General features: G+C 44.1%; 45 protein-coding genes. 27 read left to right on the forward strand and 18 right to left on the reverse strand.

Going from position 1 to position 47909, the window contains the following annotated elements; all coding sequences use genetic code 11:
• Positions 1-94: 94 nt before the first annotated feature.
• Together MNV_RS12030 and pspAA are read left to right on the forward strand one after the other, a co-directional pair.
• Complete coding sequence (locus tag MNV_RS12030) at positions 95-796, forward strand: PspA/IM30 family protein (RefSeq protein ID WP_096206207.1); 702 nt, start codon at positions 95-97, stop codon at positions 794-796.
• Positions 793-1071 carry a PspA-associated protein PspAA gene (gene pspAA, locus MNV_RS12035; protein ID WP_096206208.1) on the forward strand — a complete coding sequence of 93 codons (279 nt, stop codon included), beginning with the start codon at positions 793-795 and terminating at the stop codon, positions 1069-1071. The genes MNV_RS12030 and pspAA overlap by 4 nt, the downstream gene beginning before the upstream one ends.
• Positions 1072-1147: 76 nt before the next feature.
• Here pspAA and MNV_RS12040 read toward each other — a convergent pair whose 3' ends face one another.
• Positions 1148-1567, reverse strand: a complete 420-nt coding sequence (locus MNV_RS12040; protein ID WP_096206209.1) for a nucleotidyltransferase domain-containing protein — start codon at positions 1565-1567, stop codon at positions 1148-1150.
• 62 nt (positions 1568-1629) lie between these two features.
• A complete protein-coding gene (gene carA, locus MNV_RS12045; protein ID WP_096206210.1) occupies positions 1630-2727 on the reverse strand; it encodes a glutamine-hydrolyzing carbamoyl-phosphate synthase small subunit in 1098 nt (365 codons plus the stop codon).
• Positions 2728-2843: 116 nt separating this feature from the next.
• Between carA and MNV_RS12050 the strand changes: the two genes are divergently transcribed.
• From MNV_RS12050 to MNV_RS12060, 3 genes are all read left to right on the forward strand, one after another.
• Positions 2844-3197: a histidine triad nucleotide-binding protein gene (locus MNV_RS12050; protein WP_096206211.1), complete on the forward strand. Its 354-nt coding sequence runs from the start codon at positions 2844-2846 to the stop codon at positions 3195-3197.
• Between the two features lie 110 nt (positions 3198-3307).
• A complete protein-coding gene (locus tag MNV_RS12055; RefSeq protein ID WP_096206212.1) occupies positions 3308-3916 on the forward strand; it encodes an OsmC family protein in 609 nt (202 codons plus the stop codon).
• A gap of 125 nt (positions 3917-4041) precedes the next feature.
• On the forward strand, positions 4042-5823 hold the full coding sequence (locus MNV_RS12060; RefSeq protein WP_096206213.1) for an ABC transporter substrate-binding protein: 1782 nt from the start codon (positions 4042-4044) through the stop codon (positions 5821-5823).
• A 44-nt stretch (positions 5824-5867) separates the two neighbouring features.
• On the opposite strand, the gene MNV_RS12065 is transcribed toward MNV_RS12060, so the two are convergent.
• The gene (locus MNV_RS12065) at positions 5868-6794 is read right to left on the reverse strand and encodes a hypothetical protein (RefSeq protein WP_096206214.1); all 927 of its coding nucleotides are present in this window, start codon (positions 6792-6794) and stop codon (positions 5868-5870) included.
• Between the two features lie 20 nt (positions 6795-6814).
• Positions 6815-6982 carry a hypothetical protein gene (locus MNV_RS19735; RefSeq protein ID WP_179293969.1) on the reverse strand — a complete coding sequence of 56 codons (168 nt, stop codon included), beginning with the start codon at positions 6980-6982 and terminating at the stop codon, positions 6815-6817.
• A 322-nt stretch (positions 6983-7304) separates the two neighbouring features.
• On the opposite strand from MNV_RS19735, the gene MNV_RS12070 reads away from it, so the two are divergent.
• The 11 genes from MNV_RS12070 (at position 7305) to MNV_RS12120 (ending at position 17523) form a co-directional block, all read left to right on the forward strand.
• Complete coding sequence (locus MNV_RS12070) at positions 7305-8267, forward strand: ABC transporter permease (protein WP_096206215.1); 963 nt, start codon at positions 7305-7307, stop codon at positions 8265-8267.
• A gap of 136 nt (positions 8268-8403) precedes the next feature.
• Complete coding sequence (locus tag MNV_RS12075; RefSeq protein WP_218838013.1) at positions 8404-9306, forward strand: ABC transporter permease; 903 nt, start codon at positions 8404-8406, stop codon at positions 9304-9306.
• Entirely contained in the window at positions 9287-10270 is a 984-nt protein-coding gene (locus tag MNV_RS12080) for an ABC transporter ATP-binding protein (protein ID WP_257000051.1), read from the forward strand. Before MNV_RS12075 ends, MNV_RS12080 begins: the two co-directional genes overlap by 20 nt.
• Before the next feature lie 28 nt (positions 10271-10298).
• Positions 10299-11195 carry an ABC transporter ATP-binding protein gene (locus MNV_RS12085; protein WP_257000052.1) on the forward strand — a complete coding sequence of 299 codons (897 nt, stop codon included), beginning with the start codon at positions 10299-10301 and terminating at the stop codon, positions 11193-11195.
• 81 nt (positions 11196-11276) lie between these two features.
• On the forward strand, positions 11277-12077 hold the full coding sequence (locus tag MNV_RS12090) for an HAD family hydrolase (protein ID WP_143311759.1): 801 nt from the start codon (positions 11277-11279) through the stop codon (positions 12075-12077).
• A 102-nt stretch (positions 12078-12179) separates the two neighbouring features.
• Positions 12180-12488: a DUF2098 family protein gene (locus MNV_RS12095; protein ID WP_179293970.1), complete on the forward strand. Its 309-nt coding sequence runs from the start codon at positions 12180-12182 to the stop codon at positions 12486-12488.
• A gap of 308 nt (positions 12489-12796) precedes the next feature.
• On the forward strand, positions 12797-14101 hold the full coding sequence (mcrB, locus tag MNV_RS12100) for a coenzyme-B sulfoethylthiotransferase subunit beta (RefSeq protein WP_096206220.1): 1305 nt from the start codon (positions 12797-12799) through the stop codon (positions 14099-14101).
• A gap of 14 nt (positions 14102-14115) precedes the next feature.
• The gene (gene mcrD, locus MNV_RS12105; RefSeq protein ID WP_096206221.1) at positions 14116-14640 is read left to right on the forward strand and encodes a methyl-coenzyme M reductase operon protein D; all 525 of its coding nucleotides are present in this window, start codon (positions 14116-14118) and stop codon (positions 14638-14640) included.
• A gap of 56 nt (positions 14641-14696) precedes the next feature.
• Positions 14697-15446 carry a coenzyme-B sulfoethylthiotransferase subunit gamma gene (gene mcrG, locus MNV_RS12110; protein WP_096206222.1) on the forward strand — a complete coding sequence of 250 codons (750 nt, stop codon included), beginning with the start codon at positions 14697-14699 and terminating at the stop codon, positions 15444-15446.
• Positions 15447-15458: 12 nt separating this feature from the next.
• Entirely contained in the window at positions 15459-17162 is a 1704-nt protein-coding gene (mcrA, locus tag MNV_RS12115) for a coenzyme-B sulfoethylthiotransferase subunit alpha (protein WP_096206223.1), read from the forward strand.
• A 103-nt stretch (positions 17163-17265) separates the two neighbouring features.
• Positions 17266-17523, forward strand: a complete 258-nt coding sequence (locus MNV_RS12120) for a hypothetical protein (RefSeq protein ID WP_096206224.1) — start codon at positions 17266-17268, stop codon at positions 17521-17523.
• Between the two features lie 99 nt (positions 17524-17622).
• Here MNV_RS12120 and MNV_RS12125 read toward each other — a convergent pair whose 3' ends face one another.
• Positions 17623-17934, reverse strand: coding sequence for a hypothetical protein (locus tag MNV_RS12125; RefSeq protein WP_096206225.1), 312 nt, complete (start codon positions 17932-17934; stop codon positions 17623-17625).
• Positions 17935-17992: 58 nt separating this feature from the next.
• On the opposite strand from MNV_RS12125, the gene MNV_RS12130 reads away from it, so the two are divergent.
• Positions 17993-20158 carry a B12-binding domain-containing radical SAM protein gene (locus MNV_RS12130; protein ID WP_096206226.1) on the forward strand — a complete coding sequence of 722 codons (2166 nt, stop codon included), beginning with the start codon at positions 17993-17995 and terminating at the stop codon, positions 20156-20158.
• 32 nt (positions 20159-20190) lie between these two features.
• Here the strand turns inward: MNV_RS12130 and MNV_RS19070 are convergent, their stop codons facing one another.
• The 4 genes from MNV_RS19070 to MNV_RS19745 all read right to left on the reverse strand — a co-directional run bounded on the left by MNV_RS19070 (position 20191) and on the right by MNV_RS19745 (position 21320).
• Positions 20191-20361 carry a hydrogenase maturation nickel metallochaperone HypA gene (locus MNV_RS19070; protein WP_143311761.1) on the reverse strand — a complete coding sequence of 57 codons (171 nt, stop codon included), beginning with the start codon at positions 20359-20361 and terminating at the stop codon, positions 20191-20193.
• Between the two features lie 225 nt (positions 20362-20586).
• Positions 20587-20733, reverse strand: coding sequence for a hypothetical protein (locus MNV_RS19740; RefSeq protein WP_179293971.1), 147 nt, complete (start codon positions 20731-20733; stop codon positions 20587-20589).
• 70 nt (positions 20734-20803) lie between these two features.
• Positions 20804-21115, reverse strand: coding sequence for a hypothetical protein (locus tag MNV_RS20805; protein ID WP_096206227.1), 312 nt, complete (start codon positions 21113-21115; stop codon positions 20804-20806).
• A gap of 28 nt (positions 21116-21143) precedes the next feature.
• The gene (locus MNV_RS19745; RefSeq protein ID WP_179293972.1) at positions 21144-21320 is read right to left on the reverse strand and encodes a hypothetical protein; all 177 of its coding nucleotides are present in this window, start codon (positions 21318-21320) and stop codon (positions 21144-21146) included.
• A gap of 254 nt (positions 21321-21574) precedes the next feature.
• On the opposite strand from MNV_RS19745, the gene MNV_RS12140 reads away from it, so the two are divergent.
• The 3 genes from MNV_RS12140 to MNV_RS12150 are packed head-to-tail and all read left to right on the forward strand — an operon-like array spanning position 21575 to position 26036.
• On the forward strand, positions 21575-24799 hold the full coding sequence (locus MNV_RS12140) for a fibronectin type III domain-containing protein (RefSeq protein WP_096206228.1): 3225 nt from the start codon (positions 21575-21577) through the stop codon (positions 24797-24799).
• Between the two features lie 4 nt (positions 24800-24803).
• Positions 24804-25244, forward strand: coding sequence for a hypothetical protein (locus MNV_RS12145; RefSeq protein WP_096206229.1), 441 nt, complete (start codon positions 24804-24806; stop codon positions 25242-25244).
• A gap of 9 nt (positions 25245-25253) precedes the next feature.
• Positions 25254-26036: a hypothetical protein gene (locus tag MNV_RS12150; protein WP_096206230.1), complete on the forward strand. Its 783-nt coding sequence runs from the start codon at positions 25254-25256 to the stop codon at positions 26034-26036.
• Here the strand turns inward: MNV_RS12150 and MNV_RS12155 are convergent.
• Positions 26033-27040, reverse strand: a complete 1008-nt coding sequence (locus tag MNV_RS12155; RefSeq protein ID WP_096206231.1) for a hypothetical protein — start codon at positions 27038-27040, stop codon at positions 26033-26035. The genes MNV_RS12150 and MNV_RS12155 overlap by 4 nt on opposite strands.
• Before the next feature lie 195 nt (positions 27041-27235).
• On the opposite strand from MNV_RS12155, the gene MNV_RS12160 reads away from it, so the two are divergent.
• The 7 genes from MNV_RS12160 to MNV_RS12190 all read left to right on the forward strand — a co-directional run bounded on the left by MNV_RS12160 (position 27236) and on the right by MNV_RS12190 (position 34394).
• Entirely contained in the window at positions 27236-27886 is a 651-nt protein-coding gene (locus MNV_RS12160; protein WP_096206232.1) for a hypothetical protein, read from the forward strand.
• 115 nt (positions 27887-28001) lie between these two features.
• A complete protein-coding gene (locus MNV_RS12165; RefSeq protein WP_096206233.1) occupies positions 28002-28430 on the forward strand; it encodes a hypothetical protein in 429 nt (142 codons plus the stop codon).
• A 60-nt stretch (positions 28431-28490) separates the two neighbouring features.
• Positions 28491-29966 carry a glycosyltransferase family protein gene (locus MNV_RS12170; protein ID WP_143311762.1) on the forward strand — a complete coding sequence of 492 codons (1476 nt, stop codon included), beginning with the start codon at positions 28491-28493 and terminating at the stop codon, positions 29964-29966.
• Complete coding sequence (locus tag MNV_RS12175; protein WP_096206235.1) at positions 29963-30298, forward strand: DUF1616 domain-containing protein; 336 nt, start codon at positions 29963-29965, stop codon at positions 30296-30298. Before MNV_RS12170 ends, MNV_RS12175 begins: the two co-directional genes overlap by 4 nt.
• Complete coding sequence (locus MNV_RS12180) at positions 30295-31269, forward strand: DUF362 domain-containing protein (protein WP_096206236.1); 975 nt, start codon at positions 30295-30297, stop codon at positions 31267-31269. The genes MNV_RS12175 and MNV_RS12180 overlap by 4 nt, the downstream gene beginning before the upstream one ends.
• Before the next feature lie 7 nt (positions 31270-31276).
• Positions 31277-32293: a Gfo/Idh/MocA family protein gene (locus MNV_RS12185; RefSeq protein WP_096206237.1), complete on the forward strand. Its 1017-nt coding sequence runs from the start codon at positions 31277-31279 to the stop codon at positions 32291-32293.
• Positions 32259-34394 (forward strand): ArnT family glycosyltransferase, encoded by a 2136-nt coding sequence (locus tag MNV_RS12190; protein WP_096206238.1) that lies wholly within the window; start codon positions 32259-32261, stop codon positions 34392-34394. Before MNV_RS12185 ends, MNV_RS12190 begins: the two co-directional genes overlap by 35 nt.
• A gap of 104 nt (positions 34395-34498) precedes the next feature.
• Here MNV_RS12190 and MNV_RS12195 read toward each other — a convergent pair whose 3' ends face one another.
• The 8 genes from MNV_RS12195 to MNV_RS19075 all read right to left on the reverse strand — a co-directional run bounded on the left by MNV_RS12195 (position 34499) and on the right by MNV_RS19075 (position 47789).
• Positions 34499-35857, reverse strand: a complete 1359-nt coding sequence (locus MNV_RS12195) for a B12-binding domain-containing radical SAM protein (RefSeq protein WP_096206239.1) — start codon at positions 35855-35857, stop codon at positions 34499-34501.
• Between the two features lie 484 nt (positions 35858-36341).
• A complete protein-coding gene (locus MNV_RS12205) occupies positions 36342-36845 on the reverse strand; it encodes a glycosyltransferase family 2 protein (RefSeq protein WP_179293973.1) in 504 nt (167 codons plus the stop codon).
• Positions 36846-36891: 46 nt separating this feature from the next.
• The gene (locus tag MNV_RS19750) at positions 36892-37794 is read right to left on the reverse strand and encodes a hypothetical protein (RefSeq protein ID WP_179293974.1); all 903 of its coding nucleotides are present in this window, start codon (positions 37792-37794) and stop codon (positions 36892-36894) included.
• A 537-nt stretch (positions 37795-38331) separates the two neighbouring features.
• Positions 38332-39474, reverse strand: coding sequence for an OmpL47-type beta-barrel domain-containing protein (locus tag MNV_RS12215; RefSeq protein WP_096206242.1), 1143 nt, complete (start codon positions 39472-39474; stop codon positions 38332-38334).
• A 227-nt stretch (positions 39475-39701) separates the two neighbouring features.
• Positions 39702-44075: a hypothetical protein gene (locus tag MNV_RS12220; protein ID WP_096206243.1), complete on the reverse strand. Its 4374-nt coding sequence runs from the start codon at positions 44073-44075 to the stop codon at positions 39702-39704.
• A 140-nt stretch (positions 44076-44215) separates the two neighbouring features.
• Positions 44216-45898 carry a hypothetical protein gene (locus MNV_RS12225; protein WP_096206244.1) on the reverse strand — a complete coding sequence of 561 codons (1683 nt, stop codon included), beginning with the start codon at positions 45896-45898 and terminating at the stop codon, positions 44216-44218.
• Between the two features lie 176 nt (positions 45899-46074).
• On the reverse strand, positions 46075-47529 hold the full coding sequence (locus MNV_RS12230) for a cytochrome c3 family protein (RefSeq protein WP_096206245.1): 1455 nt from the start codon (positions 47527-47529) through the stop codon (positions 46075-46077).
• Complete coding sequence (locus tag MNV_RS19075; protein ID WP_143311764.1) at positions 47514-47789, reverse strand: hypothetical protein; 276 nt, start codon at positions 47787-47789, stop codon at positions 47514-47516. Before MNV_RS19075 ends, MNV_RS12230 begins: the two co-directional genes overlap by 16 nt.
• Positions 47790-47909 lie beyond the last annotated feature (120 nt).

The raw sequence follows: 47909 nt of genomic DNA on the forward strand, positions 1-47909 counted from the left end.
CGGTTTTGGGTGGGCGTTGGTAACCACCTTCCCTGAAGATTTTAGAGAAAGTATTTAGCATTTAGAGGTAATTAAAACTAAGGAGGTAAAAATTATGGGGCTAATAGATAGAACGAGCACAATCATAAAATCAAAGATAAACAAAATTTTAGGAAAATTCGAAGATCCGAGAGAAACTCTCGATTACTCTTATGAAAAGCAGCTTGAACTCCTGCAGAACGTGAAGCGCGGCGTGGCAGAGGTGACGACTGCAAAGAAGCGCCTTGAACTCCAGAAGGTCAAGCTTGAGCAGAATATAACAAAACTGGATGATCAGGCACGAGAGGCTGTGAAAGCCGGGAGGGAAGACCTTGCAAGGATCGCCCTTGAACGAAAGAGCACATCACAGGCTGAAATAGCAAACCTCTCTGGGCAGATAGCGGATGTCGCCAAACAGCAGGAAAAACTCATGGCAACAGAGAAGAGCCTGTCTACCAAGATAGAGACGTTCCGCTCGACAAAAGAGACCATCAAAGCCCAGTATAGCGCGGCTGAGGCGCAGGTGAAGATAACAGAATCGGTGAGCGGCATCAGTGAGGAAATGAGCGACGTTGGCATGGCTGTACAGCGTGCACAGGACAAGACCGAAGAAATGAAAGCACGAGCCTCGGCGCTGGACGAACTTGTGGAGGCAGGTACTCTTGAGGACGTGACAGGGGGAACGAAAGACGATATCGAGCGGGAGCTTTCAAAGATAAAGTCAAAGGGCGAGGTGGACTCGCAGCTTGAGGCGCTGAAGAAGGAGATGGGAAAATGATAGTAAGATTAATGGGAGAAGGGCAGTACGAGCTTGATAAAAAGCATGTGGATGAGATAAATAATATCGATAATAACCTTGTGAGGGTCGTTAATAAAGGGGATGAGAAGAGCTTTAAGGCTGAGTTCAGGAAACTAACAGAGAATGTGCGCAGATATGGTAAAAAATTGCCGGATGATGTCCTCAAGCCAAGCGATATAATCATACCGCCCGCCGACCTCACGCTTGATGAGGCGCGGGAGATTTTCAAGGGGGACGGGCTGATACAAGGCTAATTGTAATCCTGAGACGTGATGCCCGGACAGATCCTGAGCTCCAGCTATCCAGATGCTTTCAAATTAGGATGCGCCTTTAGGCAGGGTATTTGAAGTCGGAACGGTTATTTGCCCTCATCGCAGCGATCTTTTCTTTGTAGCTTTTAAAATAGCCTTCCATTATCCTGTGCTTCTGGTCATCCCACTGTTTCCTGTACTCATAGAAGTATTCGGATATCTCAAGCACATCGCCAAACAGTTCTGAGTAACAGCTCATCGCTGACGCTTTGAGCTTAAACGGAAGAAGTTCGAATATCCTTATATCATATATTGGCCTGGCTTTCCCGATAAAGCTCTTCAAAAGTTCCAGATTTTTATTGTTATCTTTGATCCTGGTTATTACTGCAACATCTATATCCGAACCTTCCCTGAACTCGCCGGAGACATATGAACCATAAAGAACCACTTCATAATTCCTCAAAAAACCAAGGTCTTTTTTGATTTGTTCGGAATTCATCTTGCTTTATTTGAAGGGTTAACAATTAAACTTAACGATAATGAAATAAACAACAGAAGATGTTACTTAACCGCCACCTTGATCTTCTTCATCTTTTCCGCGACCCTGTCAAAGAATATCTTCTCGGTATCAAGAGGACCGGGATGCGCTTCAGGATGGTACTGCACCGACATTATCTCAAGATATTTATGCTCAAGTCCCTCGACCGTCCCGTCATTGGCATTTTTCTGGGTGATGGATACCTCTTTTCCATCAATGCTGCTCTCGTCCACAGCATAGCCGTGGTTCTGAGATGTGATATGCACGATGCCCCGTTTCAGGTCTTTTACCGGCTGGTTGGCGCCGCGGTGACCGAACTTCATCTTATATGTGTTCCCGCCGAGAGCCAGTGAAATGATCTGGTGCCCCAGGCAGATGCCGAAAATGGGGAGCTGCCCTGCGAGCTCTTTAACGACCGATATGCCGTTCACAGCCTGCTGCGGGTCGCCCGGACCGTTCGATAACAGGATTGCATCGGGCTCATAATTCATAATATCTTTCGCAGGGGTTGTAGCAGGGACTATAGTGACGTTGATCCCCCTGTTATTCAGGCTTTTAATGATATTCCTTTTGACACCAAAATCCATCAGCACCATGCTTCCGCCGTTCTTATTACCATTTACCCGGTACGGCTGCTTGCAGGTGACCCTGCCTACAAGGTCGAGGCTTCCGATATCTGGCTGTTCCCTTGCAAGCCTGACCGCTTCCTCGCCGTCGTCGCTACCTGCTATTATCGCCGCCTTCATAGTGCCGTGCTCCCGTGTTTTTATGGTGAGCATGCGTGTATCGACGCCCATTATACCTGACTTGCCTTCGTCCCTTAAGAACTCATAAATGGAGCGGCGGGATTTATGATGAGATGGGTGGTCGCAGGCTTCTCTCACGACCAGACCTTCAGCCTGCATGTGCTCCGACTGGAAGGTCTCGCCGCTAACGCCGTAGTTGCCGATAAGCGGATAAGTGAACAACAGTATCTGACCCCTGTACGATGGGTCTGTCAGAGCCTCTTCGTATCCCGTATACTGGGTCGTAAAAACAAGCTCGCCCTGAACAATGCCTTCTACGCCAAGCCCTTCTCCTTTAACGAATGTTCCATCTTCAAGACCAAGTACTGCCTTCATCCGTTCTTACACGGTGTAAGCTGGGTAAATATGTTACGATGCAGGAGGAGCGACATTAACACAACAAATACAAAGATTAATGAAGAAGTTCCCAGATATAATATTAATAGGGGAATATGAACAGCGATTGTATATTTTGCAAGATTATTAAAGGGGAAGCACCGGCTGATTTTATTTATAAAGACGAGGACGTGGTCGTCTTTCACAATATAAGACCCTCAGCGCCTGTACATGTGCTGGTAGTTCCGGTTGCGCATATCGAGAGCATCAATGAACTGGAGGAGAAGCACAGCGCTATTATTGCGAAAATGGTACTGAAAGCCAGGGACATAGCAAGGCAACTTGGTATAGCAGATAGCGGTTATAAACTTGTAACAAATGTGGGCTGGGGCGGCGGGCAACGGATATTCCACCTGCATATACATCTCATCGGAGGCTGGAGCAAGGCAGGAGAGCCTGAAATTTTGTGAGTCACAAACATTAAATAGTGCCTGCCCAGATATTGCTCTATATCTGAGTGGGAAATAAATATGCCAATTATTGACAAAGATATCGTGCATTAGACTGGGTGGTAGAGTAAATGTCAACTGTAAACGGTGTAGATGTAAATAAGCTTAATAACCTGATTGATTTTTTCAGGACAAATCCTGAAGTGGCGAACCTTGAGTTCAGGGCTGAGACTGAGTGGGTCAACGGCGCGCACTCAATGACTCAGATTCGAACATCACGCGGCGAAACCTTCACTCTTGAAGCTGATGAGCCGCCTATTCTGCTTGGTACAGATTTAGCTCCCAATGCAGTACAGGCAATGCTTCATGCCCTGGCGTCATGTCTGATTGTGAGTTTTGTTTACAATGCTGCAGCCTGCAATATCAACCTGAGATCGCTGAAACTTGCACTTGAGGGTGACCTGGACCTGCATGCGTTCCTTGGTATCTCTGAGGATGTACGCCCGGGATATCAGAACATCCGCATAAAATTTAAAGTAGAAAGTGATGCACCCAGGGATAAGATCGAGGAACTGCTGGAGCATGCTCAGAGGACCTCGCTGGTCGTAGATATTGTCCGAAACGGAGTGCCGGTGCATATAAGCCTGGAAAAAGGAATTGAAGCTGTAAAAATGCGGGCAAAAGCCGCAGAAGCCGATGAAGTTAGCAGCAGCGATCAGTTCGTGTCCAGATGGCTTTGAACCTGCAATAACAGGAGAACACTATCCACATAAACGTCAAGGTCCGCCAAACTTTCTTTTCCATATACTCTTGATAGCAACATCAGCAAGCTTCAAGTAGGTTCGGTTTAATTAATAGCGATAAAATGAACCTGACACGGCGCAGATTTGTGGGAATGTGTGCAAAAGCAGGGCTTCTGGCAGGAGGGGCAGGGCTGGCCGGTTGCCTGGAAAGGGGACAGGATGCGCAGAATATGACTGCGCAAAACACGACGGTTCAGCAGTCCCCCAAAGTAAAAGGTAATTATATCGATGGCACCTCTGGAGAAGATGCTGAGACCCTGAACTGGATCCTGGCGGCAGACGCATCCTCTTTAGGATATATCGGACTGACGATGGACGGACTCATAGCCTACGATAATAAATACAATATCCTTCGTAGATGGCTAAAAAAGGATATAGAGGCTTCAGATAATGGTTTGATCTATACTGTTGTGCTCAGGGATGATCTTGAATGGAGCGATGGACAACCAGTAACTTCTGATGATTTCGTATATACTATGAAGAACATCATGTTCGCGGACTGGATGGCATACCCTTATGCAGGGGACTGGAAGGAAGAAATGGATGGAAAAACGGTCTTCGTGGAGCCAAGGGTTGAGAATGAGACTACCTTCAGCATCCACCGGAAGACGGCGAACCCGGAATTCCTGTACACCGTAACAGACTTAATGGTGTACCCGAAGCATATAGTATCAAAGTATGAGGGCAGGGTGAAAGAATTTACCCAGGCTCCTGAGCTTAATAATCTCTCCTATACAGGGAACCTGGGGCCGTACAGATTCAAAGAATGGGTGCGGAGCGATAAATTCGTAGTTGAACGGAATCCGGATTATTACCTTGGCAGGGAAAAGGGTGAACCGTATTTTGAAACTTACACCGTAAAGATATTCGGCTCGCCTGCCGCAAGGCATGCTGCCATGGAAGCAGGGGATATTACTTCTACAGATATCGATCCTGAACAGGTAAAGAAGTTCAAGGAAATGAAAGGGATTGTCGTGTATACCATCCCGACGGCGCAATACAGGATAATGCAGTACAACATGCGGGATAACGGCTGGCAGGGTTTGAAGGATAAAAGAGTAAGACAGGCTATCTCCATGGCTGTAAGCAAAGAAGCTATAGTCAACCAGATTTATCTCGGCTTTGGTGAGCCTGCTTTCAGCTTCATACCAAGAACATCTCTATGGTTTGTAGAAGAAGGACTTACAAAGCTTGGGGTAGGAGAGCTTTATAATAAGGTTAAAGCCTTGGAGCTTTTATTTGATGCAGGATATGGAGTAAGAAAAGGCGGGAAGATTGAATTAAGGGATAAAAACGGAAGCCAGATAAAGTTAAAGCTGATAACAAGTACAGGAAGCAAAGTCAATGAATCCATAGCTCTTCTTGTTAAACAGGAGCTTGGGAATCTGGGAATGGATATTGAGGTGAAGCTTGTTCCCTGGGAGATAATGCTTCGGAAATATTACATGAACAAAGTACCCGGAAGCGACCAGCAGCCCGGAAATAATAACGGGCCTAAGGCAGTGAGCGAAGAAACCTGGGACCTTATCATCGCTGGACATATCGTTGATCCTCTCCAGCCTTCAGGCAGTTCGATTTTTTATGCTTCCGATGGCGGTTTGAATATGTATGGCTATTCAAATCGGAAAGTAGATGAACTGTTCGCAAAAGTCCGTACGAAGGAAGCTCTCGATAAAGAAGTCCGAAGGCAGATGTACGGTGAAATATCCGCGATATTGTCAGAAGACCAGCCTGTTGATTTTATAGCTTTCCCTGCTAAGAATATAGCTTATAAGGATAGCGTGAAGGGGATTGACCCGGGCGTAGCGATGGGATATAATTATTATGAGTGGTATTTTGAGTAAGGGAAGAAGTTTTAAGAAGTATCTGATATTATTTTCGTGCCCCTTTAAATATGAGGCCTGATTGAGGCAATCACATGGTCTTTCGCATCTTTTGTTCCATTGACTATAACGATTTTATGTAAAGTGCCATAGTGGGGGTCCTGGATTGATCCGATTACTTCAAACCCTCTTTGTTTATACATATCAATAAGCTCTTCATTGTCAAACGCATAGCCATATATAAAGCTAAATTCATGATAAAACATGTAATAACTGATTAATTTTAACAAAGTGCTGGCATATTTGTTCCCTTTTTTGTCTTCTGTGGTTGCAATTATGTCAAGGAATAATCCTTTATAACTATTGAGGTGCTTTTCATAAAATTGAACAATTGAACAAATCTCACCTTTATCTTCAACTAAATAGACCTTGGCCGATGAATGCTCCTGGTTTTTGAAAAAATCTGAAAGGGAATTCTTGTCGATGTTTGGATCCCCGCATCTGAAATCTTTTTTACAATCTTCACAGGATATTTTTCTAACTATTCCCTTTGAATATGTTCGAATTGGATAGTCGCTCCATGGAAAATATACTTTAGTATCCGCTTCAATCTCAAAAACAAATATATTTGGAACTACTGATGAATTCCTGCGCATTAACAGGGAGAATAATTTTATGTCAGCTGCACCCAGATTTACTAATTTCTTAAATACATTAATGAAAGTTTTCCCGGTTATTGTTGTATCATCACAGACGAGTATCCTGTTACCTTTTATTTTTGAGCCATTTGAAATATGGATATCCTCGTTTTTCAGCGCACATGATACTATATCTTTGTAACTCCAATATTTCTCAAGTCGTTTAGCTATCTGTTCTCCACCACTACCAATCGCTAAAACAATATAAGAATCAAATCCTTCGTGGATTAATTTTTTGTGAATCTGGCGCAGACCATTGTCTATGCTATTTTCGTCAAAAAAGACTTCCCTCAAAAAAATCGTCTCTTAAAAAGCTATTCTTCTTTTTTACTCTCAATCTTACAAAGGGTCTGCGGACTTACCATCGGTGACTTTTCAACCAATTCGCCCCAGCCCTCGGCAAAACAATCAATACACATATCATTCAATTGAGGGTGCTCTTCACCAAGATGTATCCCACACGACTTGCATTCCGAGACCATAATTGCTCCTATAAACAGATTAATTAGAACATTCTATCATTGATTATTATTCGTATTAATACTTATTGCTTCGATTTTTGTTCATATAATTTTTATGTAAATAGTATATTAAATTATTAATTCTGTTTTTCCTATTTATAAGCTATTAATATTGTTTTCTCCCGAAATACTTTATTATACGGTTTTTATTTCATCTTTTGTATGTGCATAAACTCTGTAAGTAGTAAGCACCTATGAGCCACCTCTTTCCCTCAGGAGTATATGTACCCTGAGAGCCCTGCGCCAACTTTAAAATAACCCCCGTGCCAATATAACTCCCCACATGAAAAAAGGCTACATCGCCGAGCGCCTCCTCTACACCCTCCTGATAGTCTGGGGCGTCATGACTGCCACTTTCATTATCCTCAGGATAGGTCCGGGCTCGCCAGCCGATAGATATATCGCAAATATCGGCGCCGGGCACAATGTTACACAGGTCACGGCTGCGATAGAAGCAAGATACGGGACGGATAAGCCGCTTTATATGCAGTATTTTGAATACATGGGCTCCCTCCTGCACGGGGACTGGGGATGGTCCTTCTCCACATCTATGCCTGTGGCGGAGTTAATTAAAACCCACTGGGTTTACTCATTCCAGCTTATTCTCCTCTCCTCGATTTTTGCGATAATCCTCGGCATCCTGATAGGCATATACTCGGCGGTTAAAAAAGGCACGAAAGCGGATTACATCGCCACGTTCTTCTCTTTTGTCGGCATCTCGATACCGAATTTCTGGCTCGGCATAATGCTGATTCTAATATTTTCTGTAAGGCTGGGCTGGTTCCAGACGTATTACGATACGGGCTTGCCCATGTTCTCCCTGGAGAACCTGAAGGCGCTGGTGCTTCCGGTCGTAACCCTGGGCACGGGGATGGTGGCAGGCTACAGCAGGTATGTGAGGTCATCCATGCTTGAGAACCTGCGCAAGGACTTTGTGAGGACGGCGCGCGCCAAGGGGCTGCCTGAGCATGTGGTCATCGGAAAGCATGTGTTCAGGAATGCGCTGCTGCCGGTCGTGACGATCATCATGTGGGATATGAGCGCCATTGTTTTCGGGGGCGCTTACCTGACAGAGGTAATTTTCGGGATACCTGGGCTTGGCAGGATTTCCTTCAATGCCATATTCGCAGACGATTATGCAGTTGTGGTGGCTGTGACCCTGATTGGTGCTTTTGTCACCCTGTTCTTTAACCTGATTACAGACATTGCATATACCCGTCTTGATCCGAGGGTTAAGTATGATTAGATTTAATGTAAGGTTATCAGCGTTAATCACAGTAAAGACACTGATAAAAAAATTAACAACGAACTTACAACGAACTTACAACGAACTTACAACGAACTTACAACGAACTCACAACGAACCAGAGGAGTGATTAGCCGTGATTATTGCAGGGAATCACCGGGATAAGCTAAAAAACAACAAACCTGCGATGCTTGGACTTGTTTTCGTAATCCTCCTTTTTGCAACTGCTATTTTAGGTCCCTTTGTAACAAGCAACCCAAATGAGATTAACTTTAACGATAAAAACCTCCCGCCTTTAGGCTTCAGTATCGAGCAGTCGGTCTACAACATAAAAACCCAGGAACTTGAGACGACCGGGAGGCAGGGCAATTGGGAGCATCCCCTCGGCACGGACGATAAAGGAAGAGATATGCTGGCCATGCTTGTTTCAGGCGCGCGTGTATCGCTTGAAGTTGGTTTTCTTGCCACGGGCATTGCGATTCTTATCGGGACTCTGATTGGTGTCATTTCCGCTTATTTCGGGGGCTGGCTCGATAACGTCCTCATGAGGTTTACTGACGTCATCATGACTTTCCCATTTTTCCTTTTACTTGTGCTTATAGTCTATATGTACGGAGCAAGCATTGTCTTTATCATACTCGCGATCGGTCTCACAGGCTGGACCGGTGCTGCAAGGCTTGTACGGAGCGAAGTCCTGTCGCTTCGAACGCTGGATTTCATAACAGCCTCAAAAGCCCTGGGGGCAAGCGACCTTCGCGTGATTCTTCACCATTTAATCCCGAACACACTTAGTTCTATCATAGTCATAGCAACGCTCTCAATCCCCGGCGTGATCCTCGCAGAGGCTGCGCTTTCATTTATCGGTCTTGGCGATCCGGGTGTGACGAGCTGGGGAAGGGTGCTGAATGCAGGTCAGGACAGCCTTGTAACGACGTGGTGGGTTGCAGTTGAGCCTGGAATACTGCTCTTTCTCACGGTTCTTGCTTTCAACTTTTTAGGAGATGGTCTGAGGGATGCCCTTGATCCAAAAAGCGAATGATGCCGGTAATAAAGTGTTGAGCGTTAGCAACCTCAGTACATATTTCATTACAAAAAAAGGCGATGTAAAGGCAGCAGATGATATCTCCTTTGAACTCTGGAAGGGAGAAATCCTGTGCATCATTGGCGAATCCGGCTCTGGCAAAACAGCCACAGCGCTATCGATTTTAAGATTGATAGAAAAGCCCGGAAAGATAATTTCCGGGAGTATTTTATTTAATGGGGCAGATATCCTGAAATTGCCCGAAAAAGAGATGCGAAGTATACGCGGTAACAAAATCTCCATGATATTCCAGGACGCATCATCCTCGCTAAACCCGGTAATGCGAATAGGGGACCAGATAACCGAATCTCTTGTTCTGCATCTAAAATTAAATAAAAAAGAAGCAAGAGCAAAAGCTTTGGAACTTTTGGTTTCAGTGGGTATCCCGCATGCCAGGGAGCGCTTCGATGAGTATCCCCACCAGTTCTCAGGCGGGATGAAGCAGAGGGTAATGATCGCGATGGCTTTATCATGCAGCCCTGAAGTGCTTATAGCCGATGAGCCGACTACAGCCCTTGATGTAACAATACAGGCACAAATCCTTGATATTTTTAAAGGATTAAAAAACACTACTTCGATATTATACATAACCCATGACATCGGGGTTGTTTCAGAAATTGCGGACAGGATTATAGTGATGTATGCCGGGAAGTTCATTGAAAAAGGAGATGCGAAGGAGGTTTTAAGCTTTCCGGGACATCCTTACACCCGTGCATTGGTCAACTGCCTGCCTTCTGAAAAAAGTAAAGGAAGACTTGTTTCGATCCCGGGCACCATACCGGGCCTGATAGACCTGCCTGAAGGCTGTGTATTCAGCCCGAGATGCCCGGATGCAATGGAAACATGCAGAAAGAAAACGCCCGCTGAGGTGAAAATTTCAGATAAACATTCTGTGAGGTGCCATCTTTACGGGGCTGCTTGAAGTTATTGATATTAAAAAATATTACCCCCTGACCCGTGGTTTCCTTTACTCAAGGGCAGCAGGGGAGGTAAAAGCAGTAGATGGCGTTTCTTTTTACGTAAACAAAGGAGAAATCCTCGGTCTTGTGGGAGAATCTGGGTGCGGCAAATCTACGCTTGGAAGGACTCTTATCAGGTTGGAGGAGCCAACATCAGGCAAGATCCTGTACAACGGAACCGATATCTTAAGCCATGACAGGAAAAAACTGAAATGGTTCAGAAAAGAGGTGCAGATGATCTTCCAGGACCCTCATTCAAACCTTGACCCCAGGCTGACAGTAGGCGAGTCCATCGGCGAGGCGCTAATTATACATGAAATAGGAGATTGCGGGTCAAACGTTGCTAGATTAATGGAAAAGGTGGGACTTCCGCCGGATTTTGCTTCGCGATACCCTCATGAGCTGAGTGGAGGCCAGAAACAAAGGATCGGGATTGCGCGGGCTTTAGCAGTCCAGCCGAAGCTTATTATCGCAGATGAGCCGGTGAGCGCGCTTGATATTTCTATCCAGGCACAGATTCTCAACCTGTTGATAGACCTGCAAAAAGAATATGGTCTGACTTACATTTTTATAGCTCATAATCTCTCGGTTATCCGACATATCGCTGACAGGGTCGCTGTTATGTATCTCGGGAAGATCGTAGAGCAAGGGACTACAGATGTGATTTTCAGCAGTCCTTTACATCCGTATACCCGGGCTCTGCTGTCTGCCATTCCCGGTAAGAATACTGAACGATTGCAATTACAGGGAGAGGTTCCCTCTCCGATAAACCCTCCGAAAGGATGCAGGTTCCATACACGCTGCCCGAGAAGAATGAAAGTATGTGAAGAGCTTGAACCTGCGGTTACGGGGATCAAGCACACCGTAGCATGCCATTTATATAAGTGAACAATCTGGAATATCTGAAATTATCGCTTGACCGGAAATCTCAAGAAAAATATAATAACCCATGAAAACCGTTTGTATGCTATGAAAATTGCTGTTGTATTTGACAGCGCAGGAACACTGCTGCGCATGTACCGCGTGGCGAAAAACATAAAAACCGGAGAATACCTGCACGAGCTGGTATCAACCGAGTTCGTCGGGAAAAAGCCGTACTGTGCCATCCTGGTAATGCAGGTGGACTCAAATAAACTCGTTAACTGCCCGCCGAATATGCTTATTTCTGATTTTATCAGGAAATACAATATCGACATCGAGGTCGGATGTTCAAGAGCCCTGATAGATAAAGCCACGGCCGAAGCTGTTGTTGGGAATGATACAACATCTACAATGAAAGATCTTCAGGATGTAATGGCTGCTGTCAAAAGTAAATGCAAGGATATTTTCTATATGGGCGTGGGGCTGATCATTGACGTAGAGACAAATAGCATCCCGTATGTCATCTGCACGGGCGGAAAGGTATATTCCAACACCCCTCTTGTGATAAGGACCCTTACTGAGAAGAATGTAGGGATATATATTGCATCTGGCGATAGCATGCGAAATCTCTCGGCGCTTGCCATGAATGTGTGCTTACCCCTGCAATGCGTGTTCGAGATAGCCACGCCGAAGAAAAAAGAAGAGATAGTAAAGAGCCTGAAACAGCAGTATGATAAGGTCATCATGGTGGGCGACGGGATAAACGATGTACTGGCGATGCGTGCCGCTGACCTCGGAGTGCTCTCGATACAGCAGACAGGGAAATGCCCGACCGGGCTTTGCGAGGAGGCGGATATGGTGATAAGGGATATCAAGGAGATAATCGGGATTATTGAGAAATATTTTTAAATTAGAAATGCCAGTTTTTTAATTGGATTGGATATTCTCCATACGATTAATGGGAATAAACCACAAGTATTAAAGGGTATGATTGCTATATTAGAACTCCGAATGAGTAATACGCATAACTCTGATTCATTGGGCACCATTTTACATGTTGGGAGCTACGTACTCTACCAAGCAACAGGTACGAAAGGTTATGTGACTGAACTCATGTCGGATGATGAAGGTACATGGGCGCTTGTTGATAAGACTGATCTGTATTATAAGACAGAAGTCCTTACAGTAATCGAAAAAGTGGAGGAGAAAGAGATTAAAGAGAAGGCTTTCACTCGTGAGGAAGTGGGCGAGAAATTAGAAAAAGAAAAGGAAGCAGCTCCGACTGAGATGAGCGATGTGAGTGTGGAGAGCGGCGGGTAAAGTAGATACCAAAAGTGTACGATTTAAAAAGTGTATATATAAGAAAGAGCTACGCTGAGCCGCGGATTATTTTATAATGTATTATCATGTATAATTCGTAAACTTTAAGTACTATTAAGGAATAGAATGGGTGTACAAGGGATTGTAATGGTTGATCGATACAATAAAAAACAATGCGGGTGCGAGTTAAATAGAACGTAAACATCTTTTTTCGAGTTCTAAGCTCTCCTGTGTTGTTTGTCGCTCTTGTTGTATCGCTGCCAGATGACCAATGTCTTGGAAAAATAAAACATAGGAGGTAAATAAACGTGGCTGACAACATAGACCTATATAGCGACAGAGGAGCAAAGCTCAAATCAGGCGTTGACTTAATGGCAATAAGCCCGATGAGAAATGCCGCTATCAAGAAAATAGTCACCGGTATAAAGCGAACAGCTGCCGTTGACTTGGCTGGAATCGAAAAAACCTTAGCAACCTCATCAATCGGTGGCAAAGGCAGAAAGATCCCAGGAAGAGAAATGAAGCTGGATATTGTAAAGAATGCTGAGAAAATCCGCAGCAGAGTTGCAGACCTGGTAAAGGTGGACGACAGCGACGACACCAATGTAGAATCCTTAAACGGTGGCAAGCAGTTGCTGGTTCAGGTACCCTCACCAAGGATCGATGTAGCAGCAGAGTATGTATCATCATTGACCTGCGCAGCATCAGCAACCACACAGGCAATAATCGACACATTCAATATCGGAATGTTCGATTCACCAACAATCAAGTCCGCAGTCTGGGGACAGTACCCGCAGACACTCGATATGGTAGGCGGCAACGTAAAGTCAATTGTCGAAATCCCACAGAAAGATGAAGGCTTTGGCTATACATTGAGAAACGTCATGGCAAACCACCTTGCAGCAACATGCAAGTTCAATGCTATGAACACAGCCGCACTGTGCTCAACACTTGAGACCGTAGGTGTTCACGAAATGGGTGATGCACTCGGTATCCAGGAGAGACACAGATTACTGGCATACGGATTACAGGGTTTAAACGCAAACAACCTCGTTTACGGAACAGTAAAAGCCCAGGGCAAGACCGGAACAATCGGTACCGTAGTCCATGCAATTGTCGAGAAGGCACTTGCAGATAAGATAATCAGCGCAGATAAGAAATTTGCATCCGGCTATACAACATACAAGACATCCGATGTAGGCAAGTGGAACGCATATTGCGCAGCAGGCACCATGGCAGCAACCATGATCAACTGCGGTGCGATGAGAGCCCCACAGTCAGTATCAGCAGTATTGCTGTACTTCAACGATATCGTTGAGAAAGAGACCTCACTCCCAGGATGCGACTTCGGCAAAGTGCAGGGTGTTGCAGTAGGATTCTCCTTCTTCAGCCACTCCATATACGGAGGCGGCGGACCAGGCACATTCAACGGCAACCACGTAACCACCAGGCACTCAAAGGGTCTTGGTGTGCCATGCGTAGCAGCAGCAGTTGCTCTTGACGCAGGCGTTCAGATCTACAGCCCGGCAAAGACATCACAGTTAGTAGGAGATGTCTTCAGCGCAGTAGAAGAGTTCAGAGAGCCAATAAAGGCAATCGCGGAGGCCGTATAAGTTCGGAGAATTGAATGGCAAAAACTGCTTCAGTCACGGATAAACCCATACAAATCAGAGTGTTCCCAAAACGATTATTACTGCCGGAGACCGCTGAAAAAATCTTAAATGAGATCGATCAGGTTAAAGGCGTAATAAGAATGCTCATCAATGGTAAAAATCTACCCAGAAAGGTCACATTCGGTCCTGGAACGGGCTCAGATGTAAACCATCCCAGCAGGATAATAATCCATGTCGGGGGCTGCGCATTCGAATTGCATGTTATTGTGGGAGAAATATTGGTAGAAGTGGAAGATGAAAGTGCCGTGGAGGAACTTAAAAAAGCGTGCGAGCGAGCGCTACCTTTCTCGTTTGAATTCAAGCGAGGGCACTTCATAAAGAGAAGACCCACTTTGACCGATTACGGCAAGTACGGGTTCAAAAGCAAGACTGATGAAAGCATCAACCTTGAAGATGAACGAATGCTTGGCTTAGTTGATCCCCATGCAAAAGTGGAAACAAACCTGTGCATGGTTAAAGCAGAGGACAGTAACGCATGAGTTTATCCAGGAAAGAGCAGAAGAAAGCAATTCAAATATAATTAGGAGGAAAAAATATGGCTTACAAACCACAATATTATCCTGGCAATACCTCACCTGCCAAGAATAGAAGAAAACACATGTCAAATGACCTGGAGAAAATGCGCGATGTTTCGGATGAGGACTTAACCGCAATTCTCGGTCACAGAGCACCAGGTTCTGACTATCCCAGCACACACCCACCACTCTCAGAGATGGGTGAGCCGGATGACCCGGTAAGAGAGGTTGTAGAACCAACCCCAGGTGCAGCAGCAGGCGACAGAGTAAGATATGTACAGTTCGCTGACTCAATGTACAATGCACCTGCCACACCGTACTTCAGATCGTACCACGCAGCAATCAACTTCAGAGGAGTTGACCCAGGCACACTGTCAGGCAGAGAGGTCAATGAAATGAGAGAGAGGGACCTTGAAGAGTTCTCCAAGAGAGTGTGCGAGACCGAAATAACAGACTGGGGTCTTGCAGGCATGAGAGGCTGTACAGTGCATGGCCACTCCCTGAGATTACAGGAAGATGGAACCATGTTCGATATGCTGGACAGGCGCAGACTCGAAGGCGGCAACATCGTGATGGACAAAGACCAGGTTGGTGTACCAATCGACAGAAAGGTCAACCTTGGCAAACCAATCAGCGAGTCGGAAGCTGCCAAGAGAACCACCATGTACAGAGTGGACAATGTGTCCTTCAGAAGCGACAAGGAAGTAGTCGAACACGTACAGAGAGTCTGGGAGTTAAGAACAAGATATGGCTTCCAGCCAAAGGCGTAAGAGGTGAGTCAAATGGCAGAACCAAGATTTAAGAAAGCAATGGAAACGAAGTACGCAAAGGAATGGGGCTCCAACAAGGTCGGCTCAACAGCCAAGAGCAAAATAACCGATAAGAAGACCAAGTACCTGAGATTGGGCTATACCCAGAACCCAAGAAAGGTAGAAATGGCAAAGTGCGGAGCTGCAATCACCAAGAAGAGAGGATTACAGGCATATGATCCAAAACTTCACCTTGCCGGTATCCCCATGGGTCAGAGACAGTTGACCCCGTACACAATATCCGGAACAGATATCGTATGCGACGGTGACGATCTCCACTTCGTCAACAATGCAGCAATGCAGCAGGAATGGGACGATATAAGGAGAACATGCATCGTAGGACTTGACCTGGCACACGAGACTCTTGAGAAGAGATTGGGCAAGGAAGTTACCCCTGAGACAATCAACTACTATCTCGAAGTCTTGAACCACGCCATGCCCGGAGCAGCAATTGTTCAGGAGCACATGGTCGAGACCCATCCGGCACTGGTAGATGACTGCTATGTGAAAATATTCACAGGCGATGAGACCCTGCAGGATGAAGTCGATAAGCAGTTCGTTATCAACATCGACAACGAATTCCCTGATGCACAGGCAAAGCAGATCAAGGCAGGAATAGGCAAGACCTCCTGGCAGGCAGTGCACATCCCGACCATTGTCACAAGGACAGAGGACGGACCAGGCACAAGCCGCTGGATGGCAATGCAGGTCGGTATGACCTTTATCAGCGCATATCACATGTGCGCCGGTGAAGCAGCAGTCGGTGAACTTGCATTCACAGCCAAACACGCAGGACTTGTCGAAATGGGTGATATGATCCCGGCACGCCGCGCACGCGGACCAAATGAGCCCGGAGGATTGTCCTTCGGTCACATGTGCGATATCGTACAGACAAGCAGAAAGACACCCGATGACCCATGCAACGTCGTATTACAGCTGGCAAGCGCAGCAAGCATGCTGTATGACCAGATCTGGCTCGGCGGCTACATGTCAGGCGGTGTCGGTTTCACAATGTATGCAACACCAGCATACACCAACGATATCCTGGATGACTATGTGTACTGGGGCGCAGACTATTGCCAGAAGAAGTACGGCAAGCCAGGAAGCGCAAAGGCAACCATCGAGACTGTCAAAGATATCGGCACAGAAGTAACCCTGTACGGTATTGAGGCATACGAGAAGTACCCGACCACACTCGAGGACCACTTCGGTGGCTCACAGAGAGCTACAGTGCTCGCAATCGCAGCAGGCACTGCAACAGCAATGGCAACCGGACACAGCAATGCCGGTCTATCAGCATGGTATCTGAGCATGTACCTGCACAAAGAGGCATGGGGCAGACTCGGATTCTACGGATACGACCTGCAGGATCAGTGCGGTGCAACCAACGTCTTCTCACTCGGCTCTGATGAGGGCTGCCTTGGAGAGGTCAGAGGTGCTAACTACCCGAACTACGCAATGAACGTAGGTCACCAGGGTGGATACTCCTCAGTAGTTTGCGCAGCACATGCTGGAAAGAAGGATGCCTTCTGTGCGAACCCGCTGGTCAAGAGCTGCTTCGCAGATGACCTGGTCAACTTTGACTTCGCGGATCCGAGAGGAGCATTCGGCAAGGCGGCACTCAGAGAGTGGGACCGCTGCGCCGGTGAGAGAGCATTCGTTATCCCGGCAAAGTAAATCGCTAAGTAGGCTTTATGCCTACTTTTCTTATTTTTTTGGGATACAAGATTAAATGGAAAAGAATATATCATAGTTTAATGTTCATAGCGGTGTGATTATTATGGCAGAAGCAAAAGCAGAACCTAAAAAAAAGCAGAAGGTACCAGGTGAAGTAAAATGTAGTTACTGTGACGGCACAGGAAAACACCAGGACCAGACATGCGTCGTCTGCGGCGGCTCAGGAAAGGTGGAAGTAGTTGACATGACACAAAAGTGCCAGTGGTGCAAGGGCAGAGGTTATTTGATGAAAGGAATCCCGTGTACCGTATGCGGTGGAACGGGCTTCACAAGACCTGTTAGCAAGCAGCGGCTGTTTTAAAGGGAAAGAGGGGGTTAAAATTATCCCCTATCTTCTCACTATATCCTTAAACTCATAAAGTTTGCAGTTGAGTCTGTAAATTAAATAAAAAAAAGACTATTACCGTCTTTTGTAGTTATACTTCTCACTCAGTTTTTTGTATATATAATCATGCGCGTTGTTCACGGACTCTAATTCCCCGCGCAGCACCAGAAGATTTTCCGATTCTACATCTATCGTTTTAAGCGCACATTTTCGTGTGGTGACTTCTAAATTGTATTTCTCCACCGCTTCCATGATTACTTTGTATGGAACTCCCGGAGGTAGAACAAGATCATATACACCTTCAAGCGCTTTCTCTTTCTCATCAACAACAGTTCCATCATCTTCGATAAATTCATCGCCAACTTGTTTAGGTTCACTATCTGCCATAGAAATCACTTTTTAGTATGAAATCTTTATTAGGTTACATAAAGCTTATGGTGCACCTATGTTTACAAAGCTAATATTCCCTCCCCAGTGGATCCCAACCCAGCCTTATTTAAGCCTTCCTTCGCTTACCGCCTTCCTGAAAGCCAATAACTGCGATGTGGAGCAGATGGATATCAATGTAACCTTCTATGACGAGATATTGAGTAAAAAGGGGCTTTCTCCTTTCTACGAGCGGGCTTATTCGAAATTCCAGGAGCTTGAATCCAGAAAAGAATTGCTGCCTGAGCTTCAAAAACAGTACCATGCATTAGGAAGTTCTATACTTTATGGCGAATACGTCCTTGAAGAGATAGATAACTCAAAAAAAATCCTGAGAGATAAAGAGGATTTTTACGATTACGAAGAACATTTCAGCGCCTTTAAGATACTTAAGCTCGGGCTTAAGCTTGTTTCATCAGCTTATTATCCTACGAACCTGACTTTTAATGATTATCATATGCGCTACTCATGCCGCTCAAGCATGGATGTGCTTTCTGCCATAAATGATAAAGAAGAAAATCTTTTTATTGATTATTTCAAGAAAAATACGGTTTTGGAGGTCATGAAGAACAAACCCGGACTAATAGGCATCTCGATAATCAATACAAGCCAGTTGATCCCGGGATTAACCCTTGCCAATTTAATTAAAAAAGCCAGCGGGAATGTGCATATTAACATCGGTGGCAGCGTTTTCACGCGCCTTATCAATGAGATACGCCAGAATAATGAGCTGTTCTCGGTTTTTGACAGCGTGATCGTACATGAGGGTGAAACTGCCTTAGTGGGTCTAATTAAACATTTAAATAATGAACTTGATATAAAAGAGGTTCACAATCTCATCTATAAAAAGGGTTCAGAGGTCAGGGTCAACAGGATCAATTCGGAAGGGGAAGATATCAACTCATTACCGACACCATGCTTTGATGGTTTACCTTTTGACCGGTATTTATCGCCCGAGCTCATCCTTCCTGTGCTTTCATCGAGAGGATGTTACTGGAGACGCTGTACGTTTTGCGACCACAGCTATGGTTATTCCGGGAATTACAGGCCCAGGGATACCGGACTGTTATATAATGATCTTGAAAACTTAAAAGCTAAATATAAAACAGGATTTTTCACGTTCCAGGATGAAGGTATATCTCCAAAATTGATCGGCGCTTTATCAGATAAAATAATTGAACACGATCTTGATATATCCTGGCTGGCTGATTCAAGGTTTGAGCCTGCATTTTCTGCTGAACTCAGTAATAAGATCGCTGAGGCAGGATGTAAGATGCTGTATTTCGGGCTGGAATCGGCAAGTGACAGGATCCTGGCGTGCATGGATAAGGGGATAAAAAAAGAAAACGTCCTGAAAATATGCAAATACAGCAATGATGCGGGTATATGGACGCACCTCTTTTTGATATTCGGATTTCCTACAGAGACACCTGATGAAGCAGGGGAGACTATTGATTTTATCCTGCGAAACAGGAATATAATCCGTTCAATGTCCTTCGGCAGTTTCCAGCTTACCAAACATTCAAAAGTATTCGAGAATCCCGCATCATTTGGTGTCAGTAAAATAATCCGAAATGATGACATAGACCTGTCGCTATGGTACGAGCATGAAACCAATCAGGGTATGTCGAAAAAGGAAACGGATGAACTGATACAGGAGTTCTACTATAAACTCTCGCTCCAGTACCGGGATTTTCCAATATGGAGCAATCTTGACAGGGAACATCTTTTCCTGTACATCTCCCACTACAAGGGTTCCGGGAAGAAAGTCCCGGAACTGTCTGAACTTATTGAAAAAATATACAAAAAGCACACAATTGATAAACCCGCAATTACTCCCTTAAAAAATATTGAGATATATCCGATTCTTAAAGAAGGGGTTTTTATCGGAACGTTCAACTTCAACTGGGCGCTGATACATCACGCAATGATGGAAGGGATTTTTTTAAGTGGGGATTTGCAAAAGGAACGGACAAATGTACTATTTGACACTAATAATAACAGGATATTAACAGTCCCCGATCTTGCTAAGGATATTATTGGTAAAAGCAACGGAACATTGAATTTACCGGAAATAATTGAGATGCTCAAAGAAAAGTACAAATTGCCTTATGGTGAAGTAGAGCTTAAATGTAAAAACTTTTTAAATAGTCTTGTAGAAAAAAATATCCTCTCAATAAGATGATGTTATCACTCCAGAACAGGGTATATTTTGACTTACTTTGCTCTTGGCTTTATCTTATCCGAGCCGCAGTGAGGGCATGCAGGGTTCGGGTTCTTCATCATGAATGTTTTCTTGCATGACATGCAATAGAACATCCCGCTCTCTTTTGCCATTCGTTCGAGGTCTTCAGGCATCAATGAGAATGGCACATACGTGCTGCACATGGGTCCAACCTCCTTCTTTCATGATTGTATTTGATGTTAGCCACTTTTGTATTAAAGCTTTTGCTGACCATAATAGTTCTCTGAATTAAAACAAAAATAACCAATAGACATTGGAAAGATACACTATAAGCAAAGGCTGATTGAGCCACTGACCCATTCAAGTACATCTCTCCCATATGTCTATTGAACTCCACACTCGCATTTATTCAAGCCTGACCTTAGCTACTATTTCTCTCCAGGTACCGGTGCTGAGCGGCTTCTCAGCTGCTCCATGAACTTCTTCTGCCTCTCTTTCTCGGCTTCTGCAACCTCTGGTTTTTTGACCTTCTTGGCAGCTTCAGAAAGTTCCATCGAGCTTTCTATTCCAACCATTATTTTTCACCTCCTTTCAATTCATTAACGCTATCTTAAATTACATTTTTGATGGATGTCTCGGTTTTTATTAAAGAATATACATTACTTCATCGCAGCAGACGATCGGGCTTTCGCTATCAGTTGTACATAAGACTTCACAGCCGCAAACCGTACAATAATACGTTTCGCCTTTACTGGCTCTTGCCATTTTCTTTCCTTTTTTCGGCTTTGCTTTCGCTTTAGTCTTTACTGGTTTAGCCGCTTTGACTTTTACAGGTTTACGGGCTCTTAATTGCGCCAGGAACTTATCCTGTCTCTCTCTTTCTGCTTCTGCGACTTCCGGTTTTTTGACTTTCTTAGCAGTCTCAGCCTGTTCCAATGTGCTTTCCAGTCCAACCATTTATTTTACCTCCTGTTCTATTATGGTTTTATATCTGACTCACTCTTCTCAGTATGATCTTTTCATTATCAATTTCAACATTGATTTCAGCACCTTTTTCAACAGGTAAAGGAAACTGGGAATCGTTGACGATTTTTGATTCAATAAGTAACTTAAAACTGCTCGCCGGGGGTACGGCTATAACCCTCCCTCTTCCTCTTAACAACTTAACCTCCCTTAATTGTAATATTTATTAATTACGTACCTGTATTTATACCTTTCTGCGTACCTGTTTTTTACTTTCCCCTACAGCCTGAGACCGGGTCAATCATCATAATTCCTGTGCATTTATTAAATAAGCACTAAATAGATAAACAATAACGATGTAGTTAAAACTTGCTTGAATATATAACTTATAAGTATATTCAGCTAGGATAGAAAATGAGCACTCTTGTAATAAGGGGATAGGCTGGAGTCGGAATGGATAGGACAGGTTTGCATTTAATACAGCTGATAATATCTGATAGAGAGAAACTTCCTGCCCGTCTTCTTACAGGCATAACTGTTTTGCTTTTGATTCTTGCCGGTACCCCCTTTTTTAATACAGATACCAGTGGGGTAGATGCAGCCGAAAGTCCTTATGCATCTCCTTCTATCTCCAACCTGACAAACTCCGTACCCACCTCCAGCGGCTCGTTTATTTTCTGGGATACCAATATATCCAGCAATAACCGGGTATATTATGGTCTGAATGAAGCTGATGTCAATAACCTGACAAACGGGAGCTGGAGCATCTGGGATAATGATACATTTAATGTAATAGTAAGACTATCCGGCCTGTCCGCGAACACCACATATTATTATAAGCCTGAGAGCTGGTATCTCGATGCGGTCAATGATTCGATATCTTCCGGCTTGCTCTTAACACTCAAACCCGGGGTATGGACAAGCCCCTCGGAATACATGGTCAGCCCGCCAGAATGGACCGGTTCGCCTGTTAACTTCAGGACTGTTAATATATCCGCGGCAATCCTGAATAATGTTAGCGGACGCTATGTACACGGTCTCTCACTGGAAGCTGTTATCTATAATAACACAGGCGCCGAGATCGGAAGAACGAACCTGAGCGGTTCAGGTCCTTATTCCGGGAGCTTCATACTGCCTGATTATCTGGATGAAGGCGGATATGTTGTAAGGATTACTGATCATCCCAATATCGCCGGAGAATTCAGCGTCCTTAGATGGGGATGCGCAAACTGCCACATGGGTGAAGGAGACAACTATCCTTCCACATTCAACGCTACAACAGTTCATCCCGAACATTTTGAGACTACGGATATAAACACAGTACACTGTGGTGATGACCTGTGCAACACTCAAACAACGTATACCTCCACGCAGCAGTGCCAGCAATGTCACCCTTTCAAAGCCCCTAGCTGGGCAGGCCATCCATATCCAAGACAACCTGTCGAATGCAGTGGTTGCCATAAATCTCCATCCGGTGGGAATGCTGCACTTGTCTGTGAGAACTGCCACGGCGACAGGACAACGACAGAAAGTGTTCTTGCTCCACGCTATGGACAGGATAGGCATTACCAGAACGAGACATGCAATGATTGCCATAATAATCTGACCAGCCTGATAACTAAACCGAGCTGTACAACCTGCCATCCGAGACCGGGTTCGATACTCAATGGCACAGCCATTCCCGATTCCATTCAAAATACATCTCATTCCCTCGGCAAGACGGTACCCTGCGGTCTGTGCCATAACCGGGAGCACGATGTAAAATCCCTCTATACCCTGGACACTACGGTATGCAGGACATGCCATACAGGCATAACCCATAATATGGGGGCACAGTGCACAGCCTGCCATGGGAGTGACCCGCATAATATAACCATTGTTGCGGGTCCGAACTGTATAGATTGTCATGATATAGGGAAGGTTGCAAGCCACCAGATAAACAGTTCAGCCATGAACTCAAGCAATGCCATCCATGCCAACCTGAACAGGAATGCGACTAACTCAACAGGGATACCAGCCGAGAACAAGAAATGCTGGGGATGCCATGATTCCAATGGGAGCCAGCCATCCGGCGTTAGCATGGGAGACAGGTTCACAAACCCATACAAGTGTTATGACTGCCACAACGCCATAGGTAAACCGTATAACAATGTCAGCAGTGCCCCGAACGTAAGCCAGCACTTCCTGAACGGGACCAGTATAAAGGCAGCATTAAATGCCTCAGATAATTCTTCCTCCTGTATAGTATGCCACAACCTGACCGAGATGAAAGTGGATTATACAGGCGATAACTACGGTACTGACTTTTCATTTCCTTCCCACTATGGCAAAAGCAGGGCGCTTGACCCGCAGGTTCGGCAGGGGAATGCTACCGACTGCGCCTACTGCCATCAAAATACCAGCACGGCTTTCGTTGTGGCAATGATGGATTTGAACAACAGTAACATCTCTAACCACAGCATGCGTTATAATAGCTCAAATCCGCCCTGCGTTCAATGCCACAATTCCGGCTGGATACATAACTCCACTCTCACCAAACCCGCCCTTACTCTCCCCAACTCAACATTCTGCCTGTCATGCCATGGCAATAATGGCAGCGGAGGCACGAATTACTCAGGTATGGTTACCGGCATCAGGGAGAAGCATAATAATACGATAAATTGTACCGAATGCCATTTCAACAGCAGCCGGGATATCCATCCTGTTAAGTATCTCCAGCCGGATGAGAGTTACAGTACAGGCAATTCCACGGGCGTTAATTGCACTAACTGCCACCAGGGTACTGCGTTTTATCCGGGCCTGTCAAAAATACCGCCAAAGATACCGTCTCCATTGCATCACAGTGATAATCCCTCCAACGGGACGCGCTGGAACTCAACGGGATACTGGGACAATACATCGGAGATCACAGCATGTATTTACTGCCATAATGATACCAGACATAAAGCAGCGGCTCTTGGCAGACCTGAAAGCTGGAGGGGGGACAATAAAGTCAATTCAAGCATTACAAATACAAGTAACTGGTGCGCAGGCTGCCATTACCAGGGATATACAAGCGGCGGAAAGAATTACGGGAATATGACATCGGCATTTATTTCCGCTAACCTGCCTGTTCCTCCTGAAATCACTAACGGGATTTATGCGCCAAATACTATGCCCGGTTTCTACTACCATAACCTGACGCCGGATTACAATGATTCCACCTGTAAGACCTGCCACAGCATCGGTCTGAATAATGGAACAATGGATGCCTTTTTACATAATATTACAGCCAGGGATTGCAAAGGATGCCACTTCTCCTATAATGTAATGAACAGCAGTGGGAGTCCAACGGCTCCTGCGAGATACGTTAATTCCATCATGTTCAATGAAGGCGCTCATGGTAATGTCAGTTGCAGGAGCTGCCATACCGCAGGGCATAACAGCATCGGTGCAAGAAAAGCCTGTGAGGACTGCCATGCTGTCCGGGACCCGGACAACCCGCGGGAAAGGCATAACATAACAGGAGACCCCTATAGTTATAAAGTAGGAGGGGTATCGGTTGTAGATATTACGGACTGTACGATATGCCACGACCGGAATTTATATAATAAGGCTGTTTCCACGTATGGAATTAATAAACCTGTAGATTGCGATTATTGCCATACGTACCCTGATAAAAATTATTCATCATGGTGATCAAATGGATAAAAGGATAGTATTGATATTCATAATTTTCGGGGCACTGTTCCTGGTTACCGCTTTTAAGACCTACGCGGTTTTCTCAGGCGGACATGCGATATATGAGAATAAGACCACGGCGCCTGAGTTCTGTATCAAATGCCATCCGGATAAAATATCTTTTGTGAATGAAAGCGTCCATCGCAACGCAGGGTGCATATGCCATGGTTATAACCCTAATGCATCTTCTCTTTATAATATTAATTTAGCGCATAATCTTACCAAGCAGATATACTGCACCAACTGCCATACTAACTACTCCGTGGCTACAGGCGACATAATTATTCACCAGGATGAAAATGTGATTATAAGCGGAATAAACCAGTCCGCACATTATATTATTCCAAAAGGGAACAAAGCCCCGGTGTATGACAGGGCAAGACAGTACTTTAATGGTTCATGAGAGGCGTAGATGAACAAGAAAATAATATTATACGTGGCTTTCATGGCTCTCAGCCTTTATGCAATGCCCCAGACAGTAGCATTGTTCGCAGGCCAGCACACGTACTACAGCGGGATGAGCGTAGAGTGCGGGAAGTGCCACGCCGATATTTTAGCGGAGATCGAAACAAGCGGATATGTTTATGAAAAACACAGGGAAGCTTCTGGTAATATAAATTATACGACATATCTTTCCCTTGGGGGTATAGATTATTCTGGCGGGATTATAACTGCGTACGATGGAACAAAATGGACGTGGAATCCATCTGGAAGAACATGGCAGAGTGGGTCGCAGGTTCGGAATGTCAGCCTTGACAGGAATAATAACGGTGTAATAGATGGCGCTGAAATCTGCATGCTATGCCATAACGCTTCTCTTGCAGGTTCAAATGACCATACGGGAATAATTGTAAGGGGTTGCGACGATGACACATGCCATGGTAACAGGAACAATATCTATAACAGCCCGGCGCTCTTCAATAAAACCACGCCGGACATCATAGCAGCAGGACATAATCTGAGCCAGGCGAATGTCCACCAGCCGTTTTACCTCGAGGCAAGCAACCAGTCTTCGCGTTACGGGGCGATTATGGCTTTTGACCGGGAACCGGGAAATATAAACGGCGATCACATATCAAAAGGGCACTGGGCATGCGAAGGATGCCATACTGGAACAGTTGTTAGTGTTACAATACTCCCTCCCCCTGCGTATGATCATTCGGATAGCAATCCTGTTAAGAGGAGATATAATTAACTCGTATTCCTGAGCTTTATCTCCTTTGCGTATTCCTCAAGCTGTTTTTCATTAGCTACTGCAGGAAGACCGTTCCGTGGGGCATGAGGATTGGTATGGCAATCTGTGCATAAATCGACATAGCGGTGGCAGCTGCCGCAATTAATTTTGCCGGGATGAGGCGGTCCATGAGGATTATGACATTTCATGCATGAAATTATTTCTTTGTGTTTCGGATGACAATTGATACATGCAGGCACATTCCGGTTGTGTTTGCTATCATACAGCGTAAGGTTATCGTAGATATCATAATGGCAGGTGGCGCACATTTCTTTTGTAGCAGTGTCTTTAAAAACTGCATTCCGGACAGGAAGATGCGGGTCGCTGTGGCATCCAAGACAGATGCTTCTATCCCATTGTGCGTTTTTTATATGGGGTTTATGGCATTTGGTACACTGGGGAAGATCACCCAGCCGCGTGGGGTCTGTTCCATGGCAGCTGCCGCAGGTCAGGTTCTTGTGTCCCCCTTCGCCCATATGCCTCCAGAAGCTTGTCTCGGGTTCTACTGGTTTCTTGTTATGCATGAGATGGCAGCCGTCGCAGGAGGAAGCATTGGAATGGTTGAACTTGAATGAGATTATCTTTTTAACATTATGACATTTGGTACAGTTGGCTTCCAGGAGCGCAAAATCAGAGGCATTAACACTTTCGTTCAAAGTAAAATCTGAGGACATAAGTTTGTTGAGCAATGGAAGAGAGTAGTTTATGAGCTGGATATCTATAAGCAGTTTTCTGGTAGCCAGACTTGACTGGACCCCGGCAGCAGAATGGCACTCTATGCAATTAATACCATTTTCTTTGTGGGAAGGCATTTTCGAATTGTCAGGCGGAGAAATAAAGGTCTTATACTCGTATGCGTGGCACCCGGCGCAATAGAGCGGATCGTTGAGATTCCCGAATATGGTTGATGAAACATACATCGATGAAACGACGAGCAGAAGCACGGGTATCAGCCATTTTTTCATATCCTTTGATTAGTAGTTACTGATTTAAGTAGGCAACTGTAACTTAGTTAATATTTTTAGAACTTAAGATGCGCCGATACCAGATGTATCAAAGGAACGAATAGTAAGGTATATGCTCTATAAAACACAATTATAATTTAGTTGGATTATATCTGGATTTAAAAAATAAAAAATGGTAGGTAAGGAGAGAAAATCATGAACAGCAGGATATTTTTACTGACTGTCGCCGTGGCGGCAGTCGGACTGTTTGCAATGCCGAATACATTAACGCTATTCTCAGGGCAGCATACGTTCTATAATGGAAGTGCTGTTAACTGTGCAAAGTGTCATCAGGATATTGTGGATGAAGCCCTCACGAACGCCGGTAATAACGCTCCACACTATACAATTATGGATCAGAGCGGTAGAGCACGATGTGAAGTCTGCCATACAACGGGTGAAGTCAGTAACATACCTGCAGGTAAGGACGGCACAGGCGGTTTCGATTTGCGCAGCCAGTCGCTGGATGTAACAAGCGATACAAAGGCACATGCAGCCGTCAAAGTAGAGTGTGTTTCATGCCATGTGAACGTGACCAGTGAAATAACAGGCACTAACGCGACACATGCACCCTACTATGATGCTGCCAATCAGAGTTATGATAATCAGAGCGATAACGGTTTTGATATATTGAAAGGATCTAACGAGGCATGTGTTGCATGCCATACGCACATAATGATAAACATCACCTGGGTGAGATCAATTGGTTATAATATGAATGTAAGTGAATCTCCAGAAGGGTACTATGTGATTAATTTGACCAGTGTCAATTCTTCAACGAATACAACGTACTCTGCAGGTCAGTAAATAACATATCGAAGGAGATATCTCCTTCCCATTTCTTATTTTTAAAATCCGTGTACTATTTCTTTCATTCACTTGATTTAGAAAGGTTTATAACTGCTGTGAATAACATTCGGTCATGAATACTTTTGTAAAAATGGTTGCTATTATTATTTTGGTAATTATTGTATTAACTGGCATATTTTATATCGGGGGCAGTATAAAATCATCTAAAGTTGCCAATATTACTATTTTTATCGAAAGTAATAATGAATCAACAAACATAACGAATATTGAAGGGAACCTTGAAAGAGTTCCAAAAATAAGTCTTCCACGCGGTGGAAACCTTGTGGCGCCTGGTATTGCAGTGACGATAAGACAGAATATGATACCTGTCTCTGATTGGTACTCTTTGCCATTAAATGGAACAGGCGCTTATAATTTAAAAATAGGACTTGACGAATCTTTTTCAGAAGATAAGCAGATCGCGGTATATGTACAGGTCGTAAATAATAGGTCAGAGAAGATGGAATCGGCTCAAAAAGAACTTTTGCTAAAACTCCGCTAAATTCTCTAACAGGCAGGTGAGTTAATTATTTATGCTGACCTAATCAAGGATAGAAACATCTTGAAAAGACCAATAGTTTACATAACGATTTTAATTTTATTGAGCATATACACAACCGGCAGCATCCATTTCGACTACCGCTTCCCTTTTCATACTGACGAATGGGACAACATAAAGATATCCCAGGAAATCTTAAAAGAAAAAAAACTTGTAGAGTATAATCCATTTCTTCCCGGAAACCCGTATTATCTTAACTTCAATGAGGAAGGTCACGGCGTTGCAAACACCAGTTCTGCCAGGTGGGAACTGAATTACAACCTTTTTATCGCGCTCTCAAGCCTTTTCACAGGGATCCCCCCGCTGGATACAGGACTTATCCTTCCAACTGTTTTTGTCTTCATAATGTCTTTCAATACATTCATCCTGGTAAGGTACCTCACAAAAAACGACCTGCCTGCATTGATATCCGCTATTTTCGTCATGACCCTGAAAAGCGATGTATTTTTCCTTGGTCCGTGGTTCCTGGTAGCAGCTTCCTTTGGTCTTGCCCTCATCCCTTTGATCTTTTACCTTTTCCTGAAATCCCGTGTTTCAAATAAATATCTCCCGGTACTTTTATTTGTTTTCGCGGTCACAACGCTGGCGCACCCGGCGTCTGCTATTATATTCGTTCCGATATTCGGTCTTTACATAGCGTTCAACCCGCATAACATTAAACAGTATAAAAATAAACTCCTTATCTTTGTCGCTATACTATTTGTTCTGCTGTTTGTACTCGTCCCTTTCGATGGCTCGGTTGCAGGCTATGCTGCCAAGGTACTTAAAATCCTTACATTCTCGCGCTCTACCCCGATCAATGGATTCTTTGCCATGATGCAATTTCCGGTATACATGGGAATAATTGCCTTCGGGCTTTCAATCTTTGGCTTCTCTAAAGCAATGTCGGATAATGAAGCGAAAATACTTCCGCTGTCGGTAGATGCACTTCTTATCCTTATCCTGGCTTACATTTACCTGGGATATGCATTTTTTGCCCCGTACGAGCGGGTTGTTATGTATATGGCTGAGCTCCTGTTGATACTTGCCGGGATCGGATTGTTTTACATATATATATCTATCAAGAACAAAAAAATAGCCGTTGCGCTTGTTGTTATAATCCTGGCACTCCAGGTCAATTCTATTCTTGCATATAAAAAAGATATACCCCTAGTAATGGAGCCGGAGGAATACGGACCTATCTTGTGGCTGAAAGATAATACTCCGCAGGACGCTGTTATCCTGGCAACCCCAAGGATATCAGGAGCTATTGGCGTAATTTCGGACAGGAAAGTGGTATCGCTGTTGCGGGGAAGGCTGGGGTCAAGCCAGGAAAGCGTTAATAAAAGCCTGGATTTCTTCAGAGGGGATACAGAAATGAAAGAGAAACTCCTGCCGGAGTTCAAACCTAATTATATATATAGCAAAGGAGAAATCAACATGAGTTCCTTGAGATTAGTGCATAACGAGAACAACATATATATCTACGAGGTAAGATGATAGAATTTCTACGGGCTGTCCTGGGCGGTCTTTTCCTGTTCCTTATCCCCGGTCTTGCCTGGTGTCTTTTGCTCTTTGAGAAAGAGAAAAAGGATGCGCTTGAGCTTGTTGCTTTATCGATCGCCCTGTCGATCTCTATCTCGACATTAAGCATCTTTTTCCTGAATTCGATGCTGGGAGTTAAAATCACTCTTATTAACGCCGGGATAATCCTTGTTATCCTTACCATTACACCGGTATTTTTCTGGATAAGGAGAGGTAACAGCCTCCGGGACTTATATGAGGAATTAACTATCCGGTCGTACAAAAAATTAAATGTGAAAAAAATATGACCACATCGGTAACTATCGGGAGGGATCCAGAAGAAGTGATGGCAGCCGCTTTCAAAAACATCCCGAAAGTCAATAATTACGTTATCAAGGTAAATCTCTGTACCATAGCATCCTGCCCGATAACAACGAGCGTAGAATCTGTAAATGGTATAATAGCCCGCATACTGAAGATCAATCCTGATGCCCGGATCAAGGTTGTTGAGTCAGATGCCACAGCCCTGAACGCGGATACGGCTTTTAAGAGACTCGGATACACAGATCTGGAAGGCGCCGGGGTTGCAAACCTGTCAAAGGACGATGCTGTGAAAGTGGACGTGAACGGCGGGATAATAGGCATACTTAATGTTCCTCTCACTTTGTATGAGTGCGACTGCCTGATAAATATGGCAAGATTGAAAACCCACGTTTTCACAAAAGTCAGCCTCGGTACCAAAAACCTTTTTGGTATGATCGCAAGGAAAGATAAGGAAAGCCTCCATCCATTCCTTGACAGCATCCTGGTAGACCTTGCAGGGTTCTACAGACCGAATCTTACTATCATTGAGGGAAATATGGGTCTGGAAGGAAGAGGACCGGTCGACGGAATGCCCAAGCAGGATAATGTTTTTATCGCAGGAGACGATGTTTTATCTACCGACCTTGTGGCATCAGCTTATATGGGAATAAAGAAGGTACCCCATCTTGAGCTGGCGCAGAAAGTCCTCGGTAAAAGGGATATACATATAACCGGAGAGGTGGAGCTGCTTGATAATCCTGTTCCATATAAAACAATGGCGCGCCTGCCATACACAACTACAAGGTTTGGTTTTTATATTGCATCCCTCGGGAAGCGGCTTGAGATGCTGGGGAACTCCGTAGCATTTGCAGGTGATGCCCTCGGAGCTGTTGATATGGAAGTACTGAAGCAGAAGATATCTTATCGTGATGCATTCTCCGTATTGCTTAGAAAAACAACTAAAATCAACATATAGGTGAGAAATGAAACTCAATATAGGAATTATCGGCTGCGGTAACATAGCAAAGAGCGTACATCTGCCGATCCTGGTCAAGAACCCGGATATAAAGGCAGTTTTCATCTCCGATACCGATGCAAGAGCGCTGGAGAACATCGGTGAGCTATTTGGCATTGAAAAGAACAGACGTTTCCTGGACTACATGGAACTTCTGGATTCCGTGGATGCCGTGTTCATACTGACACCTTCGCATACGCATTACGCCCTGGTAATTGATTGCCTCAACCGCGGGAAAAACGTATTTGTGGAAAAGCCACTGTGCATGACGCCAGATGAGGCGCAAAGTATCGAAAAAACCGCCGGGGATACCGGTCTCATTGTAGAAACGGGTTATAACCTCCGGTTCATGCCGCAATTAAAATTAGCTAAGAAACTCCTGAAAAAAGGGCATATCGGCAGAATTATTACAATAAACGGGTATTACCTGGCTGAAGCGCCTTATTTGCGGGAGGACAAATCCTTCTATTTAGACCCGGAAAAAGGAGGAGGCGTGCTCATGGACGGCTTATGTCACCTCATCGACATAAGCTCATGGTTCGCGGACAGCAGCATAGAGGAGGCATACGGGTTTAGCGGTACTTATGATGACCTGCCTGTTGAGAATATAGCAGATATCTCGATTAAGTTTGAGAGCGGGGTTATCGGTCATCTCCAGGCGTTGTGGGCACCATTATCTGAGTATCTGCATACCGAGACGCTCAAGACCCTCAGGATCGTAGGTGACAGGGGCGTTCTTACCCCTGCTATATATAGCGGAAAGATAAATGAATACAGGGCAGGAAAAGGCACACATACCATTTATCCGGAAAACATGGACTTAAGAAACCCCATGTGGGCTTTGAACAGGTCATACCTGGAGCAGGATACAACTTTTATAAACCATATAAAAGAAGGAATAAATAATATTAATAAGGTTAAAGAATCTATACTTATAATAGAGATACTGGATGCAATCAAGAAGAAGAAGGCGTATAAGAGATAAAGAATATTCAGGTGAACCTTCGAAGCTGCAGGAAGGTGCTCCGGCAGCTTACAGGGAAAAGACTTTTGATATCAGTATGTCAGGGTTCTCTAAAATCATCATTTTAATAGTGCTTGTATCGGCTTTTTTAGTGCGTATCATCAGAATAGACGAACATGCATTTGTTTTTGATGAAGCCATTTATGTGAAGATCGTAAAGGACATAGTAGCGAACGGATACGACTGGCAAAGCATGAGGATGCTCGGGACAGCCCACCCCCCCGTTTATTTTATGCTCATGTCGTTCCTCTATAAGTATTTTTATTTTATGAACGATGAGGCGTTTTTCCGCATCGTAACAGTATTGATATCGGTGGCAGTTACTTATTTTATTTATAAACTGGGCTCGGAATACAGTCCCTCTACCGGTATTATAGCTTCGTTAATTTTTGCTTTTAACCCGTACTTTATAGCTTATTCAAGGTTTGCGACACTGGATATGCTTACCGTCCTTTTCATAACAGCGGGTATTTACGCTTACTCAAAGTACCTGTCATCCGGAAAACCATACCTCCTGCAAATAGCAGGAGCCATGTTCGGTCTTGCAACTTTTACCAAGATATACGCCGGCGTATTCCTGTTAATAACTATCATCCATCTAATGATGAAAAGAACTAAAAAGCCAATGGAGATAGTCCAACTTATAATGCCATACACAGCCGTGATACTGCTGATATCCCTGATGCTGGGACAGAGCATCTACTTCCCGTGGACTATCCTCAAAACGACTTACGGATGGAGCGTGGGGCAAAAACTTGCCTTCAACTGGACGCTGATAACTGTAAGCACACATATAGGGTTCATATCCTTTGTGATTTCCATGGCAGGCCTGGGATACTTAATCGAAAAAGCTCTTTATGAGCACCACCGCTTGAGCGCCTTTTATGTGCTGGCTTTCCTGTTAAACATAGTTATCTTCACCGTATTCTCAGGAACATATTTCGCGAGATACCTTTTGATCCTGACGCCATCCGTATGCATATTTTTCGGTTATTCCGTGGATAAAATACTGTATAAGATAAGAAGTTTTCAAACCGGGATAGCCGCTGTAATTTTGATATTCCTGCTGGCAGGATTGTCTTTTGATTATGGCAGCGTGGCTAATGGCTCTGTTTATTCAGCCACGCTCATAGACGACTGGTGGCATATAGATTCGTTAAAAGAAGCAGGAAAATATATTTCAAACAATAATACCCCTTATTACCTGACGCATAATAAAGACATGCATGCAGGGGGAGAGTTTTTCATTACGAACGCCCACTATCCTGTCCTTGAAGCCTACAGCGGCATTAAAGGTGCATTCTATATGGGGTATGCACCCGGAAACATCTATCTTTTCTGGCTTGGATATAAAAACAACGCGCTGGGGACATTTCCACTTGAATCCCGGGATGAGCGGAATGCAACTTATATTGTAATAGTGGATAAATACACAGAGCTTGACCACAAGTATGTGCTTTATACCACTGACATATCTTTCTCCTACTCTATGAACGATTTCCTGAACGAATACCTGGTATATTATGATTACAGGGGAAAGTTCACAGACAAATATGGTATATCGTCCTATGTATTCAAACGATATTCAAACAATACCTATGCCAGAATGGAAAAACCAGCCGTGTTCATAGGCGAACCTGCAGACAACTGGACCAAAAATAATAATGGGTGGATATATGGAAAAGCATGGGGCGAGGCAAAGAACCATTCCAGGTCTATCCAGGGCTATGGATATGGCAGCATAGTTCTGACAGTTCCGGACGAAAGTAACAATTCCATGTTAGAAATCACACTGCAAGATGCGGGGTATGATACCATGGTATTTGAAACAATCAGGGACGGCATAAATGTAACGATCGGGGAGGTAAAACTCAATAACACAAAAAAGATAATCCAAACCGGATTTGTCGTCTCCAAGGATATGTATTCGGATGCTTATGGCAATAAGCCCGATATTCAGCAGCAATTCAATATATGGAAGAAAGGTAGTACATATACAGTTAGAGACAGTACATATACAGTTCCAGTATTTAAAGCAATGATTTCCGGATCGCCCTCTTAAATATGGCTACCATATTCCGACCAGCCTGGAAAATTTACCTGTTAAAAAGCGCAAATCAGCTATTGATTTTATGTTCCTCATCCGTCTCAATATGCTTTCCGGTTTTATTTCTTCAAAAACCTGTACTTATAGAAGTCCCTGATTAACCTCTTCTGGATTTCTATAATCTCATCCGGCGTGAAAATGTTACTACCAGTAGCTGAATCCACATTCCTCAGCTTTGAGAAATCATTGATCTTGATACCTTCTTTAGTCATGAGGCTATAAAGTTCGGTGCCGTGAAAAGGCGTAGCAATCGAAAAATAGGCAGAATCAAGGTTGGAATTCCTGGCAAAATCAAGGGTGTCCTGTATCATCTTACCTGTCTCACCCGGAAAACCTATAACAAAAAAACCATGCGTCCAGATACCAGTCTCTCTTGCATACCCGATTACATCTTTTGTTCTTGTCAAAGAAAGAGGTTTATGAATTATGTCGCGCAGAACATGCTCGTTCCCGGACTCAATCCCGAACGCAAGCTGATAGCAGCCGCTCTTTTTCATCTTGGACAAAAGATCCCTGTCCAGGGTAGTTACATAAACGCCGTTGGGCGTGGTCCAGGAGATATCCAGTTTCCTCTCGATTATCAAATCACAAATCCTGTTCATCCGTTCCTTATTCAATGAAATATTATCATCTACAAAATGGAACTCTTTAATTCTGTGTCTCTTTACAAGCTCTTCGATCTCATCGACCACATTTTCAGGACTCCTGGCTCTCCACTTCCGACCCCATACTGTCTTAATAGAGCAGAAAATGCAATTATTCGGGCAGCCTCGGCTTGTAAGCATTGTTGTGAAACGGCGGTTCTTCTGGCTGCCGGGAGCCTTCCCGATCTGTATGTACTTCTCCATATTTATCAGGTGCCGTGCCGGGAAAGGAATTGAATCAAGATTCTGGATATGGGGCCTTGCGGGGTTTAAAACAATTGAGCCTTTATTTTTAAATGCTATTCCTTTTATCCTGGAAAAATCTCCTGAACCAGAATAACTATTGACAAGTTCCAGGAAAGCTTCTTCTCCTTCTCCAACAACTACACAATCTGCATTAGATGTATTTAGAGAATCCTCCGGAAGAGCTGAAGGATGAAAACCGCCCAGTACTTGAAGTGTATCCGGAATCATATCCTTTAATATAGCTGATAATCTGGCAACATCCTCCCACATCAAACTATACATGCAGCTGATTCCTGCAACATCGGGATGCGAATCTGATACTCTGGAAGCCAGCTCCTCCATTGACATTCCGATACGCCTGAATCCATCTTCATTGCGTATCGCTCCTTCAATGCCATCAATTATATTGACCCGATGTCCTGCCCGCTCTAAGACGGCTGCCAAGTAACACAGCCCGAGGGGAGGAGCAGCCCCGTAAAATTCCCTTTTCTTAACTTTAATAGAGGGTTGAACAAGCGTTACCTTCATTCTTAATTCCTTTATAATTTCTTACTCCTACCTATCATTTGCCCGATATAAAAGCTATATATTCTCACGATATCGACAAAGACATACGCCGGTATGTATAAGCTTTCTTTTTTAAAAAACAATTTAAAATAATATATAATTAAATACAATATAGGTGTGGACAATAGTACAAAAAGCCAAAAAATAATGTTGTTATTAATAAATATTAATGAGTATATATATAATATTAATACACTGAATAATATCAATTCGTTTCTTTTGTGCCATTTAGTAAAAGATGCATGCGGATATTTCTTGCAAAATCTTCCAGACCCCAGGCCATATAGATAGTATTGATTCACCAGTGAGCTAAAGGTTTCCCGATGTTTATGCCACACTATAGCTTCTCCGGTACATAAAACATCATAGCCTGATTTAACAATCCGGTATTCGTAATCGAACTCCTCGTACCCTCCTTTATAGTTCTCATCAAAGTATCCTATTTTCACAAATTTTTTTTTGCAACTGCCATATTAGCACTTACAGGCTTCCTTTTCAAGAAATTCGTATCATTAATGGTATAATTGTTTTTATACTCAGGCATTAATGGAATCCATGACAGCTTGCCGTAAAGCCCAAAAAAAGTATCAAGATTCAATGTTTTTACACTGCCGCCTGCACATGCAATGTTTTCATTATCAAAACCCTGTGTTATATACTTAATCCAATCCTTATCTGCTTTGCAATCTCCATCTATAAAAGCTACTATATCGCCAGCAGAATTTTTAATTCCTGTGTTCCTTGCAGAATTTGCACCGTTAGCCGGCGTTCTTATCAGCTTCACGGGAAATCCAAGAACAATAGACGGTGTACGGTCTGTAGAGGAATCGACAACTATTATCTCATCAGGCTTTACGCTCTGATTCATAAGGGAATTTAATAGCTCACTTATGGTATCCTGGTTATTTTTTGTAGGGATTACAACAGTTATTGTTTTTGGTTTTTCCAAAGAATATGCTCCTTTATCCAGATAATGAAGAGAGCTGTCGCTAATTTTAAAGCTTATATTTTCTCAATTTAGCTATAATAAATAATGATGCTAATAATATTAACGCTGCTATTATAATTGACTTATTAGTCGATATAAATGAGGGAGTGCTTAATGATTTTCTTGCAGGTGTTGCATTATCATCAAGAACGTAAATAAGCCACGCATCGGAGCCGCCTGTGCTATAGGATGATGTGGTTCCTGCGATAATATACTCGCCATCGGAAGTTTGCTGCACTGAGGCTGCCGAATCATCTCCGGCTCCTCCGAAGGTCTTATCCCATGTTCTGTTCCCATTAGAATCGGTTTTGATCAACCATACGTCGGTGCCTCCTGCACTGTAGGAGGAAGTGATTCCTGCAATTATATACCCGTTATCGGAAGTTTGCTGCACCGAGGCTGCCGAATCATAACCGGTTCCTCCAAAAGGTTTGTCCCATGACCAGTTACCTTTGGGGTCTGTTTTAATCAACCAGGCATCTGAACTTCCTGCGCCATAGGATGATGTAGTTCCTGCAATTATATACTCGCCATCGGAAATTTGCTGCACTGCGGTTGCTGAGTCATTATCTTTTCCTCCAATGGCTTTGTCCCATAACAAATTCCCTTTGGAGTCTGTTTTAATTAACCAGGCATCTGAACTTCCTGCGCCGTAGGATGATGTAGTTCCTGCAATTATATACCCGTCATCAGAGGTCTGTATCACCGATGCTGCCGAATCGTTGCCTTTTCCTCCAAATGGTTTATCCCATAACCAGTTTCCTTTATGGTCTGTTTTAATTAGCCAGACATCAGAACCTCCTGCGCCGTAGGACGATGTAGTTCCTGCGATAATATATCCGCCATCAAAAGTTTGTATAACTGAGGCTGCCAGATCGTCGCCTTTACCTCCAAAGGTTTTGTCCCACAACAGTTGCCTTTAGAATTTGTTTTAACTAACCAGACATCAGAACCCCCTGCTCCATAGGATGATGTGGTTCCTGCAATCATATACCCATCATCAGAGGTTTGTATAACTGAGGCTGCCAGATCATTGTTTCTTCCTCCAAAGGATTTGTCCCACAACCAGTTGCCTTTGGAATCCGTTATAATTAGCCAGGCATCGTAACCTCCTGCCCCATAGGATGATGAAGTTCCTGCAATCACATACTCGCCATTTTGGTTTTGTATTACCGATGCTGCCGAATCACTGCCTGTTCCTCCAAAGGTTTTGTCCCAGGCAGGAATCGCGCCAAGTACTGTACTGGTAAGAAAGAAGTTTAGAAGCACAACAATCAGTATGTTTCTATTATAACGCATGAAAATCCAGCCGTTTTATGTCAGTATTATTTAATCGTTCTTTTAGCCAGTTTTTCATATATAGTTATCGAATTGATTATTTTTAGGTTTAGAAAAATAAAAATTTTTTTATTCTTCTTAGATATCCTCTTAATTTTGATTTATGAATTCATCGATACACAGCAAAGTATATACGGTCACTTGTGGCGACGTTACCGGCTCTATCAGTTGAGTTAACTACCAGAGAATAGATCCCAGGGGGAGGTATAAAGCCGTCAGGTACTTCCAGTGATTGTCCACTAATGTTAGTCAAATTCCCTAACACGGTCCCTACGCCACTTAAAGAGTCTGTCGCTGAAAAGTTCAGAGCAGTCCCGGCAGGGTAGAGTCCGAAAGGAGTGGGCGTATTAATCGTGATTATCGGAGGAGTTTTATCGATATTAATTCCTGCAACCGTGCTTGCGAAATTACCTGCTTTATCGGTTGCAGTTCCGGTTACTAACTGATTAGCCCCTTCATTTGATATTGTACTATCAGGTGTGCAGCTTTCCAATCCGGATAAACTATCGCTGCAATCGAAATGAACCGTAACATTGGCGTTGTTCCAGCCGTTGGCATTAGGGGCAGGAGTTTGGCTGCTGATAATTACAGGAGAGGTTTTGTCTATCTTAACAGTTTGATTCTTAGCAGATTCAATGTTGTCTGCATTATCAGTTGAGCGATAATAAACTGCTGTTGTTCCTTCAGTGGTAATTATAAATGGAGCAGTGTAGGTATTCCAGTTCAAGCCATCAAAACCATATTCGGTCTTTTTTACTCCTGAGCCTCCATTAATATCAACTGCTGATAGAATGACCGTAACATCAGAGATATTCCAGCCGTTGTTACCGGCGGTTCCTGAGAGGGTTGCTGTTGTGGTGGGTGAGATTGTATCATTATATAACCCTGTAAAAGTAATAGTGCCCCCGTTAGCAAGAGTCTGGGTATCACCCAGAGGCGTATCGTATCCGGGGATTGAATCATAGGTTATGGTGTAAGTACCAATTGGTGCATCGGCTTGGCTCCAGCTCGTTCCATTGCCTGCATACGTAGTCGGACCTGTAAGGGTGAAAGTTGCAGCGGTATTATTTGTGTTGACAACTATTGTCCCGACAGAAGCATAAGGGTTTGTTTCTGCATTCGCCGTATTAGTGTTTATATTCGCAAATGGTGACCCTGCGAAAATCAGAAACAATACTGTTGCAACTGTTATCAGCCTGACAGCAAGCTTTTTTCTATCTTCAATTCCCTCAATTATCCGTTTTTTTACCATTATTGACACGCTCCTCTATTCAGAGTAAATTCGGACTGGCGCTTTAGAGACGACGTTTTTACCTATCTATCCTTAAATAATTGGGTTTAGTTAACTTTCTGGCATATATATTTATCGTTCACAATTTCATATATAGCCATCGAAATTAATTATTTCTGTATACAACAGAATAGCTATGCTAAATCTAACCCACCCCCATTAAAATTTAAATATGTTTCCTATCCTGCTCACCACAGTTCAGATAAGTTGGTCGTAATATTGGCATTACCGTGCCACTGGCTCGGCTTCCTGTGGCAATCGCCGCACTTCTTTACATTCTGGCGGTTCATGTCCTTATTATAGTGGCATGTCCAGCAATCTTGATTGCTTATTATAGCTACTGGTGTTGCGTTTATCTCCTGGTGGATGGATTCATTGAAGGCTGAGATATTCACAAAGGTTTGGGTAACTGAAGGAGATGCCCCAATATAATTCGTGCCGTGGCAGTCAATACAGTTATCTCCTCCTCCCTCGCTTACGCTGTGAGATAGGTTCAGGGAAGTCTCTGAATATCCGGATAAGGCACGCCCATGACAGCTCTTGCAATTGGAATCGTTGAAACCTGAAAGGCTGCTATGGTTAAAGAAGAGTGTTCCATCGCTTGCCGCGAGGCTTGAGTCGGTGATCTCGGGTGGAGATACGGCTAACAGGTTCCCCTTATAATCCTGGGCTCCGGCATAGTGGCAGTTAGCACACCATGTTGAGTTTGCAAGGTCAGGGTTATTAAGCGTATTCGAGCCTTTTATGATTGAAATATTACCAAGGAGATCTGTATTGTTTTCATGAATCTCATTCTGGTGGCAATAGTAGCATGCTGTTATCTGTGAGGTATTGTCCCAGTAATTGCCCCATTTCTGACCCGCACTTAGAGATGTCGAGTGGTTCACGGGTTCAGGTACTTTAGGAGCTACATCAAACCCACTAATGCCTGCACCCTGGTGACAGTTTGTACAGTTAACTGCATTTGTTCTTGCAGTATCCCATGTACCATCAGACTGCAGGTACTTTACCGGATGTATGCTCTTTGTAGAGTTCAGATGGCACTGCGTACAGTCAAGGGTTCCGTTGTGCTGTTCCTTATTCCTTATAGTTGCACTGCCTCCTGCTCCATGGCAGTTCAGGCAGAACGTTGAGTTCGGCAGGCTGAGTGCCGGTTTGTACAGAGTGCTGTTATGTATCCTTCCCACCTGTGTGGCATGGCAGTCAGAACAATTCGGACTTGATGCATAGTTAGTTGAATGATTTGCAATTATCTTGTTCGCATCATCTACGAACGGGAACGCTGTTGCCGGATTGTTATGGCACTGATTGCAGTAATCGTTAGTTCCCTGAACAGGATAATCCGACCGCTTCCTGCCATAGTGACTTGTGCTGTTGCTTCCGCCGTTCGCTCCTCCATATACGCTTGCCGAACCGTCCGGATCAAGGTTCTGACCGAGCATCATTTCGCTCTTGTTATGGCAGTCATAACATGAAGTAGCCGCTGAGGTTTTGATACTTGTTCCATTCCAGTAGTGCTGGGATATCTCCAGTATGCTGCCCGGTGTGAAGTTCGTGTTTTGTCCTGCATCCGGTATATGGCAGTCTGTACACCTGTAAGGGGTCTGGTAGTTGGCAGGATGTCCCTGTCCCGGTTCGTTGCCATTGCCGTGACATGCCCAGCACTTCTTGTTCTCCGGGAATAAGCCTGTTACAGCATCCCTGTTCAGGTCTTTATGAAGTGAATTGGCTTCATTCATAGCACTGACGTTTACAAGTCTTCCAGGTCCTGCTATGCCTCCGACGTTATGGCAACCGATACAATTCGGTCCACCGGATTTGCCTGTATCAACATTATGCAGGAATTCGCTTATATCTGCGGATACTGAGAGTACTCCTCCATGGCATGCTTTACAGTCGGCATCTGTAGCTCCGTATGATGAGTGATCCACACCACTTGCATTCCAGTTAACGCTTCCCGGCTGGTTAGCTACCGGGTCTGGATTTAGCACGCTCATCGTTGCTGCATAATTACTGTCGCCTGGATTGTGGCAGCTTGAGCAGACCGTTCCGGTTCCAATCGCACCGCCGATATTATCAGAACCGACAGCCGCCAAGGCATTTCCAAGCCTTGTTGCATTATGCTTGTTATCGCCGTGGCAGTACAGGCACGCCCCGTTTGCATCTGACCAGTAGGTTCCCCAATGAGCACCTGCACTATCAGTGCTGTGGTTCACAGGAGTATTTACAACCGGCGGTAATCTTCCGAGCTTTGAATTTACAGTATCCCTTACAGCAGGATTCTGCCCGCTGTGGCAATCGATACATGTAACTGCGCTTGCATTGGATGTTGAATATGTGCCGCCTGCTGTCAGGTACTTTATATTATGTAAATCTGAATTATCATGGCAGACAGTACATGCCACGGTACCGTTATGGTTGTTATGAACTGGTGTAGCGGTTATGTAATTTGTAGTATAACCATAGCCCGTCATACCTGTAAGTCCTGCAAAGTACGTTGCCTCAGGTCCCGGCGCATGACAATCCACACAATCTGAAGCCGTTATAGCATTAGCACTGCCTGCACTGACAAATGCAGGCTGTGTAGGCGATGTCTTATTCATTACACCTATGACGTGGGCATCCTGGGAGTGGCAGGCTGTACAATAGACCGGATCGGATGTTGAGTGCTTACCCTGTGAAGCGTGGCAGCTTGTACACTCATTATCTTCTGTATACGTGTTCAGGCTCTTTATCGTATCAGGTGTAGAAACATTGTGCATTGGACTGTGGCACAGAATACATGGTATTGCCGGGGTTGCCTGGTGAGCTACCATGGGCTGGGATGAGTATTTTATCATCCCGCCTGTCCAGAAGTTCGCCGATGGATAGCTCGTTACCTTATTATTGTATGATGAATGGCAGGCTGCACAATCTTTTATAATGGCTGCACTATCGAAGAATCCTGTTCCACTGTCATGGCAGTTTGAACATTTCTGGGTTGTGCTGTGGACATCCGTTCCAATGGTGGATGGATTATTTACTGTAGAAGTACCCGTCCCATAGCTTGTATGACAATAATTACATTGATTTCCCTGAAGCTGAGTACTGGCTTTACCATTGTTATGTTTATTTGTTGTCTGGGCATGCATCTGGTTATACGTTGTGATATATGGTGATTTTGGATTCAGGTTCCTGCTGGTTATGCCGCTCAATCCTTTATCATTGTGGCACCGTGAACAACCGAAATAGCTGTATGTGAAGTTGATACGAGAGCTAACCGCACCTGCATTAGCGATTATTGTATAATTGCCCGGAGCCTTTGCGCCGTTGTTAGATGCATCGTTGAGTTGATATGAATAAGAAGCAACACCATCGGTGTTTGTATTCACTGTTAATGAACTGCCTGCTATACCGCTGATACTAAAATTCACCGGATGATTGGCAATCGCTCTGCCTTTGCTATCAAGAGCAAGGGCGTAAGCACGGATAGTTGTTGTTTCTCCACTCCAGTAATTGCTGCCCCACGTAGATGAGCCAATGGTATTGGAGTTGGGGTCATCAAGTATAATCTGCCTGTTTGTCCTGACGATCACTTTGCTGGGGCCTGCTGCTGCTGCCTGCACCGTGGTCGTGACCTGCGTAGAATTAGTATAATTCGTATTTTCAACCGAAGTGGCTGTCACTGTAGTGGTATCAGCAGCGCCGTTCGGTGCTGTTCCTTTTGCTGTTACCGTAAGAGTGGTCTGGTTACTGCCGCCGGCAGGTACTGATAATGTGGTTCTGCCGGGCACTGAATTTAAAAAGTTCGTGGTATCAGAATCGGTTATACCGAGAGTGTAGTTTCCGTTGGTATTACCCGTATTGTTAACCGTGATTGTATAAACGTAATTACCCCCTGCAATGACACTTGCGGATAGCGGCAACGATCTCACCGTGACATTATACGCGGGATTTGATTGACCCGCTACTTCATCAACCGAAAAACGACCGCTGTTCGAATTTGTACTTCCAAAGTATGCCCTCTGTTCTCCGCTTGATAAGCTGGTCGAAATCCTGAGAGCAAGATAAGAGTCTACAGGTGCTGTTCCCGTGATACTGCTCATGTTGATGGTATATGAGCCTTCATTATTTGATGGCACTGTCTGGCTCACATATCCGAAAGAAGTAAAGGCACCTGCTTTTGCATACCCCAGCTCAAAACGGTATGTGACCGGGCCTGCCCCGCTCCTCTCTCTCAGATAAAATGTGGCTCCAGGTCTGCCGGTGACCTGTGTTGCCGTGTTATATTTTGTCGGGTATATCGCCAGAACCGTGTTACCAGTCCCGGAAGTTGTAATCCTGTCATCCTGGCAATTGAATCCTGCGCTGTTAAGGGTCGTGATCCTGTATGAGGTAGGCTGGGCACCACAAGAACCCCAGTTCGCAGTAAATCCTGATGAGCCAATCGCGCCCGATGAGGGCTGCCAGTAGTACGTATTAACAGTTGCGCTTGCCACACCACTCATTAGAAAAACCAGTAAGATCGCGATGACTGCTCTTACTATAAAATATCTGTCTTTATTCCGGGCATATGTTGACATAAGTATCCTATCCTTTTCTCCTATGTTTTCCTATGTTTTTATTATAATCCCTTTAATTTATTTTTTAATTTTTTTTAACCGTCTGATTTGTATATGGTATTTGTGATATATACATTTTCTTTATAATCATTAGCATGAAATTATCTTATCCAATTTTTAATTGCAACTATTATCAGCAACAGAGTTACAGCAGACCATAATGTACTGTAACCGCTCTTCGGTATATTGTCTGAGCTTGCGTTTGTTTTTAAATCTTTCAATCCTTCTAATTCAGGCGATACTATATTTTCATCCGATGCCTCCAATTTTTTAACGGATTCTGGCTTAGGCTCAGAGACAAGCCATAATTCCCCGAAAATATTTGATTCCGGAGATGCCCTGACAGGTTCGTTCCATGTAATGCCGTCTTTAGAGTTCACAACATATATGACCCGGCTCCCATCATTCATTACTTTTGAGAAAGCTATCCGTAGCACGCCATCCCGATCTGCAATCATACTTTTGTAATCAATGACATTAGTATCGCTTCTATTAATGACCCGGAAAGGTGTCGTGAACTTTAAGCCATCTTTCGACTGGATGATATATGCATCCTCTGCGGTTGTCTGGCTTGACATGAGCGCTATATAATATTCATCATTTTTATAAACCGGATGGAGATAATTATAAGCAACCGACTTATTACCATCTGTAATAAGAGATGGAGTTGACCATGTCAATAGGTCTGGAGAACGCATAACAAAGATATCGTTATGGTTCGCGAATACCTCCTCGTCCTCAAACTTCGGAGATACAAAATAGAGCCAGTATTCCTTACGATTGTCCTTTATTATTGTTGGATAATAGGAGGACTTCATGCTATTATCAGTTATCCTCCTCGATGTACCCGGGTTGCCAAGGCTCTTTGAGGTCATAATATATATGTTATCGTGGAACTCATTCCCTTCAAGGCTGCTGGTTGCATATAAATATATGAATAATTTTGAATCCATATCATAATACAAATACGGATAATACGCATTATCCTGTGCAATAGCGATCTCTTTTGGTTCGTCCCATTTTTTACCATCGACCGAGCGGGTATAATAAGGTTTATTAACAGTCCCGAAGGCTTGATTTAACTCATTCTTTTTATCCGGAGGTTCTAATCGCGTGAATACCATCCAGAATTCACCGTTATCATCTTCAACTATTGCTGAATCATAATCGTGGAATATACTTGTGACGACCGGTTCAGGACGAGACCATGTAATCCCATCCCTTGAATTTGTTATATAGATATCTCCATACTGGCTTTTGCTCAAGACCTCCATTGTCATCCAGTATGTGCCGTTTGAATCTTGAAAAATCCATGGTCTGTTATAACTCGCTTTTGTGTAATAATCTTCTGGAACTTGTTTTCCTAATGGGGTAATCTCAGTAGGAGAACCTATAACAATCTTATCAATTGTAATTGTTCCTGATATCACTGTTACCCTGAGGGTATGATAGGAATTATTCAAGTCTCCAATAAGTTTTAATTGTTGATATTCATTTCTTGATTCAGAAGTGATATCGCCCTTCGATGCCCCATCGAGTTCCAGGGATAACTTAACACCATCATCACCTGTTTTAGATATCAGGTATGTCTCTGCACCCTGGAAATAAATGGTTAGCGTCGAGCCGGCCTGTGTTGCAGTTATCGATGTAATGTTTTGAGACTCAATCGTTTTCCAGCCGCCGTTTAATTCTATAATTGAAGAGTCCTCAGCCTCTACAACTAACGCATTTGATTCAACAGCAGCCGCAATGCCACTATATACTATAATAAGTAATAATATCATCAGAGAATCTTTTAGTAGTTTCCATTTTATGTTTTTATTTCGCCACATTTTTTACTAAACTTAACTACTAAAATAGGAAAGCCATGTTAATATGATTTTTCTTAAACGAAACATTTTCTAAAGATCTACCGGGCGTATGCCCGGTAAATCTATTTGTTCTATTAATACCTGCTCGCTCACCAGATCAAAGACCAGTTAGTGGTAATGTTTGCATTACCGTGCCACTGGCTCGGCTTCCTGTGGCAATCGCCGCACTTCCTTATGTTCTGGCGGTTCATGTCCTTCTGGTAATGGCACCTCCAGCAGTCATCATTAGTTAGAGTATCCGGAGGCGTGTTGTTGATGTTCCTGTGGATGGATTCGTTAAACGCGTATATATCAACCAGCGTCGTCCTTGCCATCGGGTTTGCTCCAGTGTAATTGGTACCGTGGCATTCAATACAGGTATCGCCGCCGGCGAACGTTATTTGATGTGGGTCGCCTCCGTGGCAGGCCGTGCACTGGTTCCCTCCATTATGATCTATGGCTGGATGGCATGTCCTGCATACCGTTATATCCAGAGTTTGGAGGGATTTTACATCGTGCTCACGGTTATGGCATAGACCGCAGGATACGGTCTGGCTGAGGGAATGTGATGTATTTTCGATAGAATTGGGGATGGTTATGTTAGTATCATTCAGGATTGATCCAGGTCTCGGATGACATGTTGTACAGCTCGGCTTAGTGGTTAACGAAGTTAAGGTACCATGGCAATCGTTACATGTCTCGTTCTGGTAATGCCTATCCTGTCCGTAACGTGGAGCAAGAACACTTTCTGTCGTTGTTCTGTCGCCGTGGCAGTTCTCGCAGACAAGTCCAGCATTCCCACCTGATGGAGATTTATGGCAACCACTGCATTCGACTGGTTGTCTTTGATATGGATGGTCTGCCCAGCTAGGGGCTTTGAAGGGGTGACATTGCTGGCACTGCAGCGTGGAAGTATATGTTGTTTGAGTCTCGCACAGGCTATCACCGCAGTGTACTGTGTTTATATCCGTAGTCTCAAAATGTTCGGGATGAACGGTTACAGGGTTGAATGTGGAAGGATAATTGACTCCTCCGCCGATGTGGCAGTTTGCACAGCCCCATCTCAGCACGCTGAACTCTCCTGCAACGTTGGGATAATCAGTAATCCTTACAATATATCCGCCTTCATCCAGATAATCGGGCAGTATGAAGTTCCCGGAGTAAGGTCCTGTCCCGCTCAGATTTGTTCTTCCGATCTCAGCGCCTGTCACGTTGTATATAACAGCTTCAAGAGACAGACCTGTGATATAGCGACCGTTGTTATTCAGGATTGCCGCAGATATGTTAACAGTGCGGAAGTTCTCAGGCGAACTCATCCATCCGGGCGCACTGACCATGTACTCCGAGGGAGTCGTCCAGACACCGGGCTTGAGGGTCACAATGGCACTGGCTGGAACTGAGTCATTAACAACATCCAGGTACCGGCTCTGAGGCTTATAATAATATGTAGTATTTGCAGAGAGCCCTGATACTCTGATGCTCACATTGAACGTATTATTACTCCAGATGCTCCAGCTCCCGTTTGTCAGGTTATTGACATCTGCCTCACTCAGACCGTAATACACCCTGTTGTTGCCGGATACATTAGTGTCCCAGAAAAAAAAGAGCCGCTGGAAGTGGGTTCTGAGTTTCTTTGATTGAAAATGGAGATAGAACCATAAGGGTTTTCAGCGGCATCTACACTGCTGGTATCAGCATATAAAAAAGGCGAGCCTGCAACAATTAATAGCAAAACAGTAGCGCCCGTAAGAACACGGGCAGGAAGTTTCTGTCTATCAGACGTAACAATTGAGATAATATTCCCTAAGTTAATGCTCCTATCCATATGATCACCATTTTTCTTTAATAAATTTAAACCATCATACTATTTATACCTGCTGGTTAATTCAGTACTTCCGAATAGCTCTACTTCCGAGTGAATGAAATATCAGCACATCTATTTTAA

It is taken from the genome of Candidatus Methanoperedens nitratireducens, from assembly GCF_900196725.1.
Lineage (GTDB): Archaea > Halobacteriota > Methanosarcinia > Methanosarcinales > Methanoperedenaceae > Methanoperedens > Methanoperedens nitroreducens_A.

What these genes read in the sequence shown, in the direction of transcription:
- MNV_RS12060 (WP_096206213.1), top strand. Translation starts at nt 4,042, where the DNA reads ATGAACCTGACACGGCGCAGATTTGTGGGAATGTGTGCAAAAGCAGGG.
- MNV_RS12090 (WP_143311759.1), top strand. Translation starts at nt 11,277, where the DNA reads ATGAAAATTGCTGTTGTATTTGACAGCGCAGGAACACTGCTGCGCATG.
- MNV_RS12215 (WP_096206242.1), bottom strand. Translation starts at nt 39,474, where the DNA reads ATGGTAAAAAAACGGATAATTGAGGGAATTGAAGATAGAAAAAAGCTT.
- MNV_RS12070 (WP_096206215.1), top strand. Translation starts at nt 7,305, where the DNA reads ATGAAAAAAGGCTACATCGCCGAGCGCCTCCTCTACACCCTCCTGATA.
- MNV_RS12125 (WP_096206225.1), bottom strand. Translation starts at nt 17,934, where the DNA reads ATGGCAGATAGTGAACCTAAACAAGTTGGCGATGAATTTATCGAAGAT.
- MNV_RS19735 (WP_179293969.1), bottom strand. Translation starts at nt 6,982, where the DNA reads ATGGTCTCGGAATGCAAGTCGTGTGGGATACATCTTGGTGAAGAGCAC.
- MNV_RS12165 (WP_096206233.1), top strand. Translation starts at nt 28,002, where the DNA reads ATGAATACTTTTGTAAAAATGGTTGCTATTATTATTTTGGTAATTATT.
- MNV_RS12095 (WP_179293970.1), top strand. Translation starts at nt 12,180, where the DNA reads ATGAGTAATACGCATAACTCTGATTCATTGGGCACCATTTTACATGTT.
- mcrA (WP_096206223.1), top strand. Translation starts at nt 15,459, where the DNA reads ATGGCAGAACCAAGATTTAAGAAAGCAATGGAAACGAAGTACGCAAAG.
- MNV_RS12160 (WP_096206232.1), top strand. Translation starts at nt 27,236, where the DNA reads ATGAACAGCAGGATATTTTTACTGACTGTCGCCGTGGCGGCAGTCGGA.
- MNV_RS12150 (WP_096206230.1), top strand. Translation starts at nt 25,254, where the DNA reads ATGAACAAGAAAATAATATTATACGTGGCTTTCATGGCTCTCAGCCTT.
- MNV_RS12190 (WP_096206238.1), top strand. Translation starts at nt 32,259, where the DNA reads ATGCAATCAAGAAGAAGAAGGCGTATAAGAGATAAAGAATATTCAGGT.
- pspAA (WP_096206208.1), top strand. Translation starts at nt 793, where the DNA reads ATGATAGTAAGATTAATGGGAGAAGGGCAGTACGAGCTTGATAAAAAG.
- MNV_RS12220 (WP_096206243.1), bottom strand. Translation starts at nt 44,075, where the DNA reads ATGTCAACATATGCCCGGAATAAAGACAGATATTTTATAGTAAGAGCA.
- MNV_RS19740 (WP_179293971.1), bottom strand. Translation starts at nt 20,733, where the DNA reads ATGGTTGGAATAGAAAGCTCGATGGAACTTTCTGAAGCTGCCAAGAAG.
- MNV_RS19070 (WP_143311761.1), bottom strand. Translation starts at nt 20,361, where the DNA reads ATGTGCAGCACGTATGTGCCATTCTCATTGATGCCTGAAGACCTCGAA.
- MNV_RS12155 (WP_096206231.1), bottom strand. Translation starts at nt 27,040, where the DNA reads ATGAAAAAATGGCTGATACCCGTGCTTCTGCTCGTCGTTTCATCGATG.
- MNV_RS12055 (WP_096206212.1), top strand. Translation starts at nt 3,308, where the DNA reads ATGTCAACTGTAAACGGTGTAGATGTAAATAAGCTTAATAACCTGATT.
- MNV_RS12180 (WP_096206236.1), top strand. Translation starts at nt 30,295, where the DNA reads ATGACCACATCGGTAACTATCGGGAGGGATCCAGAAGAAGTGATGGCA.
- MNV_RS12145 (WP_096206229.1), top strand. Translation starts at nt 24,804, where the DNA reads ATGGATAAAAGGATAGTATTGATATTCATAATTTTCGGGGCACTGTTC.
- mcrD (WP_096206221.1), top strand. Translation starts at nt 14,116, where the DNA reads ATGGCAAAAACTGCTTCAGTCACGGATAAACCCATACAAATCAGAGTG.
- MNV_RS12120 (WP_096206224.1), top strand. Translation starts at nt 17,266, where the DNA reads ATGGCAGAAGCAAAAGCAGAACCTAAAAAAAAGCAGAAGGTACCAGGT.
- MNV_RS12040 (WP_096206209.1), bottom strand. Translation starts at nt 1,567, where the DNA reads ATGAATTCCGAACAAATCAAAAAAGACCTTGGTTTTTTGAGGAATTAT.
- MNV_RS12195 (WP_096206239.1), bottom strand. Translation starts at nt 35,857, where the DNA reads ATGAAGGTAACGCTTGTTCAACCCTCTATTAAAGTTAAGAAAAGGGAA.
- MNV_RS12030 (WP_096206207.1), top strand. Translation starts at nt 95, where the DNA reads ATGGGGCTAATAGATAGAACGAGCACAATCATAAAATCAAAGATAAAC.
- MNV_RS12185 (WP_096206237.1), top strand. Translation starts at nt 31,277, where the DNA reads ATGAAACTCAATATAGGAATTATCGGCTGCGGTAACATAGCAAAGAGC.
- MNV_RS20805 (WP_096206227.1), bottom strand. Translation starts at nt 21,115, where the DNA reads ATGGTTGGACTGGAAAGCACATTGGAACAGGCTGAGACTGCTAAGAAA.
- mcrG (WP_096206222.1), top strand. Translation starts at nt 14,697, where the DNA reads ATGGCTTACAAACCACAATATTATCCTGGCAATACCTCACCTGCCAAG.
- MNV_RS12140 (WP_096206228.1), top strand. Translation starts at nt 21,575, where the DNA reads ATGGATAGGACAGGTTTGCATTTAATACAGCTGATAATATCTGATAGA.
- MNV_RS19075 (WP_143311764.1), bottom strand. Translation starts at nt 47,789, where the DNA reads ATGGATAGGAGCATTAACTTAGGGAATATTATCTCAATTGTTACGTCT.
- MNV_RS12225 (WP_096206244.1), bottom strand. Translation starts at nt 45,898, where the DNA reads ATGATATTATTACTTATTATAGTATATAGTGGCATTGCGGCTGCTGTT.
- carA (WP_096206210.1), bottom strand. Translation starts at nt 2,727, where the DNA reads ATGAAGGCAGTACTTGGTCTTGAAGATGGAACATTCGTTAAAGGAGAA.
- MNV_RS12130 (WP_096206226.1), top strand. Translation starts at nt 17,993, where the DNA reads ATGTTTACAAAGCTAATATTCCCTCCCCAGTGGATCCCAACCCAGCCT.
- MNV_RS12050 (WP_096206211.1), top strand. Translation starts at nt 2,844, where the DNA reads ATGAACAGCGATTGTATATTTTGCAAGATTATTAAAGGGGAAGCACCG.
- MNV_RS12175 (WP_096206235.1), top strand. Translation starts at nt 29,963, where the DNA reads ATGATAGAATTTCTACGGGCTGTCCTGGGCGGTCTTTTCCTGTTCCTT.